At 49.6% G+C, this 57,671-nt stretch carries 52 protein-coding genes (1 of these 52 running past the window's edge); 16 read left to right on the top strand and 36 right to left on the bottom strand.

Annotated elements, in window-relative coordinates; genetic code table 11:
* Nucleotides 1-1,575, top strand: partial view of a mechanosensitive ion channel domain-containing protein gene (locus AB3R30_RS17215; protein WP_458650441.1) — the 3' portion only. Its footprint begins 165 nt before the window's first position; the window shows 1,575 of its 1,740 coding nt (coding positions 166-1,740); its start codon lies beyond the left edge, outside the window; its stop codon occupies nt 1,573-1,575.
* A gap of 111 nt (nt 1,576-1,686) precedes the next feature.
* Here AB3R30_RS17215 and AB3R30_RS17210 read toward each other — a convergent pair whose 3' ends face one another.
* Together AB3R30_RS17210 and AB3R30_RS17205 are read right to left on the bottom strand one after the other, a co-directional pair.
* Nucleotides 1,687-3,015: a TldD/PmbA family protein gene (locus AB3R30_RS17210; protein ID WP_458650440.1), complete on the bottom strand. Its 1,329-nt coding sequence runs from the start codon at nt 3,013-3,015 to the stop codon at nt 1,687-1,689.
* A 109-nt stretch (nt 3,016-3,124) separates the two neighbouring features.
* A complete protein-coding gene (locus tag AB3R30_RS17205; protein WP_458650439.1) occupies nt 3,125-3,985 on the bottom strand; it encodes a Tab2 family RNA-binding protein in 861 nt (286 codons plus the stop codon).
* Between the two features lie 358 nt (nt 3,986-4,343).
* Between AB3R30_RS17205 and AB3R30_RS17200 the strand changes: the two genes are divergently transcribed.
* Together AB3R30_RS17200 and AB3R30_RS17195 are read left to right on the top strand one after the other, a co-directional pair.
* A complete protein-coding gene (locus AB3R30_RS17200) occupies nt 4,344-5,933 on the top strand; it encodes a B12-binding domain-containing radical SAM protein (RefSeq protein WP_458650438.1) in 1,590 nt (529 codons plus the stop codon).
* Nucleotides 5,934-6,055: 122 nt separating this feature from the next.
* Nucleotides 6,056-7,117 (top strand): S-layer homology domain-containing protein, encoded by a 1,062-nt coding sequence (locus AB3R30_RS17195; RefSeq protein ID WP_458650437.1) that lies wholly within the window; start codon nt 6,056-6,058, stop codon nt 7,115-7,117.
* 49 nt (nt 7,118-7,166) lie between these two features.
* Here AB3R30_RS17195 and AB3R30_RS17190 read toward each other — a convergent pair whose 3' ends face one another.
* Entirely contained in the window at nt 7,167-8,072 is a 906-nt protein-coding gene (locus AB3R30_RS17190; protein WP_458650436.1) for a S1 RNA-binding domain-containing protein, read from the bottom strand.
* Nucleotides 8,073-8,261: 189 nt separating this feature from the next.
* On the opposite strand from AB3R30_RS17190, the gene AB3R30_RS17185 reads away from it, so the two are divergent.
* From AB3R30_RS17185 to AB3R30_RS17175, 3 genes are all read left to right on the top strand, one after another.
* Nucleotides 8,262-8,792 (top strand): hypothetical protein, encoded by a 531-nt coding sequence (locus AB3R30_RS17185; protein WP_458650435.1) that lies wholly within the window; start codon nt 8,262-8,264, stop codon nt 8,790-8,792.
* Between the two features lie 262 nt (nt 8,793-9,054).
* On the top strand, nt 9,055-9,675 hold the full coding sequence (locus AB3R30_RS17180; protein WP_458650434.1) for a TRAP transporter small permease subunit: 621 nt from the start codon (nt 9,055-9,057) through the stop codon (nt 9,673-9,675).
* Between the two features lie 91 nt (nt 9,676-9,766).
* Nucleotides 9,767-11,110: a TRAP transporter large permease gene (locus AB3R30_RS17175; protein WP_458650433.1), complete on the top strand. Its 1,344-nt coding sequence runs from the start codon at nt 9,767-9,769 to the stop codon at nt 11,108-11,110.
* A 7-nt stretch (nt 11,111-11,117) separates the two neighbouring features.
* Here AB3R30_RS17175 and AB3R30_RS17170 read toward each other — a convergent pair whose 3' ends face one another.
* Complete coding sequence (locus AB3R30_RS17170) at nt 11,118-12,230, bottom strand: TRAP transporter substrate-binding protein (protein WP_458650432.1); 1,113 nt, start codon at nt 12,228-12,230, stop codon at nt 11,118-11,120.
* A 45-nt stretch (nt 12,231-12,275) separates the two neighbouring features.
* Complete coding sequence (locus tag AB3R30_RS17165; protein WP_458650431.1) at nt 12,276-12,788, bottom strand: DUF29 domain-containing protein; 513 nt, start codon at nt 12,786-12,788, stop codon at nt 12,276-12,278.
* A gap of 200 nt (nt 12,789-12,988) precedes the next feature.
* On the opposite strand from AB3R30_RS17165, the gene AB3R30_RS17160 reads away from it, so the two are divergent.
* Nucleotides 12,989-13,237, top strand: a complete 249-nt coding sequence (locus tag AB3R30_RS17160; RefSeq protein WP_458650430.1) for a hypothetical protein — start codon at nt 12,989-12,991, stop codon at nt 13,235-13,237.
* A gap of 206 nt (nt 13,238-13,443) precedes the next feature.
* Here the strand turns inward: AB3R30_RS17160 and AB3R30_RS17155 are convergent, their stop codons facing one another.
* The 9 genes from AB3R30_RS17155 to AB3R30_RS17115 form a co-directional block, all read right to left on the bottom strand.
* Nucleotides 13,444-15,609 (bottom strand): ATP-binding protein, encoded by a 2,166-nt coding sequence (locus tag AB3R30_RS17155; RefSeq protein WP_458650429.1) that lies wholly within the window; start codon nt 15,607-15,609, stop codon nt 13,444-13,446.
* A gap of 194 nt (nt 15,610-15,803) precedes the next feature.
* Nucleotides 15,804-16,415, bottom strand: coding sequence for an SET domain-containing protein (locus AB3R30_RS17150; protein WP_458650428.1), 612 nt, complete (start codon nt 16,413-16,415; stop codon nt 15,804-15,806).
* 5 nt (nt 16,416-16,420) lie between these two features.
* A complete protein-coding gene (locus tag AB3R30_RS17145; protein ID WP_458650427.1) occupies nt 16,421-17,413 on the bottom strand; it encodes a PRC-barrel domain-containing protein in 993 nt (330 codons plus the stop codon).
* 51 nt (nt 17,414-17,464) lie between these two features.
* Nucleotides 17,465-21,145: a chromosome segregation protein SMC gene (smc, locus tag AB3R30_RS17140; RefSeq protein ID WP_458650426.1), complete on the bottom strand. Its 3,681-nt coding sequence runs from the start codon at nt 21,143-21,145 to the stop codon at nt 17,465-17,467.
* A gap of 129 nt (nt 21,146-21,274) precedes the next feature.
* A complete protein-coding gene (locus AB3R30_RS17135) occupies nt 21,275-22,369 on the bottom strand; it encodes a sugar transferase (RefSeq protein ID WP_458650425.1) in 1,095 nt (364 codons plus the stop codon).
* Nucleotides 22,370-22,587: 218 nt separating this feature from the next.
* Nucleotides 22,588-23,496, bottom strand: coding sequence for an SDR family oxidoreductase (locus AB3R30_RS17130; protein ID WP_458650424.1), 909 nt, complete (start codon nt 23,494-23,496; stop codon nt 22,588-22,590).
* A gap of 159 nt (nt 23,497-23,655) precedes the next feature.
* Complete coding sequence (gene gshB / locus AB3R30_RS17125; protein WP_458650423.1) at nt 23,656-24,618, bottom strand: glutathione synthase; 963 nt, start codon at nt 24,616-24,618, stop codon at nt 23,656-23,658.
* A 66-nt stretch (nt 24,619-24,684) separates the two neighbouring features.
* On the bottom strand, nt 24,685-24,945 hold the full coding sequence (grxC, locus tag AB3R30_RS17120) for a glutaredoxin 3 (RefSeq protein ID WP_458650422.1): 261 nt from the start codon (nt 24,943-24,945) through the stop codon (nt 24,685-24,687).
* An 88-nt stretch (nt 24,946-25,033) separates the two neighbouring features.
* Entirely contained in the window at nt 25,034-25,543 is a 510-nt protein-coding gene (locus AB3R30_RS17115) for a tail protein X (RefSeq protein ID WP_458650421.1), read from the bottom strand.
* An 87-nt stretch (nt 25,544-25,630) separates the two neighbouring features.
* Here AB3R30_RS17115 and AB3R30_RS17110 point away from each other — a divergent pair, with 87 nt between their 5' ends.
* Nucleotides 25,631-26,125: a DUF427 domain-containing protein gene (locus AB3R30_RS17110; RefSeq protein ID WP_458650420.1), complete on the top strand. Its 495-nt coding sequence runs from the start codon at nt 25,631-25,633 to the stop codon at nt 26,123-26,125.
* Between the two features lie 3 nt (nt 26,126-26,128).
* A complete protein-coding gene (gene rbsK / locus AB3R30_RS17105) occupies nt 26,129-27,052 on the top strand; it encodes a ribokinase (RefSeq protein ID WP_458650419.1) in 924 nt (307 codons plus the stop codon).
* Nucleotides 27,053-27,126: 74 nt separating this feature from the next.
* Here the strand turns inward: rbsK and AB3R30_RS17100 are convergent, their stop codons facing one another.
* From AB3R30_RS17100 to AB3R30_RS17070, 7 genes are all read right to left on the bottom strand, one after another.
* Nucleotides 27,127-27,678 carry an FKBP-type peptidyl-prolyl cis-trans isomerase gene (locus tag AB3R30_RS17100; protein ID WP_458650418.1) on the bottom strand — a complete coding sequence of 184 codons (552 nt, stop codon included), beginning with the start codon at nt 27,676-27,678 and terminating at the stop codon, nt 27,127-27,129.
* 159 nt (nt 27,679-27,837) lie between these two features.
* Nucleotides 27,838-28,596, bottom strand: a complete 759-nt coding sequence (locus tag AB3R30_RS17095; RefSeq protein WP_458650417.1) for an HAD family hydrolase — start codon at nt 28,594-28,596, stop codon at nt 27,838-27,840.
* Between the two features lie 89 nt (nt 28,597-28,685).
* Nucleotides 28,686-29,870, bottom strand: a complete 1,185-nt coding sequence (locus AB3R30_RS17090) for an AI-2E family transporter (RefSeq protein ID WP_458650416.1) — start codon at nt 29,868-29,870, stop codon at nt 28,686-28,688.
* A gap of 133 nt (nt 29,871-30,003) precedes the next feature.
* Nucleotides 30,004-30,183, bottom strand: coding sequence for a hypothetical protein (locus tag AB3R30_RS17085; protein WP_458650415.1), 180 nt, complete (start codon nt 30,181-30,183; stop codon nt 30,004-30,006).
* A 32-nt stretch (nt 30,184-30,215) separates the two neighbouring features.
* On the bottom strand, nt 30,216-30,842 hold the full coding sequence (locus AB3R30_RS17080; RefSeq protein ID WP_458650414.1) for a class I SAM-dependent methyltransferase: 627 nt from the start codon (nt 30,840-30,842) through the stop codon (nt 30,216-30,218).
* Between the two features lie 50 nt (nt 30,843-30,892).
* A complete protein-coding gene (locus AB3R30_RS17075) occupies nt 30,893-31,249 on the bottom strand; it encodes a DUF952 domain-containing protein (protein WP_458650413.1) in 357 nt (118 codons plus the stop codon).
* The gene (locus tag AB3R30_RS17070) at nt 31,239-31,856 is read right to left on the bottom strand and encodes a Uma2 family endonuclease (protein WP_458650412.1); all 618 of its coding nucleotides are present in this window, start codon (nt 31,854-31,856) and stop codon (nt 31,239-31,241) included. The genes AB3R30_RS17075 and AB3R30_RS17070 overlap by 11 nt, the downstream gene beginning before the upstream one ends.
* 109 nt (nt 31,857-31,965) lie before the next feature.
* Between AB3R30_RS17070 and AB3R30_RS17065 the strand changes: the two genes are divergently transcribed.
* From AB3R30_RS17065 to AB3R30_RS17055, 3 genes are all read left to right on the top strand, one after another.
* Nucleotides 31,966-33,009 (top strand): ABC transporter ATP-binding protein, encoded by a 1,044-nt coding sequence (locus AB3R30_RS17065; RefSeq protein ID WP_458650411.1) that lies wholly within the window; start codon nt 31,966-31,968, stop codon nt 33,007-33,009.
* Between the two features lie 142 nt (nt 33,010-33,151).
* Nucleotides 33,152-33,982, top strand: coding sequence for an ABC transporter permease (locus tag AB3R30_RS17060; RefSeq protein ID WP_458650410.1), 831 nt, complete (start codon nt 33,152-33,154; stop codon nt 33,980-33,982).
* 114 nt (nt 33,983-34,096) lie between these two features.
* Nucleotides 34,097-35,656 (top strand): GldG family protein, encoded by a 1,560-nt coding sequence (locus AB3R30_RS17055; RefSeq protein WP_458650409.1) that lies wholly within the window; start codon nt 34,097-34,099, stop codon nt 35,654-35,656.
* A gap of 8 nt (nt 35,657-35,664) precedes the next feature.
* On the opposite strand, the gene AB3R30_RS17050 is transcribed toward AB3R30_RS17055, so the two are convergent.
* The gene (locus AB3R30_RS17050; protein ID WP_458650408.1) at nt 35,665-36,183 is read right to left on the bottom strand and encodes a hypothetical protein; all 519 of its coding nucleotides are present in this window, start codon (nt 36,181-36,183) and stop codon (nt 35,665-35,667) included.
* Nucleotides 36,184-36,423: 240 nt separating this feature from the next.
* Here AB3R30_RS17050 and thyD point away from each other — a divergent pair, with 240 nt between their 5' ends.
* Nucleotides 36,424-37,347: a thylakoid membrane protein ThyD gene (thyD, locus tag AB3R30_RS17045; protein WP_458650407.1), complete on the top strand. Its 924-nt coding sequence runs from the start codon at nt 36,424-36,426 to the stop codon at nt 37,345-37,347.
* A gap of 12 nt (nt 37,348-37,359) precedes the next feature.
* Here thyD and AB3R30_RS17040 read toward each other — a convergent pair whose 3' ends face one another.
* From AB3R30_RS17040 to trmD, 12 genes are all read right to left on the bottom strand, one after another.
* Nucleotides 37,360-37,605 (bottom strand): hypothetical protein, encoded by a 246-nt coding sequence (locus AB3R30_RS17040; protein WP_458650406.1) that lies wholly within the window; start codon nt 37,603-37,605, stop codon nt 37,360-37,362.
* Nucleotides 37,606-37,653: 48 nt separating this feature from the next.
* Nucleotides 37,654-38,169 (bottom strand): ureidoglycolate lyase, encoded by a 516-nt coding sequence (locus AB3R30_RS17035; protein ID WP_458650405.1) that lies wholly within the window; start codon nt 38,167-38,169, stop codon nt 37,654-37,656.
* A gap of 72 nt (nt 38,170-38,241) precedes the next feature.
* Nucleotides 38,242-39,033, bottom strand: a complete 792-nt coding sequence (gene upp, locus AB3R30_RS17030; protein ID WP_458650404.1) for a uracil phosphoribosyltransferase — start codon at nt 39,031-39,033, stop codon at nt 38,242-38,244.
* A gap of 3 nt (nt 39,034-39,036) precedes the next feature.
* Nucleotides 39,037-40,296, bottom strand: coding sequence for a URC4/urg3 family protein (locus tag AB3R30_RS17025; RefSeq protein ID WP_458650403.1), 1,260 nt, complete (start codon nt 40,294-40,296; stop codon nt 39,037-39,039).
* Nucleotides 40,296-41,570: a GTP cyclohydrolase II gene (locus AB3R30_RS17020; RefSeq protein ID WP_458650402.1), complete on the bottom strand. Its 1,275-nt coding sequence runs from the start codon at nt 41,568-41,570 to the stop codon at nt 40,296-40,298. Before AB3R30_RS17020 ends, AB3R30_RS17025 begins: the two co-directional genes overlap by 1 nt.
* 231 nt (nt 41,571-41,801) lie before the next feature.
* A complete protein-coding gene (gene mutY, locus AB3R30_RS17015) occupies nt 41,802-42,989 on the bottom strand; it encodes an A/G-specific adenine glycosylase (protein ID WP_458650401.1) in 1,188 nt (395 codons plus the stop codon).
* Nucleotides 42,946-43,281, bottom strand: coding sequence for a DUF760 domain-containing protein (locus tag AB3R30_RS17010; RefSeq protein ID WP_458650400.1), 336 nt, complete (start codon nt 43,279-43,281; stop codon nt 42,946-42,948). The genes mutY and AB3R30_RS17010 overlap by 44 nt, the downstream gene beginning before the upstream one ends.
* A 109-nt stretch (nt 43,282-43,390) precedes the next feature.
* A complete protein-coding gene (locus AB3R30_RS17005) occupies nt 43,391-44,008 on the bottom strand; it encodes an adenylate/guanylate cyclase domain-containing protein (protein WP_458650399.1) in 618 nt (205 codons plus the stop codon).
* A 77-nt stretch (nt 44,009-44,085) separates the two neighbouring features.
* Nucleotides 44,086-44,562 carry an SsrA-binding protein SmpB gene (gene smpB / locus AB3R30_RS17000; protein ID WP_458650398.1) on the bottom strand — a complete coding sequence of 159 codons (477 nt, stop codon included), beginning with the start codon at nt 44,560-44,562 and terminating at the stop codon, nt 44,086-44,088.
* A 119-nt stretch (nt 44,563-44,681) separates the two neighbouring features.
* A complete protein-coding gene (locus tag AB3R30_RS16995; protein ID WP_458650397.1) occupies nt 44,682-45,284 on the bottom strand; it encodes a DUF1517 domain-containing protein in 603 nt (200 codons plus the stop codon).
* 76 nt (nt 45,285-45,360) lie between these two features.
* The gene (locus AB3R30_RS16990; protein WP_458650396.1) at nt 45,361-46,431 is read right to left on the bottom strand and encodes a DUF1517 domain-containing protein; all 1,071 of its coding nucleotides are present in this window, start codon (nt 46,429-46,431) and stop codon (nt 45,361-45,363) included.
* A 146-nt stretch (nt 46,432-46,577) separates the two neighbouring features.
* A complete protein-coding gene (gene trmD, locus AB3R30_RS16985) occupies nt 46,578-47,279 on the bottom strand; it encodes a tRNA (guanosine(37)-N1)-methyltransferase TrmD (RefSeq protein ID WP_458650395.1) in 702 nt (233 codons plus the stop codon).
* A gap of 321 nt (nt 47,280-47,600) precedes the next feature.
* Here trmD and AB3R30_RS16980 point away from each other — a divergent pair, with 321 nt between their 5' ends.
* Both AB3R30_RS16980 and cphA read left to right on the top strand, forming a co-directional pair.
* The gene (locus tag AB3R30_RS16980; RefSeq protein ID WP_458650394.1) at nt 47,601-48,539 is read left to right on the top strand and encodes a cyanophycinase; all 939 of its coding nucleotides are present in this window, start codon (nt 47,601-47,603) and stop codon (nt 48,537-48,539) included.
* A 262-nt stretch (nt 48,540-48,801) separates the two neighbouring features.
* Complete coding sequence (gene cphA, locus AB3R30_RS16975; protein WP_458650393.1) at nt 48,802-51,534, top strand: cyanophycin synthetase; 2,733 nt, start codon at nt 48,802-48,804, stop codon at nt 51,532-51,534.
* Between the two features lie 28 nt (nt 51,535-51,562).
* Here cphA and AB3R30_RS16970 read toward each other — a convergent pair whose 3' ends face one another.
* On the bottom strand, nt 51,563-55,345 hold the full coding sequence (locus AB3R30_RS16970; RefSeq protein WP_458650392.1) for a hydantoinase B/oxoprolinase family protein: 3,783 nt from the start codon (nt 55,343-55,345) through the stop codon (nt 51,563-51,565).
* Between the two features lie 173 nt (nt 55,346-55,518).
* Between AB3R30_RS16970 and AB3R30_RS16965 the strand changes: the two genes are divergently transcribed.
* A complete protein-coding gene (locus tag AB3R30_RS16965; protein WP_458650391.1) occupies nt 55,519-55,707 on the top strand; it encodes a hypothetical protein in 189 nt (62 codons plus the stop codon).
* On the opposite strand, the gene ggt is transcribed toward AB3R30_RS16965, so the two are convergent.
* Nucleotides 55,708-57,447 carry a gamma-glutamyltransferase gene (ggt, locus tag AB3R30_RS16960; protein WP_458650390.1) on the bottom strand — a complete coding sequence of 580 codons (1,740 nt, stop codon included), beginning with the start codon at nt 57,445-57,447 and terminating at the stop codon, nt 55,708-55,710.
* Nucleotides 57,448-57,671 lie beyond the last annotated feature (224 nt).

Raw genomic sequence — 57,671 nt, 5'->3', positions numbered from 1 at the left:
CTGGTACAAATTTTTCCCCGTTTGGGAGCCTGGAACCTGAATCTAATAGCAACGTTCTGTTTGCCGTTGCTACTGCTGTTTATCGTGTATCGAGCGATCTCAGCCATTGTTTTGTTAACAGTTGAGAAAGAGGTTCATGCCACGCTGATACACCGGTTTTTGCTGCCGCTGTTTGTCACTTACGCTGTGCTTCAGTTCGTGGGATTATTTGATGAAATCTCACTGCTGGGAAACACTCAGCTATTCACCGTTGCCAACACCACCGTCACCCTGCGCGGTTTATTCGTCGCCTCAATCGGATTATTCCTTTGGTTTGCTGGAGTCAGCAGTTTGGCGCAATTTCTGCGGAAAGTGCTGCACGATCGCCTGCACATAGAAGCAGCCACGCTGGATGCTTCACTGATCCTGCTGCGTTATTTTCTGATTAGCATAGGGCTAGTTTTTGTGTTTAGTGAATTAAAGCTCGATTCCACCGCGATCGCTGCCATCTCTGGCGGGTTAGCGGTGGGAATTGGCTTTGGTCTCAAGGATGTCGTGATTAACTTCCTCAGCGGCATCATGCTGCTGTTCGAGCGCACCCTGCGTCCAGGGGACATCATTGAGTTTAACAACAAGATGGGACGGGTTGAAGAAATTAATCTACGGGCAACGACGATTAAAACCAGAGACCATGTGGAAGTCGTGATTCCCAATCAAATGTTTTGGAATGCCAGTCTTACCTCGTATACTCGCAAAAGCCGCATGACTCGGTTCGACATTGAGGTGCGGGTTGGGTATGACCACTCACCTGACACAGTAACTGCCCTTTTGGTGAATGCAGTTCGCGAGAATTCCAAACTCTCCACCGGGTTAACCGCAAAAGTTGAAATTGGCAATTTTAATCAAGAGGGAGTTCTCTACAAACTTAAGTTCTGGACGGATGACCCTCTCGCAATTAACAGCCTACGGGATAAGATTTATCGCAGTATGTGGAAAGCGTTTGCAGAGAAGGGCATTGAGCTAGAAACTCTAGCAAACATTAAAATTCATTCTTCTGAGACTTTAACTCAACTGAAATCTGCGTCGAGCAAACTTCATGAAAATCAGGCTCACCATTCAGTCGCATCAAATCCGTCCCAGCCACACATCCTTCCAACAAAACTTGCTCCCGCTCAACCTAAAGTTCCGACTCAGGTTGAATTAGTTGAATGCAGTTTTGAAAAAGTTAGACCTTATGCGTCAGAATTCTCGGCAAGCTTTTATCAAAATCTGTTTAGAAGCAACCCAAAACTGCGATCGCTGTTTCGCGACACCGATATGGAGAAACAGCAGCAGAAACTGATGAGTACTTTAGTGCTTTTAGTTCAGAGTGTCCGCGATCCTGATCGTCTAGTGCCCATTCTGAAGGATTTAGGAGCTAAACACAAAGGCTATGGGGTAATCGAAGACCATTACCCGACAGTTTGTGCTGTTTTACTGAAAACCTTCGAGCAGTATCTCAAAGCTGATTGGACTAAAGAAGTTCAGCAAGCCTGGACAAGTACCTTTGATGCGATCTCTCAAATTATGCTGGAAGGCGCAGAGGAAAGTTTTTAATACTGCCTGTAGCTGTTAAACATCATTTTGCTGTAGATGAACATTAGCGCTCGCCAAATCAAGGAAGCAATAGAAACACAGCGCAACCAAAAGGGGCGATCGCTCCCCCTGCTACCCTTGCCCCGTCACCGACAGCCCATCCACGATCAGCGAGGGCGTGTAGCAAGAGCCATTCCAATCGCCATCGCCACCCAGTTCAACCAACTGCTTCAGCGCCATGTAGACGTTACCTGACACCATCGTGTCTTTCACCCGCCCTAAAATTTTGCCATTTTTGACCCGATATCCCAAATCCACGTTGATGGAAAACTCACCTGAAATACCGGCTCCACTGCCCAGCATTTGATCCACAATAATTCCGTCGTCCAAACTGGCGATCAGTTGCTCTAAAGATTTTGCAGCCGTCGATCGCGGTGCTGTCGATTCCACAATTAGGTTAAATAATCCCGGTGTCGGATAGCTACCCAACCCCGGACGAAAGCCATTGCCCGTCGTACCGCTGCCCAGAGCGCGTCCAGTAGTGCGATCGGCATAAAACAGCTTCAAGACCCCGCTGTCAATAAAAGTGATCGGTCGGGTAGGCGTGCCTTCATCATCAAAAGGACAGCTAAAAGGACCGCGATTAGGGTGTTGGGAGAGAGTCAACGTTTCAGCCGTGACAATTTCGTTCAAGCGATCGCTCCAAGGTGAAGCGCCTTCGATCACTTGTTTCCCGTTTAACGCTGCCTGCACCGTGCCCCACAGCATATCGGCTGCTTTGGAGGTAAACAAGATTGGCATTCGTCCGCTGACGGTTTGAATGTTGTCGGTTGCCCAGTGCAATCGCTGTAAGATCTGTTCAACTAGAGCTTCAGGATTTAGGCGATCGCGCTGGGTTTGCCCATCATAAATACTTAAAAAATCATCCCCGCGCACCCATTCAGCCGAGAGGGAAGCGCTCAGCGTCGTATCGGTATAGCCGCAGTCCAACCCTTGAGACGTGATCAACCGAGTTGTTTCAGCATCACATTCCCATTCTGCTTCACACAACACCTCTGGATAGGCATCGCGCACCAGGGCAATCGCCTGCTTACCCCAGTCCACCAGTTGTTCCACCGAGACCGCTGCTCCCAGGTCAGGATACGGCACTTGGGTTGCGTCTGCCAGTTCAATGGCTTCTGGTTCGTTTAACTCGCTTAATGCCAACGCCCGTTTCACTAAATCTTGAGGCTCAACCGGACCGTAGGCAACCGCCAAACCGGGGCAACCCTGCCGCCATAATCTCAGTGCCAATCCTTCCGCCTGAGCGCTTTCTAGCTGCTTTAGCCGATTTGCTTCAAAAAAAACCGGACGAGATAAAGACTGCGATTGAAACACTTCCGCAGCCTCAGCACCCGACTTCATCGCTAGCTCAAGCAGTTGCTCTGCCAGCGTTTGTTTCTGCAAATCCTGCGAATCCATAATATTCAATCAGTGGCAATTAGCGATTAGTCTTCATAGTGCTTAAAATCTTCCTGGGCTTAGAGTGGTTAGCAGCCAACCACCAAAATAATTTACGCCTATCATCAACTTACGCCAAATTGGACTCCTGCAATAACCAGAATCCAGCAAAGGACTCTACATCGGGTGAAGATTGGACGGCTAAAAAGTGAACGCCCTTTGCTTGCCGCTTTGCAGTTTCAAAATTAGTCGCCTCAGTTTGGAGGCTGGCATTGACTAAATCAGCAAGAATCCAGCGATCGCTCACTCCAGTTTCCAACAGCAATCGCGGTGGATCGGAGTCAAATTTAAAGTATCCCAACTCCAACCCAGACATCCAGGCGGCTAGCGGAGTTGCCCGACCCGAAAAAATCACTAAACCAGGAATCACAGCATCCGCAGCCAGCCCAATCAAACTCAAAGGAAAGGATTCGCCAAACCCAATATCCCACTCGCCTAGATCATCAAAAGCAAGGGCTGGCAACGTCACCAGTGCCCACTTTTGCCCCACTAAAGCATCGGGTAGAGCAAGAGCAGGCGTAGTGCCAAAACTGACGGTGGGATTTGCTCCCGGCTGAAATCCGGGCTGTTTTGGATACTCTTGCTCCAGTCGCTGCTGCATCCACTGGTTAAGCGCATAAGTCCGCCGACTCATAGTTGCTGCAATGCCTAGATCCGAGCAGGCTTTACTGATCATATTGTTCATTGCCTGCCGAAAAAAGCGGATTTTATCTGGTGGGCTGGGAGCTTGGGCGATCGCGTTTTCCAACACTTCCCTCAGCTTGACTGAATTCACCTCAGCATTAGAGCAATATTCAGCATAGCGAAACAGGTTTTCCGGCTTAACGGTTATATCAATCGGACTCTCGCAAACCAGCACTTCCCAGATTTTTTTTTCATCCTCATCCACAATCGGACGCGAGTAAAAATCTATTTCCCAAATTGTCGTCATAAAGCGACCACCAACAGAACAGAGCCAAGATACCTGTAAACCCTATCATAGTTAGGTTTTGCGCAAGTGATAGGATTCTAGTGAACTTAAAAAAATCTCATGTCATTTACCGACTAGCTTGAGAAAATTCTGTAGATACGCAGGCAATTTGATGATTGTCATGACATTATGAACCAAAGTCATGACAGATAACCGAGCGAAATACTAGCAATGATAGGAACATAACAGGAACTTCCCGCGATCGCGCTAGTCAATTTAATCTAGGTCGTGCCACACTGAACCAGTGCGATAATGTATGGATCGTACCGAACCAATTGTGACGGTACTTTACAACTCCTAATACTACGTGTGAGTTTGAATGAACGTTTTACTCCTCTATCCTCGGTTTCCCAAAAGCTTTTGGTCGTTTGAAAAAACGCTGGCACTGCTCAACCGAAAAGCAATGTTGCCTCCGCTTGGGCTAATAACGGTTGCAGCAATTTTGCCCCAAGAGTGGAATTTTAAGCTAGTTGATTTAAACATTCGGGAAGCGACTGAGGCGGAGTGGAACTGGTCGGAACTCGTGATTATGTCGGCGATGATCGTGCAAAAAGACGATCTGCTTGCCCAAATTCGAGAATGTAATCGGCGCGGCAAGCCCGTCGCGGTGGGCGGTCCCTATCCTACCGCGTTGCCAGATGAAGCAAAAGGGGCTGGCGCAGACTACATGATTTTGGACGAAGGGGAAATTACCCTGCCGATGTTTGTGGATGCGATCGCCCGGGGCGATCGCACGGGTATTTTTCGGTCAGGTGGCGAAAAGCCTGACGTAACAGGCACTCCCGTTCCTCGCTTCGATTTGTTGCAAATGGAGTCCTACGCCGAAATGTCGGTGCAGTTTTCGCGGGGCTGCCCTTTTCAATGCGAATTCTGCGACATTATCGTGCTGTATGGTCGTAAACCCCGCACCAAAGCCCCTGAACAGATTCTTGCCGAACTTCAATATCTCTACGACTTGGGGTGGCGACGCAGCATCTTCATGGTGGATGACAACTTTATTGGCAACAAGCGCAACGTCAAACTGTTTTTGAAGCAGATGCAGCCTTGGATGGCAGAACATGCGTTCCCCTTCTCCTTTGCGACTGAAGCGTCTGTCGATTTGGCGCAAGACCAAGAATTGATGGATATGATGGTCGCCTGCAACTTTGGCTCGGTGTTTCTAGGCATTGAAACCCCAGATGAAGACAGTCTCGCCATGACCCAAAAGTTTCAAAATACGCGCGATCCGCTCAGTGATGCGGTCAAAAACATTGCCCGGTCTGGATTACGGGTAATGGCAGGATTTATCATTGGGTTTGATGGCGAAAAAGCAGGTGCTGGCAATCGAATCGTCAAATTTGTGGAAGAAACAACGATTCCAACAGCGCTCTTTAGTATGCTGCAAGCGCTGCCCGATACCGCTCTTTGGCATCGTTTAATCAAAGAAGGGCGACTTCGGGGCGAGTCTACTTCTGGCAACCAAACCGCATTGATGAATTTTGTGCCCACTCGCCCGTTAGAAGACATTGCCCATGAGTTTGTAGAAGCATTCTGGGAACTGTATGAACCCAAGAAATTTTTATCGCGCACCTATCGCCATTTCATGCTGCTAAGTGAAGCCAACTACCCGAAAAAGGGCAAAGTGGCTCAGAAAAAAATTGATCGGGTAGCCCTGAAAGCGATCGCTATCATTTTTTGGCGGCAAGGGTTTGTGCGGGATACCCGCTGGATGTTCTGGCGCTATCTTTGGGGCATGTATCGCCATAACCGAGGCGGACTGAGCAGCTATCTATCCACTTGTGCCCAGATTGAACACTTTGTTGAATATCGGGAAATTGTTCGTCGTGAGATTGAAGCACAAGTCGTCGAGTTTCTCAAGGAAGATTCAACCACCAAAGTGGAAGAAAAAGTCGCCCATCCAGTCGCTTAATCAGTCGTTTACCCAATGGGTTTCTCGATATTTTCCTGATGACGCACTGAAATGCTGTATCCGTTAGTGGACTTCTAGCAATTTGCTGGAGTTTTCTATGTTGTCTAGTGCGGATACAGCCTATGCGTTTTGCAAAGATTATGACCGCGACGACCCTGACCTCGCTTTCAGGGGTGTTTCTCTACAATGCCTTTCAAGGATTACAAACTGAATCAGGCAATCGCCCAGCTGATGATGAGCAAGACGCGATTCAACCGGAGCAGGAGCAAGCGGCTACGTCACCCCGCAAAAGTGCCATTTCAAAACCTGAAAAGCTAACGCCTCGTAATACTCCAAAAAAAACAACCGTGATGGTTGCTCAACCAGAGCGATCGCCCTTGCCATTCGCTTCTGCTGACACGCGCCAACAACTGAACCAAAATGCCGCGCCCCCTGAAACTATTTCGTCCCGCGATCTCATTAGACGCTTGCAGCAGAACGAGCCATCCGCCGCTGTGCCATTGTCCCGCAGTGATATTACCGGTCACTGGGCAGAGTCCTATATCGAAGCTTTGGTATCTCGTAGTGTGGTGCAAGGGTTTCCTGATGGCAGTTTTCGCCCTGACCAAGCCGTCACTGAAACAGAGTTTTTGACCATGACTCAACTTGCTTTTCAAGGCAACCCGCCATCGGCTATGACCTATGCCAGCTTAGGAACAGCATTAAATCGCGTCCCTTCTCGTGCAGAAGCCGCCGCTTTTATTTATCGAGGGTTATTGCAAACGGAACCGACTCCTATCGTCACGAGCATTCAAGTCAGTGGCGAAGTGGTGCGCCCTGGTGCTTATTCCTTAGCGGCGCTGAATGATGTGCGAATTGCGCGTGAAAATAGCCGTCCCACAGTCTATAACGCAATTCGTCAAGCGGGTGGCAGTCTCACAACCGCAGATCTCCAGCAGATCGAAATCCATCGAATGGGCGACAATGGCAAGCCAAAAGTGATTCGAGTGAATCTGGCAAATGATCAAACGGGCGATCGCAGCCAGGATATGCTAGTGCAGCAGAATGATCGCCTCGTGATTCGGGCAGTTGCACCCACGGCTCAGCAACCCATTGAGTCCACTAAGCTGACACAACCCATTGAGCCAGAAATACAGCAAGAGATCGAGCTAACAGGGATATCAGACCCATCAACGGATAAATAATCTTGCCTGAATTTAAGGGGCATTTATATAGACATACCCCATACAATTTTTACCCATTCAGCAGGAGTTTTCGGGCTTTCTCTTGGCGGGTATCGGCTTCTGTCATGACATCTGCCATTTTTTCCAGCATTTCACCGGGATAGTTTTCTAGCACTTTAGTAGAGAGAGAAATTCTGCCCTTGGCTTCATCTAGGTCAGCGATCATGGCTTTGATGATTTGTCCCACTTGAAAGAGGTTTGGCAAGGATTCCACGTAGTTTTTGCTGATTTGGTTGATGTGCAGCAAGCCACTGGTGCCGCCTAAATCTACAAAGACACCAAACGGTTTGATCCCGCTGATTTTGCCTTCTATGAGTTGCCCAATTTCAAACTGGCTCACGGCAGCAGAGCGAGTCGCTAACCGATTGGAGAGAACCAGTTTTCCTTTTTCCTGATTGATTTCTAAAATGTTGGCGGTAAGGGTGGTGCCCACGAGGGATTCTAGGTTGTCGCGCTCTAGCAGGTGCGATCGCGGAATAAAGCCCCGCAAGCCTTGCACATCTACCGTTACGCCGCCCTTATTAATCCCCGTCACTTTAACAGACATACTTTGAGTACTCTCTTGCAGTTCTGCCATGTGTTCCCACATTTGGCGAATTTCTAGCTGCTTGAGTGAAAGGGTAACCTGTCCATCAGCATCCTGTTCGCGGATAATCAAAAAATCACGCGAGTCTCCAATGGGCAAAATCATTTCAGGGTCGCGAATCTCTCGCAAACTCGCTTCATCGACCGGGAGAAAGGCAAGAGATTTTGCACCAATGTCGATGTAAATGCCGTCGGTTTCATAGCTAATCGCTTTACCAGATACGGTTTGCCCGTTCTGAAACCCATAATCATAGTTCTCCAAGGCTTTGGCAAAGTCATCCATTGAGAAAGATTCCGCCGCTGAACCGGAGGCAGGTGATTTTGATTCCATAAATCTGACAAGTTAGTGAGCTTTCCTACTATAAAGCCTGTCGGGAAATGTGGGGTGTGACAAGTTGTAGTTATGACGCGATCGCCAACTCACCTCTATCTTTTGGATGAGCAAGAATCCCTTGATGGGTAGAGACAATGTAATAAGAAATACCAGTATTGTAAGGTTATTGAGTTCCAATGATTTACTATGACTAACTTTAACAAACCAGGTTCTGGCGATCGCTTGTCCTCCTCAGTGCCCCCTCAATCCGTATCTTCTCAAAGTATTGATACCCAAAATATTGAGGCTCAGAGTCGTTTGACGGAACAGCGCAACTATGAAGCTGCCCAACGCGATCGCGAAGATAGTAATGCATTTGGCGGATTGTTGCTCGGCATGTTGCTAACTGCTCTAGTGGGTTTAGGCGTTGCTGCCTATTATTTTTTGAACAATCAACGACCGAATACAACCAACATTATTACTCCTGCTAATCCTGTGACCAGTCCTTCACCGCAGGTAAAAGAGCGCATTATTGAGCGCGATCGCATTGTTCCTGTGCCTCAGCAATCTGCGGCTCCGGCTCCAAACGTGAACGTGACGATTCCAAACCCCGTAGCTCCACAAGCGCCCGCCGCACAGCCTGCACCAGAGCAACGGGTTCAAGAAACTACTCCTGATCCCGTGACTCCTGATCCTGTGGCTCCCGCTCCCGTAGCTCCCGCTCCATCTGGACAATAAATCAACCAAAAGAAAAGCGGGCATTGCTGAATCTGGGGATGAAATTTGTAGGGGCAATCCCTTGTGGTTGCCCTCCATCACCGTAAGGGTAAGCACAAGACCTACTCCTACAATCAGAATTCATACTTGCATTCAGCAACGCCGAAAAGCGATCCATGAATTAGGGCGATCGCAGCAAAAAACAAGGTGTATTAACGGGAGCGCGGAAATGGCGTGATATTATCGTGTGCAAAACTCGCAGGCTTTATAGAAGTACTCTATCTTGCACACCTTTCTCCAACCTTCCCATATTCGTACCCTACTCAAACTCTCTCAGGCGATCGATCGCGTTACTAACGTTCTCGGTCGCTTTAGCGCATGGACGGTAATTCTGACAATTGCAGTTGGGTTCTACAATGTTGTCGCTCGCTACATCGGACGGTTCATTGGACTGAAGTTGTCGTCTAACGCATTGATCGAACTGCAATGGTATTTGTTTTCACTAACATTTCTTCTAGGTTTTGCCTACATCCTTAAACAGGGCGCGAATGTTCGAGTTGATTTTCTCTACGCCCGCTGGAGTGAAAAACGACGCGCCTTGGTTGATTTTCTGGGCACCGTCTTTTTTCTAATTCCCTTTTGTCTACTCGGAATTTGGGTCAGCGCCAATCCCGTTTTGCAGTCTTGGGGGCTGTTGCCCGATGGGAGTTTGGGCAGTTGGGAGTTATCCCCAGATGCAGATGGGTTGCCACGAGCGCCGATCAAAACCATGATTATTGTGGCTTTTTTCCTGTTACTGGCTCAGGCAATTTCGCAAGCGATTAAATATCTGGCGATTTTGAAGGGATACACGCAGGATGCACAAATTATTCTGGAAGATGCGGAACACTTGCCCCTTGAGTAGGTCGCCATGGCTCTAGCTGACTACGACTTTAACTGGCTACGATCCTCTAAATCACCGGACACGCGAAACATGACGTTTGAGCAGAAAAACTATGGGCTTTGAGTGGTTAGCGATCGCGATGTTTGTCGGCTTCTCTTTCATTCTCATGGCGGGCTATCCGGTTGCGTTTTCGTTTGCAGGGACAGCGATCATCTTTGGCGCGATCGGCTGGTTTGTCGGCGCATTTGATCCGAGTCGGCTGCTGCTCTTGTCAAACAACTGGTTTGGCACCATGTCCAACTTCACGCTGTTAGCCATTCCCTTTTTTGTATTTTTGGGCGCAGTCTTAGAAAAATCAGGGCTGGCAGAAGACCTACTGGAGACGATCGGAATTGTGCTAGGACCATTGCGGGGCGGGGTAGCCCTAGCGGTGATTTTTGTCGGCACATTGTTAGCCGCAACCACAGGCGTTGTCGCGGCGACCGTCATCGTCATGGGGATGCTGGCGATGCCGGTGATGCTGCGCTACGGCTACGACAAACAACTGGCGGCGGGCGTGATCATTGCATCAGGCACCTTGGCGCAACTACTGCCTCCTAGCCTCGTGCTGCTCGTCTTAAGCGATCAGTTGGGCGTGTCGGTGGGGGATCTATTTTTGGGGGCGTTGATTCCGGGTTTGATGCTATCGGGATCTTATGCGGTGTATGTGTTGGGACTGGCGTTTCTCAAGCCCAATGTCGCGCCAGCACTGCCGCTGGAAGCTCGACAAATCACTGGGTGGGCGCTGGTGCGACGGGTGATCAAAGCCGTCATTCCCCCCTTGCTGCTGATTTTTGCCGTGCTGGGCAGCATCTTCTTTGGCATCGCCACCCCAACGGAAGCAGGCGCAGTGGGCGCAGTGGGAGCCTGCGGGTTGGCAGCGCTGAATGGAAAACTCAATTGGGCACTGATCAAATCGGCGGCTCACTCCACGGCGGTGGTTTCGTCTGTGGTGCTGATGATTTTGTTTTGTTCCGCATTTTTTAGCATTGTTTTTGATGGCTTGGGCGGCAAAACTCTGATTACAAACCTCTTGGTCAATTTGCCGGGTGGCAAGATTGCGTTTCTGATTGTGAGTAATCTTGTAATTTTTATTCTAGGCGTGTTCTTAGAGTTTATTGAAATTTGCTTTATTGCGATGCCCCTGTTAGTCCCCGCTGCACAGCAGTTAGGACTGGATATGGTGTGGTTTGGAGTGGTGATGGCAATTAATTTGCAAACCGCCTTTATCTCGCCTCCCGTCGGGTTTTCTCTGTTCTATTTGCAAAGCGTCGCCCCGAAGGAAGTTAGCACGGTTGATATTCATAAAAGTGCGCTGCCTTTCATGGTGTTGCAAGTGGTGGTGTTGCTCTTGGTGATCAGCTTTCCCCAAACGGTGCGCTGGCTAGTTGATCTGTCTGCACAGCCAAGTTTATAGCTTGAGTTTATAGCTTGAGGTTGGCATAACTGTGACGGGCAAAGCTGCTCTCGTTGATGTTATTCCAGGCATAGACGCGATCGCGGAACGGCTTCCATTCAGCAAAAATACTCTTAAAGTCTGCATCTTTGGCAGAAAACTCGTCATACAACTCAAACGACGCTTTTTCGGCTGCCGCCAGAATCTCATTGCTGTAGGGACGCAAAGTCACACCACTTTGGAGCAACCGTTGGAGCGCTTCATTATTTCGGGCATCATAGCGAGCCAGCATCGTCATATTTGCCTCAAATGCTGCTGCTTGAATCGCTGCCTGATATTCGGGAGGCAGTTTCTTCCATTCATTCAAATTAATTTGCACCTCTAAGGTTGGACCCGGTTCCCACCAGCCAGGATAATAATAAAATTTGGCGACTTTGTGCAGCCCTAACTTTTCGTCGTCGTAGGGACCGACCCACTCCGCCGCATCGATCGCCCCCGTTTGCAATGCCTGAAAAATTTCTCCGCCGGGTAAAGTCTGCACCGTTACACCCAATTTGCCCATGACTTGCCCCCCCAGTCCAGGAATTCGCATCTTTAACCCTTGCAGATCGCTCACTTTCGAGATTTCCTTGCGAAACCACCCACCCATCTGCCCTCCCGTATTGCCTGCGGGAAACTGAATCACCCCAAACTTACGCGCATACAGGGCTTGCAGCGTTTTCAATCCCCCTGCTTCATACAGCCAAGCGTTTTGCTGCTGGGCATTCAAGCCAAAGGGCAGAGTGGTGCCAAATGCGGCAGCGGGACTTTTACCGACATAATAATAGCCAGCCGTATGACCACAGGGGACGGCACCTTGAGACACGACATTTAGCACTTCTAAGGGTGGAGCTAGCTCACCCGCCGCACGCGGAGTAATCTTAAACTTGCCTCCGGTAATCGCTGCCACGCGATCGCAAAAGGTAGTGGCACCGCCAAAAATGGTATCCAAGGCGATGGGCCAACTCGTCGCCATCTGCCAGTTAATTGTCGGCAGAGAGGCACTTGCGCCTGATGTTCCCGTTGTGGCTCGACACGCCGCCAACGTTGAACCTGTAGCGGCACTGGCGATCGCGGCTTGGACAAATTGTTTACGTTTCACGCTTTTTCTACAGTAAAAAATCCTTCAATTGTACCCGATCGCGATTTACAGTTCTGAACTGCCGACTAATTCACTCGGTTCACCCGGATAAAAGCGATCGCTCAAAATCTCGTTCAAGGAATACGGGCAAACGTGAGGAAAAGTCTGTTCTGGTAGATCAGTGTCTCCCATTGCCAAGTCTTTCGCATTTTCGTAAGCTTCTTGCAGGGCATTATCCAGATACGATTGGAGGCTGGGGTTGTCTTTCAATAACCGTACTGTGTCACGACGCTGCACACGAACTGTTGCCAACCAACTACGGCTACGATATTGAGGTTGATATTCCCATTTCAGCAGATGCCCAACCAACACACCTAGGCGATTGCGGAGTTCCTGGCGTTGCTGCTTACCCAAAGATTCAAGCTCCTCAATCAAGTTTGGTAAATCAAGCTGACTCCACTGTTGGTTGCGGAGCAGTGTTGCTTGTTCCTGTATCCATGCGTAAAAATCAGTTTCGTAAAGATTGAGTGCAGATACTGGAGTCTTTGCTGTTTTTGGGTTTGCTTCAGGTGTAGGCATTGGATTGATCCAAGCATGGTGTTTTATTGTAAAACTATTCCTTGTATGGCAGCGGATGAATAGGTTAGGACACAAAGATCCTTGGGAAGCAAGGAGTAACGGATGGTTGTTGTTTTGACTTTTCCTCGTACTGCTATAACGTTTTTAGGTGATGGCTTAGAGCTAGCTATCACAAGACGAGAAATAAAGAGGTTTTGACCATGACCCACAATAATGAGAATGGCAACCGACTCGATCGCATTGAGGCAATTATGCTCGACCTAGCAGCAGGAAGCGTTCGACATGACAACGCCATCAATAGACACGATGAAGAATTCAGCCGAATTAACACAACTCTTGAGCGAATGGCAGCAGGACAGGAGTTAAATCGCCAAGACATTAACACTCTCACTGCTAGCATTCAAGACTTACGAAACCTTGTAGCAGACTACATTCAAGAACGCTCATAGACCTCGTTAGCTAACTCAACCGTACAAACCCGGCTTATTGGGCGTTGCTGAATGCAAGTATGATTTCTGATTGTAGGGGTAGGTCTTGTGCCTACCCTGCCGAAGATAGAGGGCAACCACAAGGGATTGCCCCTACAAATTTCATCCCCCAATTCAGCAATGCCGCTTATTGTGGTGGTTTTTTAGTGGGAAATTTTCAGAAATAGTTAAGCTTCTGGAGATTTGTTTTCTTGTTTGTTTTCTTGTAATACGGGAATCTCGATCCGAAACTCTGCACCTTTACCGGGTTCCGAGATGCACTTGAGCATTCCGCGATGTTTTTCGACCACGATTTGATAGCTGATTGATAAGCCTAATCCGGTTCCCTTGCCGATTGGCTTTGTGGTAAAAAATGGGTCAAATAATCGAGATTGGTTTGCCGCAGGAATGCCAGAACCATTATCGCGAATGCTAATGAGAACGGCTATAGGCACGGAGTTTTCTTTGAGAATGGGTTCTGTGTGAATGGTGATGATAGATGGGTTAGCCGCAATGTCTTCCCGCGATCGCCGTTGGTTGTATTGCTCTAGCGCATCGATCGCGTTGCTCAAAATATTCATAAATACTTGATTCAACTGCCCGACGTAGCATTCAATCAAAGGAAGTTTTCCGTAGTCTTTAACCACTTCAATTGGAGTCTGCCCAGCGGTGCCTTTCAAGCGATTTTGCAAAATCAGCAAGGTGCTATCAATGCCCTCATGCACGTTTACCCGCTTCATTTCGGCTTCGTCTAACCGAGAGAAATTTCGCAGCGATAAGACAATCTCTCGAATGCGATCGGCTCCAATGCTCATCGACTCCAGCATTTTTGGCAAATCTTCCATCAAAAAGTCTACATCAATGGCTTGTTGATAGGTTGCGATCGCCGCTTCAGGATTTGGATAGGTCGCTTCATACAGCTTGACTAAACTCATCAAGTCTTGGGCATACTCGGTCGCGTGAGGCAAATTGCCATAGATAAAATTAATTGGGTTGTTAATTTCGTGGGCAACACCCGCCACTAACTGCCCCAAACTAGACATCTTCTCCGTTTGAATCAGTTGCGCCTGGGTTTGTTGCAGAGCTTGAAGTGCCTGTGCCGATTTTGCGGTTTCTTTCCGCAACCGCCGCTCATTCACGGTCACTTGACCCAGCAAGGCATAAAAAGAGATCGTCAGCCGTCCTAATTCATCCTCTCGGCTCATCAGTTCTTCACTTTTTGCATTCATTTCTGCCAAACGATTACACTCATCCATAATCGGCTGCAATCGCTGATTCAACCGCCGTACAAACAAAAAAACCACGACTCCTTGAACCAAGGATGCGCCAATCACGGCTCCCAAAATTCCGGCTGCCAAAAAGCGCCAGACAGGACCTAGCACAACCGATTCCGGCACTTGTGCCATCAAAATCCAGTTGTTGTTAGGAATTTGCTGATACGCCCAGAATGCTGATTTACCCTCGGCATCCGTCCATCGCAGTACGCCCGTTTTTTCGCCAGTGGCTAAGTTAGTTTGAATTTTTTCCCACAAACCTTGATAGTTACTAATTTGAGGAAAGGGCGTAAGGTCTAGGGCTTTTTGGGGATTGGGGGGATAGGCAAGCAGGTTGCCTTTGGCGCTAACCAAAACAAAATAGCCTGCATCTCGCATGGCAGGCACGTTGAGTTTTTGACTTAAAAAGCCCACTTCTAAATCTTGGCTTAACACGCCCAGTAATTTTTGATCGTCAGTGTAGAAAGGCAAAGAATAGGCAGTGCTAACCAGTTGCTGAGGTGGATTCAGCGTTGTTTCCATATAGGCTTCTGGCTCTAGCCAAACGGGTTTGCCAGCGGCGATCGGCTCGGTAAAGTAGCGCTTTTGGTAGTCACCCGGATCGCTTTCCCCGCCCTTAGAGGTGATTTGACCGCTTTTATCGCGCACTGCGTAGGGATAGGCAAACTGGCGATCGGGTAGAATCAAGCGGCTTGTGGGAGGTTGCCCAAATCCTAGCCCGGTGCCAACTGGAGAAGTTTTGAGCGATCGCCGCATTAAGTCTACATAAATCTGCTCCCGTCGTTCACCCGCCACGTAGAGGTTTTGTAATGCATCGGCAACGGTTTTAGTGGAATATTCAACGGTATTGAGCGAGCCTTCTAAGCTTTCGGCTTTCACTTGAAGATTAGAAAGCAACTCATTTTCAGATTGCCGGGTGAGTTCCCGGTATGACCAATAAGTAGTGCCTAGCAAGCCGATTAAGGAGCCACCTACCACGGAAAGGAAGAGACGGGAGCCAACTGATCGCAGCAGGGAAAAACCTGAACTGCTGCGCGGTGAGGCAGACTCGGTTGGGTTTGGGGGTGCAGTAGTCTGCATGGGGAAACTCCTGAGTTGACCATAGCGGCGATCGCGCCACCTATGACTAAGCTGGACAAGTATGCCCAGCTTAAAAGGATTTCTTACAAAGTACTCTGTTTTAGCTAGATAGGCACAAATTTGCTGGAGGTAGGGGTGAGCAGAAAGTTTTGAATTTTGAGTTTTGAGTTTGCCACTCGCCATTCGCCATTTGTCTAACTTGCGGCTTTTAAGGAGTTCGGGGTTTGATAGTAGCAAGTGAGGATGGAGTCGATCGCGGCTTTGCCACTGGCGATCGCGTTGACTTTGGCATAATGAACGGGATCAATCAGGTGCTTGAGCGGTTGCTCTACGCGGTTGAAGTATTGCATTGCTTCTGAAGCTTGGCGATCCCATTCAGGATAGTAGTGCAGCATGTCATCGGGCATGACTTTAGTGCGGGTGGTGTTTGGCTCTGGCAAGCAGTAGAAGGGTTGATCGAGATTGAAGTAGCCATAGTCGTCGGTGATTTCGTCGCCGGGAAAAATATCTCTGGCGGCAAGCTCAAATTTATAAGGGGTAGCGATTAGAGTTGAGTTGAAACTGTGGTTGACGTAACGGGCAATATCCCAACAGAGAATATATTGCCCATGTTCATCGCGAAAGCAATATTTCAGTAGGCGATCGCGCAACAGCAGATCCAGAGACATGACGTAAGCTTCGTCAAATCTCTGATCAAGTTCATCCAAAATCCAGGTAATGGTGCCTTTTGGAATGAATTGAGTTGCAAACACACCATAACCAATGGATTCGTCAATGAATCGAAGTTCTGTATGTGGATGCATCATTGCCGTTAGTAGCCTTCCTCTTCGTATTCAGGGGTTTTTGTTTTTTCGGGAATATTGACACGAGGAGCATCGTAGCCACTCGACTGCTGATCTGCCCAAGCATCTTCTTCTAAATCGTCAAATGGCGCGTCGTACTGGTCATCATAATCATCGTCGTAGTCGCCCTTGCTGTAAGGCTGGGCTTGAGGTTCACGCTCATAGCGATCGCCAGCTGTTTTTTCGCTCCAGTTGTCGCCTTCATCTTCATCTTCATCATCGTAATAAAGCGGTTCTGCCCGACGCTCTTGCTGCCGGAGTTGGCGCGGTTCTGGCTCTCCCCAATTATCCTCATCCCAAGTTTCTTGAACCATAGGCTCTCGCTGCCGCAGTTGGGCATTTACAGGGGTTCGCAAGCCCGTTCCAAGCTGGTTTTCAGATCGCATAGGGGCAATGTAGCCGTCCTCATCGTCTCGCTCCCAAGGTGGACTACCGATGCCTAGCCGCTCTAATACGCCAACTGATAGCTGAATTAAGCGGTCTTCTGAGCCTTCAAACACAATCAGGCGATCGGGACCGCTGCTCACAATTTCTTCAATCGGCAGTTCATAGGTGCTAACGACTTGATCGGGAATCAGCGGAACGCCGATAGACGCGATGATTAAGGACGTGACTTTGCCATCGTCCACATCAAATTTGAAACCACGTACTTTTCCCAACAGTTCACCTGTTTCAGTGATCACTTCACAGTTAATCAAGCTGCTGTAAATTTCTGTGTCGATTTCTTCAATTACATCTTCGTCGTCTACCAAAATGACATCGCCAATTTGCCGAATGCTGGTTAGCAGCATAGGTTGGGGAGTGCCATAAAGCAGATTGGGTCGAAGACTCAGCGCCACAACTTCGCGCTGATCGATATCGACCCATAGTTGGCTGACTACGCCAAGTTTTTTGCCACTGTCACGGGTGACCACTAACGTACCTAGAATGTCAGAGCGTTGGCGAATTGCTTCAGATGCCATTTATTTTTTCTCGAATCCTAATCCGCGAATCATGTTAGATGTTACATCAAATCACAGAGAGGCTCTTTGTGGAACTAGGTCAATTCCTAAAACTTGGGTGAATGCACCACGAGCCTGGGTCACACCAATCTGGCGCTGGGCAGATTCAATCATGGGACGACGAAGGCTCACGACAATAAACTGCGCCTGCTGCGATTGCTGTTTGATCATTCTAGCTAATCGCTCCACATTTGCCCCATCAAGAAACATATCGACCTCATCGAAGGCATAAAACGGGGAGGGACGATAGCGCTGGAGGGCAAAGATAAAGCTAAGGGCAGTGAGAGATTTTTCGCCGCCGGACATGGAGGCGAGACGCTGAATGGGCTTGCCTTTGGGATGGGCAACTAAATTTAAGCCGCCGTTAAATGGATCGGTAGAGTCATCCAGTTGCAGGTGCCCGTCGCCATCGGAGAGGATGGCAAAAATGGATTGAAAATTTTCGTTGACGGCATCAAAGGCTTCTTTGAAAGCACGTTGTCGAAGGGTTGTAAAGTTTTCGATACGAAGGAGCAGTTCAGTGCGTTCTTCTTCTAAGGTTCGGAGTTTGTCAGTGAGTTCATCCAGTCGGGCTTGGGTACGATCATATTCTTCCAGTGCCAACATGTTGACAGGTTCCATAGACTGAAGGCGCTTTTGCAGCGATCGCAGTTCTTGCTGGAGTTGCTCTAAGCCAATATCTTCTGGCACGTCGGGCAGGGGATCGAGCAGATTGGCGTGTTGAGTTTGTATCTGTTCTTGCAGAGCGATCAGTTGTTCCCGGCGGGTTTGTTGAGTTTCTTGAACTTTTTGCCGATCCCATTCTCGCTGTTGGTGCTGCAATTGGCGATCGCGCAGGTGCCGTTCGGTGCTATCTCGCTGCCCTTTCTCGGCTCCCAGTCGTTTTTCTAGGTCAACCTGGGTCGATCTCGCTTCGGTAATTTGGTCGTTGATGGTGGACTGCTGGGCAGTGAGTGCGGATTGCTGCTGGAGTTGAGCAGTTTGCTGAGTGCGGTAGTCTTGGAGTCGCTCCTGAGACTGTCCGATTTTTTCTTGCAAGCGCTGGCATTGATTATCCAAATCGCGCAGGCGTTGTTCGACGGTTCGCACTGCCAGTTCTTTTTGGCTGAGGTCGGCTTCTTGCGATCGCAGGGCTGCTTGAATTTGCTGCCATTCGCTGTGGGTGTGGGATTGCTCTAACTCGGTCAGGGTCTGCCGCAATTGGTTCAACTGGGTGGATTGAGTCGGGATCGCCAATTCTAAAGCGTGTAGGCGAGTTTGGGCGGTGGTGAATTCTTGAGTGTGCTGGGTTTGCTGCGAGTTGAGTTGGGCAACGTTGGCTTCTAAGGTTTGCAGGTCTTTGGTTAACTGGTTCTTCTGAATCTCAGTTTCGCGGTGCTGCTGGCGAAGCCCAGCGAGGGCTTGGGTGCGCTCTCGAACGAGGTCTGTGGCGCGGTGGATGCTGTTGTCGCAGTGGATCAAAATGCGATCGATTTCCTGAAGGCGATCGCGCAGCGCTTTGACTTCATCGGAGTCGCCTGCGTCCATGGTGCCAAAGTGAAGGGATTGACGGGTGTTGCTGCTGCCACCGGTCATCGCTCCAGAGGATTCCAGCAGGTCGCCGGTGATTGTGACAATCCGGTAATCACCCAAGTGACGACGGGCATCGCTGAGGGTTTCAAACACGACGGTGGAGCCAAAGACGTAGGTAAACACATCTCGGTAGCGATCGTCAAATTCGATCAGGTCGAGGGCATAACCAATGCAGCCCGCCAGGGATCGCAGGGTGCCCCGGTTGGGCGATCGCCCCGATTGAATTTTGTTCAGCGGCAGGAAGGTGGCGCGTCCAGCTTTGCGCTGTTTTAGCAGTTCAATGGCGGCGGCGGCAACGCCATCATCGTCTACCACCAAATTTCCCAGTCGGGCACCGGCAGCAGTTTCCAGCGCCAGTCGATAGCGGGGTTCCACCCGCCCTAATTGGGCAACCAAGCCACAAACACCGGGCAGGTTCATTTGCAAAATCAACTGGGTAGCGTGAGTGCCTTGGGCTTCTTGTAGAGCTTGAGTTTGGGCTTCTAGCTTATCGAGGCGGCGCTGTTTTTCCCGCTGTTCGTTGAGTAGGCGATCGCGGGTTTCCTGCTGAATTTGCAGTTCTTGCTCAGCATTTGTCAATGTTTGCGCTAAGGATTGCACCTGTTGTTGAGATGCAGTGAGTTGGATTTCCACCGTTGCCTGCTGAGTTTTTTGTTCTACAAGTTGCTGTTCTAAGGTTTGCTGGGTTTGGGTTTGCTCTTGGATTTGGCGCTCTAACAAGTGAATCCGCTCTTGCAGTTGGGCTTGCTCTGTCCGCTGCGGCTCCAGGATCGCCAAAATTGCATCAATCTGGTGACGCAAATCGGTTTGCTCTTGTACCCACGCTTCGGCACTGGCGGCACTGGCACTGGCGGCTTCACGGCTATGGTCTAGCTGCTGGAGTACGCGATCGTGCTCTGCCTTCAATGCCACAAAATCCCGCGTCTCTAATCTGCTTTTCTCTTGGGTCAGAGCATCCAACTGTTGCTGTTGCTCCTGTAGTTCTTGCTGAATCCGGTTCAGATTCAGGGTCAATTCACGGCTAGCCGTTTGCAAGTCTTGCTCTTGCCGCTGCAACTGACGCAATTCGGCTTCGCGGGTTGCTAGGGTTGCCTGCAATGCCAATAGCTCTTCTTCACCCAAGGCTTTGACCCGGGCGTTCAGTTGATCGAGCGCAGTGGTAGATTGCTGGACTTCCGTGGCAAGGGTCGCGAGTTGTTCAGCTAAGTCGGCGATCGCCCGTTCATCGCCAACAAGCTGCTGTTGTAACTGCTGTACTGCGCGGGTTGATTGGCGATATTGAATCACCGCTTCCCATTGCTCTTTGCGCTGCAATTCTTGCCTGAGCTTTTGATATTTTTCGGCTTTGATCCGGTCTTGGGCAAGGCGATCGCGCTGATCAATCAGTTCTCGCTCAACGATGTGATATTTGTCTTCCCGATCTTTGACGGCATTCAGCTTTTCTCTCGCCTGGACAATTTTGCGATCGAATGCCGCCACGCCCGCCAATTCGTCAATAATTTCCCGGCGCTCCCGCGAGTTCATCGAAATAATCCGCGTCACATCCCCTTGCAGTACCACGTTGTAGCCTTCGGGATACACGCGCAGCCGATTCAGGGAGTCATGCAGTTCGGTAAGCGTGCAGGGTTCGCCATTCATGTAATAGTTCGAGGTGTAGGTGCCCTGCTGAGTCACCCTTAGTTTGCGGGTAACGCTCCATTCTCGTACTGCGGTTGGATGCCCATTTCCATTGCCATGTGCGCCATTTCCAGCCTGTTCGTTCAATTCTGTCCCACTCAACAAATCAGACGCAATCACCATTGAACCGTCTGCATTCACCGACTGTTCAATTTGGTTGTCCATCGACAGCGGCTCATCGGTTAAATCAAAGGTGACAGTGACGCTGGCTTCTACAGTGGAGCGGTTGCGTGTACTTTGAGTCTGGTTTACTAAGTCAGGCAGTCGTTCTGCCCGCATTCCCTTAGAACCCGCTAAACCCAGACAAAACAACAAGCCGTCAATTAAATTAGACTTGCCTGAGCCGTTGGGACCGGAAACCACGGTGAACCCTGGCAGCAAGGGAATGGTTACCTTGCCGCCAAACGATTTGAAGTTAGAAAGTTCCAGGCGCTTAATATACACAGCCTGTCAGGTTTAGGGTGAAAGGAAGGGCAAGAAGTCGTGTTAAGTGTAATGGCTAAACGCGAAACTAAACAAAAATCTCGAAGATCCCTTTCCTTATAGCATGAACTAGAACAAGCGTCCTAAAAACTACATTGCGCCGGATTTTTTGTTGAAGATGACTAAGATAGTTTTGACAATTAGCTCTAGATCGTATTTCAAGCTCCAGTTTTCCTGATATTTCAGGTCAAGCTGCACAATGTCTTCAAAGTTTTTCACCGACGATCGCCCGTTTACTTGCCATTCACCCGTCATACCGGGTTTGATATCCAACCGCTGCCATTGGGGAATCTCGTATTTTTCCACTTCATCGGGCGTGGGGGGACGGGTGCCCACTAAGCTCATTTCACCCTTCAGCACGTTCCAAAATTGGGGAAGTTCATCCAGGCTGGTTTTTCGTAAAATTCGACCGACGCGAGTAATCCGGGGATCATTCTTTGCCTTAAAAATCGCGCCTTCGGCATCATTTTGAACGAGGTGCTTTTTGGCTTCGGCATCAGTCACCATTGACCGAAACTTCCACATTTTGAAGCGCTTCCCCATTTGAGAGCAGCGGACTTGACCAAAAAAGAGGGGACCAGGGCTATCCAGTTTAATGGCGATCGCGATCGGAATAATTAGCACACCCGTAATCGCTAGTCCAATCATGGAACCCACAATATCAATTACCCGCTTGGGCACCGACTTAACAGACGGATGAGTAATAAACGGCTGTTCGTCCGCTTTGACCCTATTTCTGAGACGCTGCGGCATTAACCTGCCTGGAGTGCCCTCAGCCGATTCCTGCATTGAGTTTGAAGCTAGAGCAGTGGGCTGAGAATTTGCCAGGGAAGCAGCAGAGAATACCGACGGCACCCCTTGTTCGATTACAAAAAATTTATCTAAGTCCGCTAAAGCCAGCGCTGACATCACTTGCGGCGGCACATTTTGTAACACAAGATTAAATCCTGTTTTTTGCGCCATTTTACGGCTGGCAACTAGAGCACCAATGCCGCTGCTATCCATAAACTTTGTTTCACTAAAGTCAAGCGCAATCCGCATTAAGTCAGGATTATTTTGACAAACGTCTTGAAAGCTCTGCTTGAACTCCACTGCTTTTTTGACTGTAAAAACGGGTGGAATCTGAATGGAGCAGGCATGATCCAATATTGTTACTTGACTAGGGTTTCCGTTAGATTCAACCACAACGCTAGCTCAACTTATGTAAGTGGACTGTAAAGCAATTGGTAGATAAGGCAGCATATCGAACTGAAATATACTGTAATGTTGCACCCTGCATCTTAATCACGAGGTTACTCAATGAGGATATGGAACTTGAGATGGTTCGTAAGCTTTTGAACTCGCTTCACCCGCTTTCATCTGTCAATAATCCTCACAGTAAAAATCCTCACAGTAAAATCCAATCATTGGTGCGATCGCTTCCACTCCTCCGCCACCAAATCCAGTCCATAAAATCGCTGCCAAAACCGATCAACCGTTTTAGTAGACAGCACCTTCGTCAGGAAAAATAGTAAAAACCGACCTCCTGTGGCAGCCACATAGCGCGGCTGAGGACGACGGGTGTTGAGAGCTTTGATAATCACCCCTGCGACTCGCTCCGAAGTCCAAGCATTGGCGCTTGTTTGCTTCTCTAGCGCCTCCATTTTTTGAAAAGCTGCATAATAGGGCGTAGTTTCTGGATTGGGAAACATCTTAGTGATCTCTTGTCGCACCACTTCAAAAAAGTTTGTGCTAACGGGACCTGGTTCAATTACGCTCACCTGAATGTTAAAGGGTTGCAGTTCCATCCGTAGGGTATCGCTGAGAGCTTCCAGGGCAAATTTGGAAGCACTATACAGCCCTCCAAAAGGAAAGGCAGTTCTGCCACCAATGGAACTGATGTTGATGATTTTGCCACCCCCGCGATCGCGCATTGCCGGAATCAGCGACTGGATCAGCGTTAATGGACCCAATACATTCACCTCAAACTGGCGACGGGCGGCTTCAGGCGGAACCAGTTCCAAAACGCCCATTTGTCCATACCCTGCATTGTTGACCAATGCATCGACCTGACCAAAGCGCTCTAATGCAACTTTTGCCAGCGTTTGCACCTGATCAAGCTGCGTCAGATCAGTAGCAACGGTTAGGGTTTCCGCACCAGATTTATGGCACAGAGTTGCCACCGCATCAAGTTTTTCGAGGTTACGAGCCGCTAAAACTAATCGAATACCTGGATATTGCTGGGCTAAAACCTGCGCTAAGGCAGCGCCGATTCCGGTAGAAGCGCCTGTAATCAAGACAACTTGTTCGGCAAGGTTGGAAGATGGAGGCATGAATTACGAGGAAACCAATCCATAAGGTAAGGACGCTACTATCTTGGCATTGTGTAGGGTAAATCGCACTAATTGTGCCCATAGGATAAAGAGTTTCAACGTATCTTCATCAATGTCAATTATTTTTAGATGAATTTGCTTTTAAGTGAATCTACGGATTTAAGTCTGTTTGGCTACCCACTCAACCACTTGCTGTCCTAAACACAGGTTATCTAAACGATCAATTTCTCGGATGCCCGTTGGACTGGTCACATTTACCTCAGTCAGATAACCGCCAATAATATCAATCCCCACAAAGATCAAACCATCACGGCGCAGGGTGGGCGCAAGCTGAGTGCAAATGTCTCGTTCGCGATCGCTGATTTCAGTTTGGGCAACTCTGCCGCCCACTGCCATATTGCCGCGAAACTCCTTGCCAGTAGGAATGCGATTCACGGCACCAATGGGTTCACCATTGAGCAAAATAATCCGCTTGTCGCCTAATTTGGCTTCGGATAAGTAGGTCTGCACCATGACAGGCACCTGCCCTTGAAATGTGCTGATTTCAACCAGGGAATTGAAGTTGCGATCGCTAGGATCAAGAAACAAAATCCCTTCCCCCGCCTTGCCACCCAACGGTTTGATAATAGCGGCTCCCTGGCGCTCCAAGAATTCTCGTATCACCAACTTATCCTGACTGACAATGGTTTCAGGAATCGCCTGAGCAAATTGCAGCGCATACATTTTTTCGTTGGCAGCCCGAATGCCTTGGGGCGCATTAATGACTAAAGTTTTTGCGGGATCAACGTAATCCAAAATGTAAGTCGCATAGAGGTAGGGCACCGTCACAGGGGGGTCGGTTCGCATGAAAACGGCATCCATTGTTTCTAAGGGCTGACGCTCTGGCTGACCCACTTCAAACCAAGGATTTACCGCGACCCACAGCCCATTTACTAATGTGACTGGCGTAAGCTGCACCGATTGAAGCAATGCGGAGGCTTTCCCACCACTCACTGCCAGCGAGTTTACCTGAGTAATCCAAACTTCGTGCCCTAATAGTTGGGCAGCTTCCATTAACGCCACACTGGAGTCGTGACCAGGATCTAACCGTGCGATCGGATCAATAATAAAAGCAAATTTCACAGGTCGTTCCTAGCGCTAAAGCAAATTATTGAACACAGATATAGGGTGGTCAAAATAGACTGCTCCCTAACCGACAAGCAGTGGATCAAGTTTGTTGGCAGAGTTTAAGGCGTATAAGTCATCGCAGCCGCCAATGTGTTGATCGTTGATAAAAATCTGAGGGAGCGATCGCTGCCCGTGCGATCGCTCTGACATCACTGCCCGTGCTGCTTCATCGCCATCAATACAATATTCTGTAAACTCAACCCCTTTCTTGGTGAGCAAAGCTTTCGCCCGAATACAAAAAGGGCAGGTACTCCAGGTATACACTTCAACGGTGGCAGACATAGTTCTTTACATTTATGTTTAGCTTATTCTACTCGGTTGCGGGAAGAAGCACGACGGATCATGGTTTACCAACCTATAGAGGACTAACCTAGGGAGGACTGACCGACAAGGGGTCAGGAGCAGGGGTTGCAGGCACCACTGCCATGGTCAAAGAACGTTCTTCTAAATCGCAGCCCTGGACTTGAACCAGAACGCTCACCGGATCATTCATCAGCGTTTTGGGTGCCGTATAAACAGCGCGACTGCTGGCAGAACTGCCTTGAGGATTGATCTTACCGCGATCGGCTTTCCAGGTGAATAGCACAGGTTTTCGGTCTGGATTTTCTAGCCGAACGGTAATGGCTCGTTTTTCTCCGGCAGGAACGACAATAGGCAGCCCTTCAGGAAGCTGAGGTTCATCCTCTGCAAACTCTGGGTTAAGACTTAGCTTGTTGACAGACACACTCAGAATTCTTGCTGTGCAGACGTTGCTTAACGTTTCACCTTGAAACAAAGGTTGAACGATTAAGTCCCAAGTGCCATAGCCAATAATTGCTGCGATCGCGATTGGCGACCCCACTCGACTAATTTGATCAATCCAAGACTGATTTTCTGGCATGATAAGGACGAGTTCTAAACCACGCTGCTTTTGACCATATCAAATTTTGGCAATGGATCATCTGCTAGTCCTTAATCCGGTTTAACCATGCACCCCGATCGCATTGAGCCTCAGCCCGGTCAAGAATCTGTATGGGACTATCCCCGCCCTCCGCGCTTGGAGGAAACCTCAAAACATATCCAGATTATTTTTAATGGAGTCGCGATCGCGGATACGCATCACGCTAAACGAGTGGTAGAAACCAGTCATCCGCCTGTTTATTACATTCCCCCTGCCGACATTAAGCTGGAATATTTGGTGAAAAGCCCCCGCTCCACCTACTGCGAATGGAAAGGACAGGGCGCTTACTATACGGTTGTTGTGGGAGATAAGCAGGCTGAGAATGTCGGCTGGTATTATCCGCAGCCAACGGAAGACTTTGCCGACATTAAAGATCACGTTGCTTTTTATCCAGCCCCCATGGATGCTTGCTATGTGGATAGCGAAAAAGTGCAGCCTCAACCCGGCAGCTTTTATGGCGGCTGGATTACCAGCGATATTGTCGGTCCCTTCAAAGGTGCGGCTGGAAGTTGGGGGTGGTAAGCCATGTCTATCATTGTGTTTGGCAGCCTCAATATGGATCTGGTCGTGCGATCGCCGCGTTTACTTCAGTCGGGTGAAACGCTGATTGGCTCAGATTTTTATATGACACCGGGCGGCAAGGGCGCAAATCAGGCGGTGGCGGCGGCAAAATTGGGAGTTCTCACAGAAATGATCGGTCGGGTAGGAACTGATTTGTTTGGGTTAGAGCTTCTGGCTGAGTTAAAAGCTGTCGGCGTGGGAACGGATGGCGTTTTGGTAGATGCCACTCATTCAGGCGTGGCGATGATTACGGTGGCGGCAACGGGTGAGAACCAAATCATTGGAGTGTTTGGGGCAAACGGCAATGTAGATGAAACAGATGTGGAGCGGCTGAGAACCAAACTGCTGGACACCCAATTACTACTGTTGCAATTAGAAATACCGATCGCGGCAGTCAAACAAGCGGCTCAGATAGCTCATGGGTTAGGTGTGCAGGTGATTCTCGATCCGGCTCCAGTGCCTACTGAAGCGATCGCGCCTTTGTATCCTTTTATTGATATTCTGATGCCCAACGAAATAGAAGCCGGACAGTTGGTTGGGTTTCCGGTTACTTCCCCTGATACCGCCGCGATCGCAGCGGGGGTGCTGCAACAACAGGGAGCCAAAACGGTGATCGTCAAGCTGGGCGCTCAAGGAGTATTTTGTGCTACGCCAGATGAAACGTTTTTTGTGCCAGCATTTCCAGTCGCAGCGATCGACACTGTGGCGGCAGGAGATGCCTTTGCCGGAGGGTTAACAGCGGCATTAGTAGAAGGCGCATCGTTGCGACAGGCGGTGGTTTGGGGTGCGGCGGCTGGCGCTTTGGCGACCACAAAAAAAGGGGCGCAAGCTGCAATGCCTGATCGCCCCACTTTTAATGCATTTCTCACAGCTAATGGCGTAATCTAACCGCCCGTTCTCTCTTCAAACGGAGACGACATGATTCAGAACTCAAAACTTAGAACTCAAAAATCAAAACTTTTCTAACCTGCACCCAAAAGCTCCACATCAAATATTAGGGTTGCATTGGGCGGAATCACACCACCGGCTCCGCGATCGCCATAGCCTAAGCCAGGTGGAATCACCAACTGACGGCGACCACCAATTTTCATGGTAGAAAGCCCTTCATCCCAACCTTTGATCACTTGTCCAGCCCCCAGCTTGAATTTAAAGGGAGCGCCGCGATCTCGAGAGCTATCAAACTTGGTGCCATCTTCTAAGGTGCCGATGTAATGCACGCTTACAGTTTGACCTTTGACCGGATCAGCGCCCGTGCCTTCAACCAAATCAAGGTATTTTAGACCGGAGGCAGTTGTTACGTAATTTTTAGATGCTTCCACTTTTTTTGCAGTTGTAATGGGGGGAGTAGGCGATTGGGCAATCAGTTGGGCAGACTGAGGCAGGGTAGTTGAAATCGTTTCTGTGGTGGGCAGTTTAGCCGCGATCGCGTTGGGTTGTCCATTGCTAAACTGGGCAACCACCAGAACCAGCACACATGCCAGCATGACTCCCAAACTGACTAAAATCTCTTTCACAGCAAGCCTCCTATGCCATACCTGTTTGTGTCATACCTGTTTACAGTCAATCGTTGTAAATGACTAACGCTGACGCTTAGACATTGTAACCATTTCAGGGTTCATTCGATCTGTTGAAGCAGTTTAGAATCTCAACTCGCAGTTTTGAGGTTTATGCGATTACGGACTGTCTGCCAGCGATCGCGCCAGCGCCACATCAAAGTAGGATTTTTCGCCCGCATTACCTGCAATCACTTGAAAAGGCGCATCCGGTTCGCCAAACTGATCAAGCACGATCGCCGCCCCCGAAAAGGTATGGTTTTTAGTGTAATCATTCAGGGTGATCACCGTTTTCAGCCCTGCTTGAGCCGCAGATTTTAAGCCTTGCTGCGAGTCTTCCAGCGCCAAACAATCCGCTGGATTTAGCCCCATTTTTTCTAAAGCATATAAATAAATATCAGGAGCAGGCTTTTTCGCCGGAACAATATCACCTGCCGCAATCACTTCAAACCAGTCAAGGCTATCAGACGCGAGTGCCGCTTGCAAAAGTGCCGTCACATTTTCTGGCGTGGTCGTTGTGGCGATCGCCAATCTAAGTCCCGCTTCCCGTGCCTCCTGAATCAGCCGCCGCACACCCGGACGCAAAGGAATACTACCCGCCTGAATCAACGCTTTATAGTGCTTCGTTTTCAGCTTGTGAATTGTGGCTGCCCAAGTGGGCGCATCCGTGGCTAAGGGATAATTAGGCTGATCTTCCTTCAAATACCGCTGCAATCGCTCCTTGCCGCCCGTCGTTTCCAGCAACTCGCCGTAGCGTTCCACCGTCCATTCCCAATCTAATCCTGACTCCGCGAAGGCTTGGTTAAAAGCAATTCGGTGTCCATCTCGCTCGGTATCAGCAAGGGTTCCATCCACATCGAAAATTAGGGCTTGAAGCATAAAAAGAAGGCAAAAGGTAAAAGGTAAAAATTTCTATGAAGTCCCTACGGGTCGGCAAAACTAGGCTAAAGGACTAACAAAGCTCAAAACTATTGGTCTTTTGGCTTGTCGATCGCGTCCGCCCAAAGGTCATCTGGTTCTAAGGGATTATCTAAAGGATTGTCAGTGGATTGCAGGACGGTTTCGGTTAAAACAGCAGGGGCAGTGCCAGCGGGAGCAGATTGGAAAGAGCAGTCTTGAGCCTGAGACGGCACCGTCCACCGATCCATAATATCTTCTACCAGCACTCGTCGAATCCAAATTTGGCAGACCACCACTAAGGGCAAAGCAAGCAGCAATCCCCAAAAGCCAAAAATAGTAGCGAAAAACACTTGAGCTAGTAAGGTAACGGCAGGCAGCAAATTGACCTGTTGCGACATCACATAAGGCGTAAGAAAATTACTCTCAAACTGCTGAATAGCGACATAAAGACCTAATACTAGCAACGCTTTAACGGGCGAATCGATCAGGGCGATCGCCATGGGTGGGATCACGCTAAAAGTCGGACCCAAGTTAGGAATAAAATTGAGCAATCCAGCCAACACCCCATTTGCCAGCGCTGCTTTAACCCCAATAATCGATAGCCCAAGCGTACTCAGCACAGCAATCACGCTCATGCTAATCAGCGCTCCCACAATCCAGCTACCCAACGAACTTTCACATTCTTCAAGAATGCCATCTACCCGCCGCCGATAAAACGATGGGAACAGCCGGATAAATCCACCGCGATAGGCAGCAGGATTCACCAGCATCATGATGCCCAGCACCACAATCAGCAGTACATTCAGCAATGATCCTAAGGAATTAGAGAAAAAGGCAAAAGATCCCCCGAGCAAGCGATTCCCAAACGGCATTGCCTGCTCGATCAGACTATCCACGTCTGGAATATAGCGCTCAAGGTCATCCGGAACCACGTTATCCACAGAATTGACCCAAGTATTTAGCTGGCGAATTCCTTGGGGCACCAGCACATAGATTTCCTGAATCTGTTTGGCAAACGACGGCACAATAATTTGGAAGAACAGCACCAAGGCAGCAACCAAGCATCCAATTGAGATGAGTACGGCAGGCGATCGCTGAATACTCAACTTTTTCTGCAACCAGCGCGCTAGCAAATTTAAGCTATTGGCAAGTACCACTGCTGCAAACACCAACAGCAGCACATCCTTGATTTGCCAAAGGATGTAGACAGCGGCAACCAATGCCAGCAGTGAAAGCCATTCTCCTAATTTCACAAGCCGCTCCAGGAATGAATAGTTTTGAATAGCGAGTCATGACATTTTAATTCCAAGTTTTGACAAACACTAAATCCATTCAAAACTCAACATATCTCCTACGGAGACGCTACGCGAACAAAACTCAAAATTTTCATAACTTAGGGAATTGCGATCGCCAACCCAACGCGATCGCCATTAGTATACTCGGCAACACGACCACAACGAGCGCGGTTATATTGGTTTCAGCAACCTCAAAATAGGGCGCACCATATTTAATGGCGATCGAAATCAGGGCGGAGAGTACAAAAACTTTAACGATAAAAACAACCATTTTGATCTAGAAAAAGTGAAAAAAGGAGATAACTAGCCTTTCTGAGCCTGAATGACTTGCAAGCTGCCACCAGCATGGAGAGAGTGTTTCGTGACTTGGAAACCGATCGCGGTCAATGTTTCCACTAAATCCGTCTTGAGTAGCTGCCAAGCGGTTTCAGTTTCAAATAGCAGCAAAAAAATCGCCACTCCTGGTACAAACACCGGGTTAGTTGGCTGATGAAAATCCACCATTGCAAATGATCCTCCCGGCTTCAGCACCCGATATACCTCGCCAAAGATTTTTTGCAGTTGATCAGGCTCCATCTCATGCATGGCGACGCTGGTATGCACCAGATCAAACTGGCTATCGGCAAAGGGCATCGCCTCGGCAAAGGCTTCGACATACTCGGCTTGGGGCACGTTTTTCTGAGCGCGTTTGAGCGAAAATGGCGAGGCATCTAACCCGGTCACCTGACACGATCGCTCAACCAATACTTGAGTGGTCTGCCCACTGCCACAGCATAAATCCAGCACAGCGGTTTCTGGTGCGATCGTCAGCCCCTCCAAGGCTAGCCGGCGAAATCGCCATTCGCCACCCACGCTCAACGCCGACAATCGAGAAATGCCGTCATAAAGCCACTGATAGCGATAGCTGAGATCTCGAAGAATGGTTGCCATAGAAGAGTTACGAGTGATGAGTTGCGAGTGACGAATGCTCAGTAAGAGGTTTATAGCGGAATGTTTTGAAATGATCCATCTGCTTCTGGTTCAAACTCTATCACTTGAACGATAGCATCTAGGTTCAGTGCGCCGTAGAGATGAGGAAACAGTTCTCCGGTTTCGATCGCATCAAATTGTAGACGGGCTTTGAGGCGATCGCGCTCTATCTTGAGTAGAACCAATCCAGTTTGTCCTGAATAAAAACGGTTGGCAACTCCTACAACTTGGTCAATTGTAGAGCAGTGGATGAAACCTTCTGTTTCCAGGCTGTCCGCTCGATACTCGCCGAGTTGTTGTGCCTGTTGCCACTGCGATCGCGTCGTTATATGAAAAATAAAAATCACTTTATCTTCCTCAAGATTCATCTTTTTGCCGGAGGGTATCTCGGAAGGCGGTGACGGCATCGTGTTGGTCGGCGATCGCGACGCAGCGAGTCAGCAAAGCCAAGTCTAAATCCGGCAACAGTTCGCTGGTGGAAAGCTGCTCATAACCAGACTGACGCAGATGATGAATTTCAAGCTGATCATTTCGCCAAATCCAGACTTCGGTAACGCCTAGCCCTTGATAGACGGCGAGTTTATCGACTAAACCACTTGTAACTACTACTTCGAGCGCAATATCTGGCACCTCTTTTTTCGTATTCAGGTAATAGCACTCGTCAGGCTCCAAGCCTCGCTGCTTTGCCTGTTTGCGATAAGTAGAAGATCCATAGCCATACAGCCGAATGTTTTGCGAGATCGCGTATTGCTCTAACAATCGGGCAATGGTTTTCTTAATACGCTCATGTTTTTCTGATGGCATGAATAATTCTAACCAACCTTCTAAATAGGTCATGCGTAACCCTGACTGATCCAGCAGATCGCGGAGAGTTTCATACTGCTCCCAGGTAATGCCAGCCAGCAGAAACCGCTGGTCGTCTAGTAACGGTTCTTCTAAAAGGATTGGAGCCGCTGCTTCGAGTTTGAGGTTCATGGCAAGTGCCTCGACACATCACTTCAGCTTTATTCTAAGGATTCTCAGGGCGCTACACAGCAAGCTATTCACAAATCTGGTTACACGGTCGTCGCTCTGGTGGTTTACGATGGGCAATGGTCAACGCACCAAAATGCGATCGCAGCGTGACGAGGTGAGCATGATTGAAGTAGAGCATCTCAGCAAACTCTATGGCACGGCTTCGGCGGTTCGTGAAACGATTCCGATGGGAATTGCCGATGTCACGTTTTCTGTGGAGCCGGGGGAGATTTTGGGCTTTTTGGGACCCAACGGAGCCGGAAAAACGACTACGATGCGGATTTTGTCGGGCTATTTGCCAGCCACTAGCGGGACGGCGAAAGTAGCGGGTTATGAGGTGCATCAGAACTCGATGGCAGTGCGATCGCGGATTGGCTACTTACCGGAAACGCCGCCGCTCTATCCCGATATGACGGTGGAAGGGTTTCTGCATTTTGTGGCGCGAATTAAGGGCGTGAATGCGGGAGATCGCGCAGCAAAGGTGAAGTCGGCGCTGGTAAAAACTAGCTTGATGGATCGTCGTACTAGCTTGATTCGTAAGCTTTCTAAAGGCTATCGGCAACGAGTGGGCATTGCTCAAGCGATCGTCCATGATCCACCCGTGATTATTTTGGATGAACCGACGGTGGGGCTTGATCCACGGCAAATTATTGAAGTCCGCAATTTGATTAAAAATCTGGCAGGCAGCCATACGGTGATTCTCTCAACCCACATTTTGCCGGAAGTGAGCATGACCTGTAGCCGGGTGGCGATTATTCACCAGGGGCGCGTGGTGGCGACAAATACGCCGGAGCAGTTGATGGCGCAGCGAGGGGGCGGTTCTGGCTACGAATTGGAGATTGAGGGCAGTTGGGAAGACGCGCAACGGGTGATTCAATCGGTGGCAGAAGTGCAGGGTGTGAAGTCGGTGGCGGCTGAGTTGCCAGAAGGATTGTGTCGGGTGCGCGTGGTAGGTGCTGAAGGGGAGTTGTCGGGGCGATCGCTAGCAGGGGCGATCGTCGGGTCTGGCTTAGGCTTATTGGAAATGCGTCGGGTACAAGCCAGTTTGGAGGATGTGTTTTTGCAATTGACAATGGAGGATGTCACAACGGACGCAGCAGACAGTGAAACGTAGGGGCGTAGCATTTGGCAGTCGGTCTCTAATCGAGTCGTCAACTTATTGCCCAAATGCCACGCCCTCTTACTCTTACGATCGCCGAAGTTTTGTATTCAGGTAAGCGCCAACGGGTGTTTTTGGAGAGGAGGATAGGGACTAGATGAAAATCTTGAACAGAATTCAAATTATTTTTGCAAATATTGTGGCAATTTATCGCCGGGAGTTGCAGAGCTATTTTGTCTCGCCGCTGGCATACCTGATTGCAGGAGTATTTTGGCTGTTGGCAGGTTTTTTCTTTGTGGCTCTGCTGCTGGGACCCCAGGGAATTATTCAGCAAGCAGCACAGGCTGATTTGGTGGGTCAACAAGCAGGAATTCCGGTGCCGCCTGTGGATGTGCCGTATCAGTTTTTACAGTTTTTCTTGGGTGTTTTGGGTTCTCTCTCGCTGTTCATTTTGCCCGTGCTGTCAATGGGTCTATATGCGGAGGAACGCAAGCGGCGGACGTTGGAGCTTCTGGCAACATCACCGATTACAAATTGGGCGATCGCCGTGGGCAAGCTGCTAGCAGTGGTCACCTTTTTCACAACGCTAGTGCTGCCGCTGATGGTCTATCAAGCGATCGCTCTCAATGCCAGCAGTCCACCAATCAATAGTGCCATCATGCTATCTGGACATTTGGGGCTAATTCTGCTGGCGGCGGCGATTTTGTCTCTGGGTATGTTCATCTCGTCCTTGACTGAAAGCACGATTTTGGCGGCGGTGTTTACCTTTGCGCTGGTGCTATTTCTTTGGGTGATTGACCTGGTGGGCAAAAGTATTGGCGGTTCAGTTGGGGACGCGATCGCCCATTTCTCCCTACTCAAGCACTACACCAACCTAGTTCAGGGCATTGTTGATAGCAGCAGCCTCATTGTTTTTGCTAGCTATATTTTCCTCGGTATTTTCCTCACCGCTCAATCAATTGATGGACTGCGATTCCAGCGATCGTAAGTAAGAGAAGAAAGTTTTGAGTTTTTAATTTTGAGTTTTGAGTTAGGAAGATAAAAAAAGTTCTGAGTTTTGAGTTCGCCATTTGTCATTCGCAAATCGTCATTCGTCATTTTTATGAAATCTCTTCGTCCCTTTCTCAAATATTTGCTTTGGTTCGCGCCCATGCTGGTTGTGGCAGGGTTGACGGCTGGAGTGGTGGCGGGTTGGGGAGCGATTCCGGTGGGAATGATAGTGGCGGGAGTGGCGATCGCGGGTCTAGGATTGCTGGCATTAGAAAGCCCATCCTCTGGACAGCCGGGATTTTGGCGACGGCGATCGACGGAGGCAGGGGCAAATGCGGTGGTGTCCACGCTGGCAGTTCTAGCAATTTTGGGACTGATCAATTTTTTAGCTGCCAAGAATGTCTCGCGCGTGGATTTAACAGAAAATCAGCAGTTTACTCTGGCACCCCAAACTCAGGAGTTGGTTCGCAGTTTGCCGCAACCTGTGAAAGTGTGGGTGTTTGACAAGCAGCAAAATCCACAAGATCGAGAACTGCTAGAAAGCTATCAACGGTTGGGCAAGCAATTTAGTTTTGAGTTTGTCGATCCGCAGGCTGCGCCTTCCTTGGCAAAACAGCTTGAGATGAAAAATATTGGCGAGGTGATTTTGGAGCGATCGCCCAATCAGCCGACTAATCAGCGCAAGCAGTTTGTGCAAGCGGTGAATGCTCAAGATCGGCTATCTGAAGTGAAGCTAACGAATGCGATTGAGCAAATTAACAGCGATCGCAAATCCACGGTTTATTTCCTGCAAGGGCACGGGGAACGGGCGATCGACGGTGGAAAGGGCGCAATGGATCAAGCGGTGAAGTTGCTAGGCGACAAGAATTTTATCGGCAAACCACTGAACCTGGCGGAAAGCCGCAAGTTGCCTGAGGATGCCGATGTCATTGTTGTTGCCGGACCGCAAAAGCCTCTGTTAGCCGCTGAAGTGACCACTCTCAAAACCTATCTAGACAAAGGTGGTAATTTGCTCCTGCTGATTGACCCGACCAACCCTGACCCCAAACTTGACCCAGTGCTAACTCAGTGGGGCGTGTCGCTGGATCAGCGCGTGGCGATCGATACATCTGGTGGAGGCAAGCTAGTCAACCTCGGACCGGCTGATGCCTTGGTCAGTCAGTTTGGAGATCATCCCATTACCAAAGATTTGCAGGAAAACCTAGCGTTTTTCTCCGTGGCGCGTCCATTGGGCATCAAAGAAGTAACCGGAGTGAAAGCTACACCACTACTGTTTACCAATGCCACCAGTTGGGCAGAAAGCGATTTGAAATCTCAACCCCTTCAGTACGATGCGCCTGCCGATCAGCAAGGACCCTTAGTATTGGGGTTTGCCTTAACTCGTCCTGTAAGCGGCAAAAAAACAGAGTCTCGACTAGTCGTGATTGGCAATTCTAGCTTTGTCGCCAACGGCTTGCTAGAGCAGGTGGCAAACGGAGATGTGTTTTTCAACTCGGTGCGCTGGCTGAGTCAACAAGAGCAACCTGTTTTGGCAGTGCGCCCCAAGGATGCCAAAAATCGCCGGATTAATCTGACAACCCAGCAAGCAAGTTTGACCAGTTGGCTAGCGCTGGGAATTTTGCCGCTGTTGGCGTTTGGCACCGCGATCGCGGTTTGGTGGAAACGCCGATAATCGGTGATTCACTTGATTTCATCCCAAGCGCCCCGATTGGCGATACCATATTCCTGCCGCAGAGACTCTAGCGATCGCCCCATCACGCGATCGGATTGAATATAGGCATCAATCTTTTTGCAAACCGTTAAACCTTGCCGAATCCCTTGCAGATATAGACGGCAGACCTGCATCGGATTCAAATAGTTGCCACCCCACGCCTCACCTCGAAACGATTGCGCTAATAACTCAAAAAACACGCCGATGCTTTGCAGATAGTAATACCAGGGTCGTCGCCAAGTCAGCGCCGTCAGCAAAAAGCCAATCAGCCGCAGTTCCTGATCCAAACTGGTGCTATAGCCCGTCACCACATGCATGATGTCGTGTCGCTGCAAATCGTGCCAAGGAATCCGCAGAATGCCGACTTGCAGATCGCGATCGCGGACAAACGTTGGATTCGCCTGATAGTAGCGCTCCAAACCTTGTTGCAGTGTCAGAGGCACTGTTGAGTCAACTGAGTTAACAGTCAAACTTTTTAGTGGCTGCATGATAATTGCCATCCTCATTACGGAACGTTTATCGTCTTTTCAGTCTGCCACGTGCAATAAAAAAACTTTCTTTTTGAGTTCAACAACTAAAAGTGTCCTACCCCAAGCAACTCTCTTTGAAATCAAGCAAAAAACCCCGAAGGCTTATACTGAGGGACGGGAGAAAGCAAGGGCAAGTTGGCGGCATAAGAATAGGAGCCAACAGCAGCAAATCACTAAACTATTGATTGAGAGGTTCTCATGAGAGTGGCAGTAACAGGGGCAACAGGGTTTGTGGGTAGCCGTTTGGTTGAGCGGCTGCAAGCAGACGGGCATCAAGTATTGGTGCTGGCAAGAAATCCAGAGCGGGCGGGACGAATATTTCCCACGGCAGCTTTTCCAGCGGTAGAAATTGTAGCGTATACCCCGTTAGAGTCGGGCGAGTGGCAGCAGCGTTTATCGGGTTGCGATGGCGTAGTCAACTTGGCGGGAGAGCCGATTTCGGAGCGCTGGACAGCGACCCATAAGCAAGGCATTGTAGAAAGTCGGCAAGTGGGCACACAAAAACTGGTGGAGGCGATCGCCCAGGCAAATCCTAAGCCATCGGTATTAGTCAGCGCGTCGGCGATCGGGTTTTATGGCACCAGCGAAACGGCAGCTTTTGAAGAAACGAGTCCGGCAGGCAATGACTTTTTAGCAGATGTCTGCAAAGTGTGGGAGGCAGAAGCGCAGAGGGTAAAAGAGACAGGCGTGCGATTGGTGATTTTACGGTTGGGGATTGTCTTGGGGATGGGCGGCGCGATCGCTAAAATGTTGACCCCATTCAAACTGTTTGCAGGCGGACCGATTGGCACGGGCAAGCAGTGGTTTTCCTGGATTCATCGTGAGGATGTCGTCAATCTGATCATGCAAGCCTTAACTCAGCCCAGCATGGAAGGGGTCTTCAATGCCACTGCTCCTAACCCGGTTCGGATGGCGGAATTTTGCAATACGCTAGGACAGGTGATGAATCGCCCGTCTTGGCTACCCGTGCCTGCATTTGCGATCGAGGCGTTGCTAGGAGATGGCGCGATCGTCGTTTTGGAAGGTCAACAGGTATTGCCAAAACGGACTCAAGCTACCGAATTTCAATATCAATATCCTGCCTTGAAAATAGCCTTGGAAGAAGTACTCGCACAAGAATAAGCCTCTGGCATTTCATCCAGCCCGATCGAACTTTTTGGATACCCAACTGGAAACGCCACTGACGATCGCGCCAGTCATCAAAATTCCGATCGCAGGCTGTACTACAGGTTGCCACAGTTTGTACCACAGGTCTAAGCCGAGGGGAACGCCACTAGTGCGACCCACCACCGCGATCGCTAACCAGACAAAACAGAACAGCACAAAAAACAAATTTGCCATCAACGCTAGATTCAGCCAGTCCAGCAGTTTGTCTTTCATGGGTTTACTTTCCAAAAGTCGCTCAGCTATCAGCTTACAGCGATTGACTCACCAAACACTACCCCCGATAGAACTGGGCAGGATCTCAAAATCCACTCCATAGGTTTCGAGTAGGTTGCAGGTGTGATGATCGACTAGATTTGTATCACTCAATTCCAAACTATAAAAATCGATCGCGGGTTGCTCAAAATAGGGTCCTGCGTGCCAAGTTCCCTCGTGCAGCTTAATAAAGCAGTTGCCCGGAATCCGAAAGGCGATGATATCTTCCCACTCTGGGGCAGCCGCTTCACTGGGTGCTGCTACTGCCATAAACCACTCTTTTCCTTCTAATGCGCCTAAACATTGAGTGCAGCGTTGGTGTCGGGTGATGTGGTTAAACTTAAGCCCACGATTATGCCGACGCATGATGTAAAGTCGCGGGATGCCGTTTTGGAGTTGAAGTTGAGCGTCGCGATCGCCATAGGGCTGATCATCTGGACAGGCAAAAATCACTTGTCCAAAGGGTTGAAATGTCTCTGAGGTCATCAGTTGAGGGCACAGTTTCAGCAGCAAGTAGGTTTCCATAAACAGTGAGGTGAGAGGTGCGGGTGGCGAGATGAGAGTAGATTCAGGCTCAAATACCCTCGTTCCGCAGATTCATTTGGTGCCAAATAGTCGATCGCCCGCATCGCCCAAACCCGGAATAATGTAGCCGTGTTCATCCAAGCAATCATCAATCGCAGCCGTGTAGATCGGAACATCGGGATGATGAGCATGAAAATTGGCGATCCCTTCGGGTGCCGCTAATAGACAGACGAGCTTGAGGGTCTTAGGGTTCGTTTCTTTGAGCCGATCCACCGCCGCGATCGCCGAATTTCCGGTGGCAACCATCGGATCTACCACAATCATGTCCCGCTCTTCAATATCATGCGGCACTTTGAAGTAATACTCTACCGGAGTCAGCGTATGCGGGTCACGGTATAAGCCAATATGCCCCACCCGTGCCGATGGCATCAACTGCAACATCCCGTCCAAAATGCCCTGACCCGCTCGCATAATCGAGACAATCACCAGCTTTTTTTCAGGAGCCAGCACAGGCGCTTTCATTTCTGCCAGCGGCGTTTTGATCACCTCATATTTCAGCGGCAAATCGCGCGTCACCTCATACGCCAGCAGCATACTAATCTCAATCAGCAGCGATCGAAACTTTGCTGTACTTGTCTCCTCTCGCCGCATGAGTGTCAATTTGTGCTGAATTAAGGGATGGTCAATTACGGTTACTTTTGAGGGCATGGGGAATATAAGTTTTGAGTTTTGAGTTTTGAGTTTTGAGTTTTGAGTTTTGAGTTTTGAGTTTTGAGTTTTGAGTTTTGAGTTTTGTTCGCGAAGCGTTTCCGTAGGAAATATTTTGAGTTTTGAGATTGCCATTCGCCATTCGCTATTCGTCATTTCCTAAAACACTGTGCCGTCGCTGGCGAGTTGGATCGGGGGAGTCCCATTGGGTCGGAGGTGGGCGGCGATCTGTCGCCCGGCTGTCCATGTGCCGCCTTGCAGGATTTTGATGAGGGGAAGATCGATCGCGCTCATACTAAGCTTTTGACGAATGGTTTCGGCAATGCGATCAAGCAGAATGACAGTGAGGGCGCGCCATTCGACGATCGCTTCAGAACTGACCGATTGCGGCTGTTGCAGAATAGTTGAATCTTTGACTTGCAGCAGTCCTAGGTCAATGCATAAACCGCCGTTGCGATATTCGGGCAAGCCAGTGAGTTCGTCTAGTCCAGTAATTTCTAAGCCAAGTTCTTGTAAAGGTTCAAGCAGGGAATAGGTGAGCCATTGGGAAAGTTTGTGGAAGGGGATTAGGGAAGGGAAGAGGAAAGAGGGAAGAGGAATTAGGGCGGAGTGTGTCCATACGTCACCTAAGTTAACTCCAGCGAAAGTGAGCCGCCCTGACCAAATGTTGCTGAAGCCTTCTAGGACGGCGCTGAAGACTTGGGCAGCGGTGAGGGTGCCCTTGTGCGATCGCTCTAGTAGGTAATCTACTAGCATTCCGGGGCGGGGGGATTGAGTGCCGAAGAGGTGGGGATGTTGGGGTAGGGTACGTCCGAGTTGCTGCAACAGTTGGGTGCGACCGGATAAACCCACTAGGGGATTTTTGGAGGTGACTTGAAAACCTGTCGTTAGTGCCTCTTCGGTGATTTTTTGCAGAGCATCCGCGTCAGCTTGAAGTGGCTGGGCGCGATCGCTGGAGAAGATCCCGTGGCAGACCATCCAAAAGCTGGCGATCGCTAACCCTTCTGAGCGAGTGAACATTTGATTGGTGCTGGCTTCGGTGTAGTGCCATGTGGCTCCGGCTCCAGCATCCAGTAAGACGCTAACGATCGCTAGGTCAAATTTGGCGCGAGCTTTTTCAATTGGCGTTAATCCCGTTAGCAATCGCTCTAGGTAGATTAAGCGATCGGTTCCGCCTACTTCAAAGTGTCGCCAGCGGCTATGAAAAGGAATATCCAAATCAGGGTAGTGCTGCTGCATGACGCGCAGAACATAGTCGGCAGTGGGTTCTAGCTGGGTTAAATCGCAGCGAAAGTAGGATAGGCGATCGCTCAATGCCAGTTCAAATAGCTGGGTGCAGCGTTCTCGGATGGCATGGGGCGATCGTAAATAAGCGACCTGATCCAACGGATCGGTCAAGGTGGCGGGTTGACTCAGCATTATTCAGACAGATCCCGTCCTTTTACGCCTGCAAGTCCTAAAGCTGATAAGACAGCCCCATTGGAGTAGTAGCCAGCGGCTTTTTTGGCTTCAATTTCCACCTGAGCATCCAGAGGAATCAAATCCTGGGGAATCGGCACCCGCTCCACAATTTCGATGCCCGATTGAATCACAGCATCGTATTTCATGTTGCTCATAGAAATGAAGCGATCGATGCGAGTAATGCCTAACCAGTGCAGCACATCGGGCATCAGTTCTTGGAAACGCATATCCTGTACGCCAGCGACGCATTCGGTACGGGCAAAGTAGGCATCCGCGCGATCGCCGCCTTCTTGTCGCTTACGGGCGTTATACACCAAAAACTTAGTCACTTCTCCCAACGCCCTTCCTTCCTTGCGCCAGTAGACAATCACCCCGGCTCCGCCCTCTTGAGCCGTTTGCACACAGGCTTCAATGCCGTGAGCCAAGTAGGGACGACAGGTGCAAATATCGGAGCCAAATACATCGGAGCCATTGCATTCATCGTGAACCCGCACGGCTAGAGGGGTGGTGGGGTCGGTAATCGCAGCCGGATCGCCCACCACATAGACGGTCGCGCCCCCGATCGGCGGCAGAAATACATGCAAATCGTGACGGGTGACCAATTCTGGAAACATGCCGCCCGTCTGTTCAAACAGTGCCCGTCGTAGATCGGATTCTGTGACACCGAGCCGTTGGGCGATTCCTGGGAGATACCAGACAGGTTCGATCGCTGCCTTTGTCACCACCAGATCGCCACCCTGTTTCATAATTTTGCCGTCTACCTGCAAGCGTCCTTTCGCGATCGCCTCCACCAGTTCGGGCATATTGATGTGGGCTTGGGTCACCGCGATCGTCGGGCGAATGTCATATCCAGTTTCATACAGCGAGGCGTAGAGTTCTCCGACTAAAGCGCCAAAGGGATCAAGCGAGACAATTTTTTGGGGATCAAACCAAGCGGCATGAGGTCCTACCAAATCAGCCGGAGCCGTATTCGTTAAATCTGCGCGGTGATCTGCCTGTAACTGCCCACTAGCCACTGCCAGCGCTCGATAGATGCCATAGGCACCCGAATGAGAACCAATCACATTCCGTTGAGCAGAATTGGTCAATGTGCCAATAATCGCGCCTCGTTTTAGCGGATCACTGGCTCCCCAATGAATCGGAATCGGCTTTGGTCCAAACCGATTCGGGTGGGAAGTTAGAACAATATGCTTCGATTTTGTGGTGCCATTACCATTTTTTTCAAGCGCCATAGATGCCCCCTGCTTCAAAAGTAGACAGAACGGAGATGCGATCGACGTAGATGAATTAAGCTTCTCATCCTAGCAGCAAACGTTTGCTAGGAGAGTGATGCAGTCGGCAGAAGTGGAAAGGGCGAGTGAAGAATGGTGAAAGAAGAGTTCTAAGTTTTGGGTTTTGAGTTTTGAGTTTTGCCTCTCCACTCCTCCACTCCTCTACTCGTCCACCCCTTTCCACTTGGCACCTCATCCATCCTTTTCTTTTTTCAGTGCTTCAATAATTTGTAGATTGGCTTTAGGAAATGGGTAGCTGTCTAAGTCGGCGAGTTCAACCCAGCGGATTTCGTCACATTCGATCGCTTGAGGTTCGCCGCTGATGTGCTGACAGTGATGAACGTTGAGGGTGACGTGAAAATGGCTGTAGGTATGGTCTACCACGATCAGGCGATCGCCGACTTCAATCTCAATCCCTAGTTCTTCCTGAATTTCGCGCTGAATACAATCTGGAATCGTTTCGCCCGGTTCTACTTTGCCGCCAGGAAACTCCCACATGCCACCCAGCAGTCCTTCGGGTTTGCGGCGATCGATCAGGATTTGTCCCGCGTCGTTCCAGATGACAGCAACACCAATGATTTTGCGCGGAATGGGGGAACGAGTTTCAGTCATAGGAAGCTGGTTTTGAATACCTTGATTGTAAGCAGAGCAGTGAGGCTGCCAAGGACAGCGATCGCACAGCGGGTTGCGCGGTAAACAAATAGTTGCGCCCAAATCCATCCATGCCTGGTTAAAATCGCGGGGATGAGCCGGATCGAGCAGGGCTTCCGATAGCTGCCAGAGTGGGGCGATCGCTTTGGAGGTTGGCACGGGTAGGGCAACCAATCGCGCCAGTACCCGCTTCACATTACCATCCAAAATGGGGGTTGGCTGATCAAATGCAGCACTCAAAATGCCTCCCGCTGTGGTGCGCCCAATTCCGGGCAGACTCATCGCCATTTGCAAATCGGTTGGAAAAATGCCATTGTGCTGGCTAACAATTTCTTGAGCGGCGCGGTGTAAGTTTCTAGCACGGGCATAGTATCCCAAGCCTTGCCAAACTTTTAATACTTGCTGCTGATCGGCAGATGCCAGAGTTTGAAGGGTAGGAAATTGGGTCAGCCAGCGATCGTAGTAAGGAATCACTGTTTTAACTTGGGTTTGTTGCAGCATAATCTCTGATACCCAAATGGCATAGGGATCACGGCTGCGTCGCCAGGGAAGATCGCGACCCTGTTGGCTGTACCAATTCAGCAATGTAGAACGGAGCGCAAAAATGACAGAACTCGGCAAGCGATCGCTCACCGAGTCCATTCTAATCAATTCTCTGTCTACGGTTTGGCGCAGAGAAGCCTGGTTACTCTGCTGTCGCATCGGATGCGATCGCAAACGACTTTTCAAATGCCATCCGCTGTTCCGCATTGCGAAGAAAATATCCGCTCATCACTGCCGAAGCCAACAATCGACCCAAGTCTTCACGAGTCGTGGAAACCTGGACGTTAAAGCCCTCGGTTGGAAGTCCACCCAATAGCCCAATAATATTTCGTTCTACAACCTGAAATACTTCCACGGAGTCGGGTCTAGACAACTGCGCGATCGTCTCAGCCGGCATCGACTGCACATATTGCAACAGCGAATTGCCCTTTTCAACTTCGTCGGTAATAAACTCTGGCAAACGTTCTTGGTGATTCACAATCAAAACCTCAATCAAGCTGCGTTATCTTTCTACAAGTTACTCTAACAATTGCGTTAGTTGTACCACAGTGAGTAGAACCGAACCAACAAAGCAGTAAAGTCCTCCCTCATCTTAGGACATAGGAAATTAGCTCTAGTCCGGAGATAGAAAAGCTAAGTTGTTCCCAAGATTGATTGGATGCATCGGCTAGCTGCTGGAAAGCCTGTTCAGTTAGCAAAATTTCATTGCGATGAGCCAAGTCTTCGCCCAGTTTGCTTGCTAGGTTCATTTCGCTGCCGTAAAGGTCACTGTCGCCAATCAGCAAGGTGGTGCCATACCCAATGCCGATGCTGGCATGGAGATCTTTTTCATCGGGTAAGCCTGTGTTTACGGCAGCAAAACCCTTCAAAATATCAACGGCTGCATCCACTGCCATAGGCACCTCTGAAAAAACCGCAAATAAATTATCGGCTTCCTGTTTAATCACGCGCCCTTGGTGATGGATAACAATTGGATTGGCGATCGCGCTCATCCGATGCACCATGGTCAAAAAGTGAATAATGCCGTGGCGAATCGTTAGTCGCGAAAAACCGGATAAATCCAGCACCAAAATGGCACAGTTATGATCAAACGTTTGATGAATCAGCGTGTCTATTTCACTCTCCCGCTCTGGATACTCAATCCGCTCTTGGAGGAGTTGGTGCAGTCGCGATCGCGTGTTGTCAGGCATAGAATTGAAATTCACGGGACACCAGCAAAGCAAACAATTTATCTGATTTACTCATCGACTCATGCACCCGTCTACTCACTAAGCATTTCTTTCTATTGGGTTTTCATCGCCCTTTGCATATCACGCTGATCATCCCGCCGTTTAATATCTTCTCGCTTGTCATGCAGTTTCTTACCCCGTGCCAGCCCAATTACGATTTTGACCCAGCCGCGCTTCATATACATTTTTAGGGGAACCAACGTTAACCCCTGCTGCTCAACCTTTCCAGTCAGGCTCCGAAGTTGATCCCGATGAAGCAGCAATTTACGGTTTCGCCGGGGATCGTGGTTATAAGTTTGGCGGGTGCTGTCGTGGGGCGAAATGTGGACGTTCATTAAAAACGCTTCTCCATCTCGAATGAGGGCAAACCCATCTTTAAGATTGACCTTGCCTGCCCGAATCGATTTCACCTCAGTTCCCACAAGTTGGATTCCAGCTTCATAGGTTTCCAAAATCTCGAACTGAAAACGCGCGTAGCGGTTGTCGCTAATAAGTTTGTAGCTGTCGTCCTTATCACTCTTATCACTCATAGTTTTATTCTAGGCTGGCACGCTTGATTAGTGGATTTTTTACCTGTTTATTTCGTTGCTGCTTAGTTGCTTGCTGCCTGAAACTACTCACGCGATCGCTGCCAGATGCCTGAAACTACTCACGCGATCGCTGCCATCTCTGCATATTCAGTCGCAAGTTCGGCTTCGGTGAGCCTGTCGTCCAGGGCTTGCGGACTCCACAGCATTTCAAAGACAACCAGATAGCGAGGCTGCATCAGCCGGATATCATCCAAGACATCGCGCAGGGCAGAAGCCGAATAAATTTCACCAAATAAGGGGCGATCTCCTTCTGTGCCTAAGATTAGCGTTACCACAATATAAGCGGGCGTTTCATCAATGCTGGGAGGAACGGGCGATCGCTTTGTGATCACTCCATCCACATTGGTCAAGGTTTCGCTAAATTTGCTGCGTTCTCGCAGTGACCAAGCATTAAATAGCTCTTCGGCTTCTTCGTAAGCATTAACTGTATTCGAGCTTGCTAATACATGAGTCCAATATCGAGAATAATCTAGTAGCCCCTGTGCCACTTGTTGCAACAGTGAAAACCGTCCTTCTGGAGTGCCGGTATCTGCGGTTTCACCCCACTCGTTTAGCAAAGTTTGTAGTCTACGTGCGTCTGCTCGTAAGGCTATCTGCAATAAGCTAACCGTCACAATGTCGTTGGTCAACTCTGCCCCATCCGCTCCCTCTAGCTGCACCATAACCCTTTTCTACCTTCCTTTATATATGCCCATTAATAGGGATAACTCGTTCAAATACACGCTGTTTGGCTGGAAGCTAAATTTGAGCCATCTCTGTATATTCAGTCAGTAGCTCCTCATAGGTCAGGCTATCTTGAGCATCCTGGGGACTCCACAATAGCTCAAACACCATCAAGTAATCCGGTGGAATTGCTGCTAGTTTTTGCAGTGATTCTTTCAGTGCAGCCTCGGTCTGGATTTTGTCAAATAAGGGGCGATCGTGGGCAGTGCCCGAAACCAGCGTGACCACAATAAAAGAAGCGGGATCTTCTTCAGGATCGGGCTTAAAATCTCGTCTGTAAACCTTGCCGCCAACGTTGCTCAATGTTTCTACGCTAAATTTACTGCGCTCGGCAACGGAAATTTGATTGAAAAGTGATTCTGCCGCTTCTCGACTTTTTACTGTTTCTGAACTGGCTAAAACATGGCTCCAGTTTTCTGGGCTACGCAAGAGCGCCAAGATAGATTCTTGCATCAGTTGATAAAGTCCTTCCTCTGTGTCTGTGTCTATTTCTAGACTGAACTGAGTCAGGTCTGCCTGAATTTCTCGTGCCTGTGCCAATAGCGCCACTTGTATTTTGCTGACGGTAACAGTGTTGTTGTCAAGCTCTCCGCCAACGCTCGCTCCCCCAAAGCCTGAGCCGCCACTCTTTGCTTTCACTGCTAGATAGGCAAGCAATAAGGCAAAACCCGCGCCACCCATTAATAACAATCCCAAGATAAACACGAAATTGTTAGAGGAGCCATACGCAGTAGTGCCGCCATAGGAAGGGTTGGTGTAGCCAGAAGGACCGACTGGCACCGGAACCACCACTGTACCGCCGCCCCGGTTGTATCGGTAAGGGTCGGACTGGTAGCCACCAGAACTGGGGTTTGAATAGGATGGGCTAGAAGGACGACTGGGGCTGGAGGGACGAGACGGGCTGGAGGGACGAGACGGGCTGGATCGAAAAGAACCGCCGCCACTGCGTCCGCCACTGCTTCTTGCTTGAGCTTCCATATCAACGCTCATCCGTATTTCAGGAGAAGAGCCAGACAGATCGATCGCATTGGCTAAAAAACATCCCATTACCGCTAGGCAGACCCGTTGAATAGCGAAGTACTTCATAAAACACCTGAAATAGCGATCGTGGCTTTGACTTAAAGGTATCTGCCTTAATTTTAGACACCGAAATTTAACGACGCTCTAAACCTCATGATTATTGATGATTCCCCATTTCCCCATGACAATCGCCACTCGTCAATCGCCACTCGTCAATCGCCACTCTTTTTTCCCCTCTCCCATTTCTCATACAAATCAGGGCGGCGATCGCGGGTTCGTTGCTGCTGTTGTTCTGTACGCCATTGGGCGATCGCCTGATGATTTCCTGATCGCAATACCTCCGGCACTTCCCACTCTCGAAACACAGGCGGACGAGTATATTGCGGGTAATCCAACAACCCATCCTCAAAACTTTCCAGCTTTAATGACTCCTCCTTGCCAACAGTTCCGGGCAACAACCGGATCACCCCATTCAGCAATGTCAACGCTGGAATTTCTCCACAAGTCAGCACAAAATCTCCCAAAGACACTTCCCGCGTCACCAAATTCAATACCCGCTCATCGACTCCCTCATAATGTCCACAAATGATGACTAACTGATCGCAATTTGCGGCAAAATCTCGGAACATGCCTTGATGCATCGTTTCTCCTTGGGGAGTCATCATTAGCACCTGCCGCTGGGGCGATATAGGCAGTGATTCAACCGCTGCAAAAATGGGTTCTGGCTTCATCAACATGCCCACCCCGCCGCCATAAGGCTCATCATCCACCCGATGATGTTTATCGGTTGTAAAGTCGCGGGGATTGGTCAGATGCACTTCAGCAATGTGCTTAGCAAGAGCTTTTCCTAGCAGCCCTGAACTTAAAGGAGAGCCAAAAAAATCCGGAAACAGGGTCACAATATCAAAGCGCATAGCTGCGAATCCACACTTAGCTTATGATGAGGGGCGGTTAATCAAGCGCTCTGACTTCAAGTAAAGCTTTGATTGAGGCAAAGCAACTTAGGCAAAGAAACATTTTGAATTGATTTAAACTAAACTTTTAATGATCTGTCATGATGCTGGTTATTTACAAATAACTTTGGGTAATAAGCTTTTAGGCAAAAAACACAGAGTTTGTAAAAGGATCGAAAGTAAGTCAGACTTGTCCGCTCACTTAGCAAGATTGTGTAGATGAGAGCATCAGCATTACCTCGATTATGGTACTCCCTTAATAGAATCAAGGAACACATAAAAGTGAGTAAGAATAGTGTTTCTACAGCCGTTACAAAGCTGTTGGAGCGCTTGTTTTATCCGATGCCGGGGATCAATGCTGCACCTCGGCTACAGTATCAGTCCCTTGGAGAGGAAATGCCCCAATCTACAAAAACCGCCATTATGATCATCGGTGGAGCCGAGGATAAAGTTCATGGGCGGGAGATTTTGCACAGTTTTTTTGTTCGTTCTGGCGCAACGGATGCCCAGATTGCGATTATTCCGTCTGCTTCTCGTGAACCTGCGGTGATTGGTGAACGATACCGCGAAATTTTTACAGAGATGGGCGCAAAGGGAATCGAAATTTTAGATATCCAAGACCGCGCTCAGTGTGAAGACCCGATTTTACAAAGTTATGCCAAAAGCTGCACAGGCGTATTTATGACAGGGGGCGATCAACTTCGGCTCTGTGGCTTGCTGGCAGACACTCCCCTAATGGAGTTCGTTCGTCAGCGGGCACAGCGAGGTGAGATCACTTTAGCTGGCACGAGTGCGGGTGCTGCGGTAATGGGACATTATATGATTGCGGGAGGAGGCAGCGGCGAGTCGCCTAACCGATCGCTGGTGGATATTACTACCGGGCTGGGTATTATTCCAGAACTATTGGTGGATCAGCATTTTCATAACCGGAACCGCATGGCTCGGCTAATGAGCGCGATCGCTGGGCACCCCGATCGCTTCGGGATTGGCATTGATGAAGATACCTGCTCTTTGTTTGAAGGAGATGGGCTGTTACAAGTGATCGGAAAAGGTACAGTAACAATCATTGATCCAAAAGAACTGACTCACACAAACTGGTCTCATATTGGAGCAACCGATCCCCTCAGCATTGGAAATTTACGCATTCACATTCTGGTTCATGGCGACTGCTTTAACCTGCACAAACGTATTCCAATTCATGCTCACTTTGATCATGCTTAAAACCAACGCGCTCCTAGTGATAACAAGGAATAGTCGTTAATTTAGATAAAGCCACCATAATGACGAGCTAACTCAAGACTTTGAGGATTAAATCGTTCAAGGTGAACAGTTTAGACCCCCTATTGCAAAAGAAACTGAATAATTGCTTGCACCAATGAGCAACGACAAATTTCCTCACTTGATGGTTTATCACTTGATGGTTATCACTTGATGAATATGCCAATGTTTACAGCACCAAAGCTTAACTTCCTCGGATAGTGCTATGAAAATACTCAAAATCCAGACATTACGCGGTCCTAACTACTGGAGCATTCGCCGTCAAAAACTGGTGGTGATGCGTCTGGATCTAGAAGAACTGGCTGATCAGCCTTCTAACGTGATTCCGGGTTTTTATGATGGGCTAACTCAGACGCTTCCTAGCTTAGTTGAGCATTACTGTTCTCCAGGATGCCGGGGCGGTTTCCTACAGCGCGTCCAGGAAGGCACGATGATGGGGCACATTGTGGAGCATGTGGCGCTAGAGTTGCAAGAACTTGCTGGCATGACCGTTGGCTTTGGGCGAACCCGCGAAACGGCTGATTTGGGCACCTACCAGGTCGTAATCGAATACATTCATGAACAGGCAGGACGATATGCGGCGCGGGCGGCGGTGCGTCTTTGCCAGGGAATTATTGATCAGGGGATCTATTCTTCAGAAGAATTAGAGAAAGATTTGAATGATCTGCGTCAGTTGGCAGCGGATGTTTCGCTAGGACCTAGCACTGAGGCGATCGTCAAGGAAGCTGAAGCGCGGGGTATTCCCTGGTTTGAACTCGGTGCCCGCCATTTAATTCAGCTAGGGTATGGGGTTCATCAAAAACGGATGCAGGCAACGTTGAGTAATTACACCAGCATTTTGGGTGTGGAGCTTGCCAGTGATAAGGAGGGCACTAAAAGTGTTTTGCGAAATGCCGGAATTCCAGTGCCCCGTGGTACGGTCGTTAACTTTTTTGATGAGCTAGAGGAAGCGGTTGAATATGTGGGCGGCTACCCGATTGTAATTAAGCCGCTAGATGGCAACCATGGGCGCGGCATTACGATTGATATTAATTCTTGGGAGGCGGCGATCGAAGCCTATGATGCCGCCAAAGAAGTCTCGCGATCGGTGATTGTGGAGCGGTTTTATGCAGGGCGAGATCATCGGGTTCTGGTCGTAGATGGCACTGTTGTGGCTGTTGCTGAACGGATTCCGGCTCACGTTGTGGGAGATGGCATTCATACCATTGAAGAACTGGTCGAAGAAACCAACAGCGATCCCCGGCGGGGAGAAGGTCATGATAATGTGCTGACCAAAATCGAACTCGATCGCACCAGTTGGCAACTTCTAGAAAAACAAGGCTATACCGTTGAAACGATCTTGCAAAAAGATGAGGTTTTTTACCTACGGGCAACCGCGAACCTCAGTACAGGCGGCAGTTCGGTCGATCGCACCGATGATATTCATCCCGAAAACCTATGGATTGCCAAACGGGCTGCTAAAACCATCGGGTTAGACATCGCTGGCATCGACATAGTCACCCCAGATATTACCCAACCGCTGCGGGAAGTCGATGGTGTGATTGTCGAAATCAATGCGGCTCCCGGTTTCCGGATGCATGTTTGCCCCAGTGAAGGCATTCCCCGCAACGTTGCCGCCCCCGTGCTAGACATGCTCTTTCCACCGGGCACCCCCAGCCGCGTCCCCATCGTTGCCCTGACTGGAACCAACGGCAAAACCACCACCACCCGTTTAGTTGCCCATATCTTCCGGCAAACAGGGCAAGTAGTCGGCTACACCACCACAGACGGTACTTACATTGGCGATTACATGGCAGAACCGGGGGACAACACTGGACCGCAAAGCGCTCAGTTAATCTTGCAAGATCCCACGGTGGAAGTGGCAATTTTGGAAAGTGCGCGGGGTGGCATTCTCCGCTCTGGTCTAGGGTTTAGTGCGTGTGATGTGGGTGTAGTCCTAAACGTGGCGGCGGATCACTTGGGTTTGGGCGATATTAATACCATTGATCAAATGGCGCGGGTTAAGAGCGTTGTGGCTGAAACCGTCATGCCGAATGGCTATGCAGTTCTCAATGCTGATGATCCGCTGGTAGCCGAGATGGCACGCCGGGTTAACGCTCAGGTTGCCTATTTTTCGATGAATCCTGAGAATGAGTTGATTAGAGCGCATACCCAAAAAGGCGGCTTGGCAGCCGTTCATGAAAATGGATATTTATCGATCCTAAAGGGTGATTGGACGCTGCGAATTGAGCCTGCTGAAAATGTGCCCTTAACGCTGGCTGGACGGGCACCCTTCATGATTGCCAATGCGTTGGCAGCTAGCTTGGCAGCGTTTGCCCAAGGGGTAGACATCAAAGACATTCGAGCAGCGCTGCTGACCTTCCGCGCATCTGCGGCACAAACGCCTGGACGCATGAATTTATTCAATTTGGGCACCTATCATGCCTTAGTGGATTATGCTCACAATGCCCATAGCTATGAGGCGTTGGGAGGATTTGTTCGTAACTGGCCCGGTGAGCGGATTGGGGTAGTGGGAGGTCCGGGCGATCGCCGGGATGAAGATTTTGTTACTCTAGGCACTCTGTCGGCAAATATGTTCGATCGCATCATTGTTAAAGAAGATGACGATACCCGTGGGCGACCCCGTGGTGATGCTGCCCGCTGGATTGCGCGAGGGTTACAACAAGCTAAGCCCGATTGCCGCTATGAGACGGTTCTAGACGAGATTACCGCCATTCAAATGGCTCTAGATAGCGCTCCATTAAACAGTCTGGTGGTTATCCTGCCAGAAAGCGTTGATCGCGCCATTAAATTAATTGAAGTCCGTAAGCCTATTGCTGAACCAGAGTTGGCAACCAGCACCATTGACACATCAGCTTCGTCCTTAGATTCTGAGCAGACTGAAGCCTTGAAAAGCCCTGAAACCGGAGCATCCCTAAGTGCGCGATTAATCGAATGAGAAGCCTAAGAGAAAAGTATCGCTTTAGCTAGGGTGCGCCATAGCCACCGCCGCCCGGAGTTTCAATCACAAATATATCGCCAGCCTGCATCTGGGCTTCTGCTGTGCTGCCTAGGAGTGCGATCGCGCCGTCGTGGTGCTGAATCCAATTACGTCCAGCCATTCCTGGTTCTCCACCCTTTAGCCCAAAGGGTGGCACGGCTCGGCTTCCCGATAGAATGGCTGCCGTCATTGATTCTCGGAATTTAAGTCGCCGCACTACCCCATTGCCACCTTGATAGTGTCCTCCACCGCCACTATGGGAACGAATGGAGAATTCTTCTAGCAAGACTGGAAAGCGCCATTCCAGAACCTCCGGATCGGTGAGGCGGGAGTTGGTCATGTGAGTTTGTACGGCGTTTGTACCATCAAAGCTCGCACCTGCACCCGATCCGCCGCAAATAGTCTCGTAGTATTGATAGTGCTGATTGCCAAACGTGAAATTATTCATTGTGCCTTGGGCTGCTGCCATCACGCCCAGCGCCCCGTATAACGCATTGGTGACCACTTGCGAGGTTTCCACGTTACCCGCAACCACCGCAGCCGGGTAGTGAGGATTAAGCAAACAGCCTTGGGGGACAATGATCTCTAAGGGCTTCAAACATCCAGCGTTCAAGGGGATATCATCTTCAACCAAGGTGCGGAAAACATAGAGAACAGCGGCTTTGCAGACTGCCAGGGGTGCATTGAAGTTATTGGGCTGTTGGGGCGAAGTGCCTGTGAAATCGATTTTGGCACTGCGGGTTTCTGAGTTGATCGCGATCGCCACCCGAACCTCACACCCATTATCCATCGTGACCGTGAAACTGCGATCTGTCGCCTCTCGACCTAATCTATCAATCACTCGCCGCACCGCAGATTCAGCATTGTCCTGCACATACTGCATATAGGACTGCACCGTCTTTAAGCCAAAATGCTGCACCATTGCCTGCAACTCCTGCACCCCTTTGGCATTAGCGGCAACTTGTGCTTTCAGATCTGCCAAGTTTTGCGCTGGATTGCGAACAGGATATTCGCCAGCACTCAGCAATTCCAGCAACTCAGCCTCTCGAAAATCTCCTTGCTCGATCAGTTTGAAATGATCAATGAGTACCCCCTCTTGGTCAATCGACACGCTATTGGGAGGCATGGAACCCGGCGTGATGCCGCCAATATCGGCATGATGTCCACGGGATGCAACGAAGAAGAGGGGCGAGGGGTAAGAGGCGAGGGGTGAGGGGCGAGGAGTAAGAATATTGGATTGTTCTGCTTCCTGTTTCTCTAAAAAGATAGGGGTGATGACGGTGATGTCGGGTAAGTGAGTGCCACCGTTGTAGGGATTGTTCAAAATATAGACATCGCCAGGGCGGAAGGTATCGCCGCGATTCCCTTTGGGATCGTGGAACGAATCGCGGATCAAACTTTGGACGCTTTCGCCCATGGAACCGAGATGCACCGGAATGTGAGGCGCATTCGCGATCAGTTGCCCTACCTGATCAAACACAGCGCAGGAGAAATCGAGCCGCTCTTTAATGTTGACAGAGTAGCTGGTGTTTTGTAGAGTCACGCCCATCTGCTCAGCGATCGCCATAAACAAATGATTGAAAATTTCGAGGAGAACGGGATCGGGCTTTAAGGGTTGAGTTTTGAGTTTTGAGTTTTGAGTTTTGAATGGCTGAATCTGGGTCAAGATTAATTCTCCTTGCTCCATCACCTGTGCGTGCCAACCGGGTTCAATCACATTGGTGCCGGTGGTTTCTAGGATGAGGGCAGGTGCGGAAATGATATCGCCGGGACGGAGGAGATCGCGCTGATATAGGGGCACAAACTGCCACTGATCGGCAATGTACATAGGGCGGGTGGCGATCGGTTGTAAAGGCTCGGTGCGGGACAGTTTGGGCATCGGTTCATTCAATGCTGTCATACTGCCTACCACTTCTACAGAGACAGCTTCGACGATCAAGGGTTTGTCTGGGAAAATGAAGCCGTAGCGTTGATGATGAGCCGCTTCAAATCGGGCGAACATTTCAGCCATGCTACCGGATTTCACCATGAGGGCAGAGTCGGTGCCTTCGTAACGCAGATGGGCGTTGGCTGAGATGTGAAGGGATGCTGCAAGATCGGGGTTTTGGCGGATCAGTTCGGTGGTTGCAGTGGCGGTAAGTTGGGCGATCGCGGCTTCTAGATCAGGCAAAGCAGTCTTGGTTAAAGCAATCTCAAGAGAAAGTTCGCGGATGACGCTTTGGTTTGCCAAACCCATGCCGTAGGCGGATAGTACTCCAGCGTAAGGATGAATAAAAATTTGCTGAATGCCTAGATTTTGGGCGATCGCGCAGGCATGTTGTCCCCCCGCACCGCCAAAACAGCACAGTGTGTATTCCGTGATGTCATAGCCGCGCTGCACCGAGATTTTTTTAATCGCATTTGCCATTTTTTCAACGGCGATCGCCAAAAAACCTTCTGCCACTTGTTCGGGTGATCGGGAGTCGCCTGTTGCCTGATGAATTTTCACGGTCAATTCTGTAAACTTCCGCTGCACCACTTCCCCATCCAGCGGTAAATTTCCCGCCGCTCCAAAAACCATCGGAAAAAACTCTGGCTGCACCCGCCCTAGCATCAAATTACAATCTGTGACCGTCAGCAAACCGCCTTGGCGATAGCAAGCAGGGCCCGGATTTGCTCCCGCCGACTCTGGACCTACCCGATACCGCGCCCCATCAAATTTCAGGATGGAACCGCCTCCCGCTGCGACCGTGTGGATTGACATCATCGGCGATCGCAGCCGTACTCCCGCCACTTCTGTTTCAAACGTGCGCTCATAGTCCCCGGCATAGTGCGCTACGTCCGTTGAAGTGCCGCCCATATCAAAGGTAATAATTTTTTTAAGCCCAGCCTGTTTGCAGGTTTGCACTGCGCCTACGATCCCACCAGCCGGACCTGACAAAATGCTGTCTTTCCCTTGAAAAGATTTGGCACTTGTTAAGCCACCGTTGGATTGCATGAAAAAAAGCCGAGGCAAGAGGTGAGCGGCGAGCGGCGAGAAAGTTTCTGTTTGCCCCTTGCCCCTTGCCCCTTGCCTCTCTCCTAATTCTGCTGCCACTTGCTCAACGTAGCGTCGCAAAATGGGCGACAGGTAGGCATCAACAACAGTCGTATCACCGCGACTGACGAGTTTCATCAAGGGACTGACTTGATGAGACACAGAAATTTGGCTAAACCCGATCGCCTGTGCGAGTTCTGCAACTTGCTGCTCATGTTTAGGATAGCGGTAGCCATGCAAAAACGCGATCGCGCAAGCACGAATGCCACTGTCATAGGCAGTTTTCAGTGATGTGATTAACTGCGTTTCTACAGCGGCGGTGATAGCGATCAGTTCTTCACCGTGAGCGCTATGGCGTTCATCCACTTCAATGACTTGCTCATACAGCATTTCGGGCAGAACAATTTGTAAGGCGAAAATATTAGGACGATGCTGGTAGCCGATCCGCAGCACATCCCGAAAGCCTTTTGTGGTGATAAATAAAACGCGATCGCCCTTGCGTTCCAATAGTGCATTCGTCGCCACAGTGGTGCCCATTTTGATCGCCTCAATTCGCTCCTCCGGAATCGGTGCCTCCGCAGAGATGCCTAAAATTTCGCGAATACCTTGAATGGCAGCATCCTGGTAGCGTGGGCTGTCGGACAACAGCTTGTGTACTGAGAGCGTCCCATTAGGATGCCGCGCCACAATATCGGTAAAAGTGCCACCGCGATCGATCCAAAATTGCCAGCGCTTCAGGGTTTCAGCAGTCATATTTTGATTGGAGGGATTCTCTTACAGACAGAATGCAAGAATTAAACGGAGCATGATTTGCATCACTTGAAGTATCAGGAATAATCACACTTGAGAAGGGGTGTTTATCACCTGTCAGAGATGGAAATAACGGGATACTCAATTGTATCGAAGCCCTTAGTTAAGTATCTGCCATGAACGCCACCACCCTTAACGAATTGCCCCTTGAAAAGATTGTTGAACGGATTTTAGCGACGCGTCAAATTACCCGTGCGGATCAGCATTCACTATTAGCGTTGAGTAATTTGAATGCTCAAGAAAAGCTACTGATTAATCGCCTATTCGATCGCCTACGGATGGGATTACTCAAGGTTGTAGATTAACTAAAAGCCTGCTGCTGTGCCTTCCCCCCGTGGATCGGCGGCTCCTTCTAACCAACCGTCACTCGTGCGAAGAATAATAGTGGCATTGCCCCAGCCTGATCGCTCTTCAATCGTGTGTCCACGGCGGCGTAATTCTGCCAACGTCAGCGGATCAAATCCATTTTTTTCTACCATCAGTTTGTCCGGTAGCCATTGATGATGCAGCCGAGAAGCCGCCACTGCACCGCGAGCATCCATATCATAAACCAATACATTTAGGACAATTTGTAAAACTGTTGTAATAATAGTGCTGCCACCTGGTGCCCCAGCAACCAATCGGACTTGCCCATTTTCTGTAACGATGGTGGGAGTCATACTTGAAAGAGGGGTTTTGCGGGGAGCGATCGCGTTTGCCGTACTACCCACTAAGCCAAACGCATTGGGCGTGTTAGGAGCGATCGCGAAATCATCCATTTCATTGTTTAAGACAATACCTGTGCCCGCTGCAACTACCCGTGCGCCAAAGCCTAGGTTCACAGTAAAGGTGAGGCTGACGGCGTTGCCAGCTTGATCCACGACGCTCAAATGGCTCGTGTCTGCCGATTCTTTGCCAGACAAACGCTTCAGCAATGCTGGATTAGCAGGCTTCACTTGGCTCGATGGTCTCGCCTTGCTCAAATCAATCTCTGGGCGACGCTTTTCGGCATAGGCAGGGCTAATCAAAGCCGCAACAGGCACCTGAACAAAATCTGGATCACCCAAAAATTGGGCGCGATCAGCATAGGCAATTCGCATACTTTCGCCCATCCAGTGCAGCGCGTCGGGATGATGCCAGTCTAATTTTTTGAAACTAGCACCCCCGACAGCGCCACTCAGTAGATTTAACATTTGTAGCAGATGCACACCACCGGAAGAAGGCGGCGGCATGGAGCAAACTCTCACTGTTTGAAAAGTGCCGCAGACTGGAGTGCGCCAAATTGGGCGATACTGCTGCAAATCTTGCTGGGTGATGATGCCGCCATTAGTTGCCATATCCCGGGCGATCGCGCTGGCAATACTCCCCGTATAGAAGCTACTCGGCTCTTGGGCGATCTTACTTAAGGTCTTTGCCAAATCGGTTTGAACTAGTATCTCTCCAATTTCAGGGAGCTTTCCCGATGGCAAGAAGATCTGCCGAGTTGACGAGTTGGTTTGCAAGGCAGGATTACGAGCGATCGCAGCAGCTAGTTTAGGTGTGATCACAAACCCCTTTTTTGCGAGGGCGATCGCAGGTTGCACTACAGTTTTCCAGGGTAGCTTGCCATACTGGCGATGCACTTCAGCCAAACCCGCCACTGTTCCTGGAACCCCCACTGCCAAATAGCCTTCCGTGCTGGCTTTAGGACGTACGTTTCCAGATGCATTCAAATACATTTTGGAAGTAGCTACCAAGGGTGCCCGTTCCCGAAAATCAAGCGCTTTAGTCTCACCCGTAGTGCCCACCCGCAAGAGCAAAAAGCCACCCCCACCTAGTCCAGCTGAGTAAGGTTCCACAACAGAAATCGCAAAGGTGGTTGCCACGGCTGCATCTATAGCATTGCCGCCCTGCTGCAACATTGCCAATCCAGGTTGACTTGCCAAAGGATGAGCCGAAACGACCATTCCTTGCCTTCCTCGACTGAGCAAGCTGGAATTTTGTGCTAGCCCAACAGGTGGTATTGCGCCAATAAAAACTGCCGAAACTACTTGAAAAACTGGAATAAGCCGCACAATCGTCACCATACTGGATTTTCCAACAGCTAACTATCCAAGTTACGTCATTGAACCTTATCTGAAACAGCTAAGTCTTTATCAACTAGGCTCAACCACTTCATATCTTGCAGAATAGATAATCAACAAGGAGTCAGCTTATTACCTCGCAGATAACAATACAAACGACAAGAGGCTCCCATCAGGTAGATGAGAGCCTCTTGAGAACGATTAACCTGGCATCGAGCTATTTTTGC

It is taken from the genome of Sivoneniella epilithica UHCC 1019 (assembly GCF_040830845.1).
Classification (GTDB): Bacteria; Cyanobacteriota; Cyanobacteriia; order Leptolyngbyales; family Leptolyngbyaceae; genus ULC077BIN1.
The sequence above is the reverse complement of the archived record's forward strand: the minus strand, read 5'-3'. Positions and strand labels throughout refer to the sequence as shown.

What these genes read in the sequence shown, in the direction of transcription:
- AB3R30_RS17110 (WP_458650420.1), top strand. Translation starts at nt 25,631, where the DNA reads ATGCACCCCGATCGCATTGAGCCTCAGCCCGGTCAAGAATCTGTATGG.
- rbsK (WP_458650419.1), top strand. Translation starts at nt 26,129, where the DNA reads ATGTCTATCATTGTGTTTGGCAGCCTCAATATGGATCTGGTCGTGCGA.
- AB3R30_RS17055 (WP_458650409.1), top strand. Translation starts at nt 34,097, where the DNA reads ATGAAATCTCTTCGTCCCTTTCTCAAATATTTGCTTTGGTTCGCGCCC.
- AB3R30_RS17040 (WP_458650406.1), bottom strand. Translation starts at nt 37,605, where the DNA reads ATGAAAGACAAACTGCTGGACTGGCTGAATCTAGCGTTGATGGCAAAT.
- AB3R30_RS17155 (WP_458650429.1), bottom strand. Translation starts at nt 15,609, where the DNA reads ATGCAGACTACTGCACCCCCAAACCCAACCGAGTCTGCCTCACCGCGC.
- upp (WP_458650404.1), bottom strand. Translation starts at nt 39,033, where the DNA reads ATGACGAATAGCGAATGGCGAATGGCAATCTCAAAACTCAAAATATTT.
- AB3R30_RS17070 (WP_458650412.1), bottom strand. Translation starts at nt 31,856, where the DNA reads ATGAACCTCAAACTCGAAGCAGCGGCTCCAATCCTTTTAGAAGAACCG.
- AB3R30_RS17200 (WP_458650438.1), top strand. Translation starts at nt 4,344, where the DNA reads ATGAACGTTTTACTCCTCTATCCTCGGTTTCCCAAAAGCTTTTGGTCG.
- AB3R30_RS17150 (WP_458650428.1), bottom strand. Translation starts at nt 16,415, where the DNA reads ATGATGCATCCACATACAGAACTTCGATTCATTGACGAATCCATTGGT.
- cphA (WP_458650393.1), top strand. Translation starts at nt 48,802, where the DNA reads ATGAAAATACTCAAAATCCAGACATTACGCGGTCCTAACTACTGGAGC.
- AB3R30_RS17175 (WP_458650433.1), top strand. Translation starts at nt 9,767, where the DNA reads ATGGGCTTTGAGTGGTTAGCGATCGCGATGTTTGTCGGCTTCTCTTTC.
- AB3R30_RS17095 (WP_458650417.1), bottom strand. Translation starts at nt 28,596, where the DNA reads ATGCTTCAAGCCCTAATTTTCGATGTGGATGGAACCCTTGCTGATACC.
- grxC (WP_458650422.1), bottom strand. Translation starts at nt 24,945, where the DNA reads ATGTCTGCCACCGTTGAAGTGTATACCTGGAGTACCTGCCCTTTTTGT.
- AB3R30_RS16990 (WP_458650396.1), bottom strand. Translation starts at nt 46,431, where the DNA reads ATGAAGTACTTCGCTATTCAACGGGTCTGCCTAGCGGTAATGGGATGT.
- AB3R30_RS16965 (WP_458650391.1), top strand. Translation starts at nt 55,519, where the DNA reads ATGAACGCCACCACCCTTAACGAATTGCCCCTTGAAAAGATTGTTGAA.
- AB3R30_RS17025 (WP_458650403.1), bottom strand. Translation starts at nt 40,296, where the DNA reads ATGCTGAGTCAACCCGCCACCTTGACCGATCCGTTGGATCAGGTCGCT.
- AB3R30_RS17185 (WP_458650435.1), top strand. Translation starts at nt 8,262, where the DNA reads ATGACTAACTTTAACAAACCAGGTTCTGGCGATCGCTTGTCCTCCTCA.
- AB3R30_RS17165 (WP_458650431.1), bottom strand. Translation starts at nt 12,788, where the DNA reads ATGCCTACACCTGAAGCAAACCCAAAAACAGCAAAGACTCCAGTATCT.
- AB3R30_RS17115 (WP_458650421.1), bottom strand. Translation starts at nt 25,543, where the DNA reads ATGCCAGAAAATCAGTCTTGGATTGATCAAATTAGTCGAGTGGGGTCG.
- thyD (WP_458650407.1), top strand. Translation starts at nt 36,424, where the DNA reads ATGAGAGTGGCAGTAACAGGGGCAACAGGGTTTGTGGGTAGCCGTTTG.
- AB3R30_RS17035 (WP_458650405.1), bottom strand. Translation starts at nt 38,169, where the DNA reads ATGGAAACCTACTTGCTGCTGAAACTGTGCCCTCAACTGATGACCTCA.
- AB3R30_RS16995 (WP_458650397.1), bottom strand. Translation starts at nt 45,284, where the DNA reads ATGGTGCAGCTAGAGGGAGCGGATGGGGCAGAGTTGACCAACGACATT.
- AB3R30_RS17190 (WP_458650436.1), bottom strand. Translation starts at nt 8,072, where the DNA reads ATGGAATCAAAATCACCTGCCTCCGGTTCAGCGGCGGAATCTTTCTCA.
- AB3R30_RS17205 (WP_458650439.1), bottom strand. Translation starts at nt 3,985, where the DNA reads ATGACGACAATTTGGGAAATAGATTTTTACTCGCGTCCGATTGTGGAT.
- AB3R30_RS17195 (WP_458650437.1), top strand. Translation starts at nt 6,056, where the DNA reads ATGCGTTTTGCAAAGATTATGACCGCGACGACCCTGACCTCGCTTTCA.
- AB3R30_RS17210 (WP_458650440.1), bottom strand. Translation starts at nt 3,015, where the DNA reads ATGGATTCGCAGGATTTGCAGAAACAAACGCTGGCAGAGCAACTGCTT.
- AB3R30_RS17145 (WP_458650427.1), bottom strand. Translation starts at nt 17,413, where the DNA reads ATGGCATCTGAAGCAATTCGCCAACGCTCTGACATTCTAGGTACGTTA.
- AB3R30_RS17130 (WP_458650424.1), bottom strand. Translation starts at nt 23,496, where the DNA reads ATGCCTCCATCTTCCAACCTTGCCGAACAAGTTGTCTTGATTACAGGC.
- AB3R30_RS17060 (WP_458650410.1), top strand. Translation starts at nt 33,152, where the DNA reads ATGAAAATCTTGAACAGAATTCAAATTATTTTTGCAAATATTGTGGCA.
- AB3R30_RS17160 (WP_458650430.1), top strand. Translation starts at nt 12,989, where the DNA reads ATGACCCACAATAATGAGAATGGCAACCGACTCGATCGCATTGAGGCA.
- smpB (WP_458650398.1), bottom strand. Translation starts at nt 44,562, where the DNA reads ATGAGTGATAAGAGTGATAAGGACGACAGCTACAAACTTATTAGCGAC.
- ggt (WP_458650390.1), bottom strand. Translation starts at nt 57,447, where the DNA reads ATGGTGACGATTGTGCGGCTTATTCCAGTTTTTCAAGTAGTTTCGGCA.
- AB3R30_RS17020 (WP_458650402.1), bottom strand. Translation starts at nt 41,570, where the DNA reads ATGGCGCTTGAAAAAAATGGTAATGGCACCACAAAATCGAAGCATATT.
- AB3R30_RS17080 (WP_458650414.1), bottom strand. Translation starts at nt 30,842, where the DNA reads ATGGCAACCATTCTTCGAGATCTCAGCTATCGCTATCAGTGGCTTTAT.
- AB3R30_RS16970 (WP_458650392.1), bottom strand. Translation starts at nt 55,345, where the DNA reads ATGACTGCTGAAACCCTGAAGCGCTGGCAATTTTGGATCGATCGCGGT.
- AB3R30_RS17085 (WP_458650415.1), bottom strand. Translation starts at nt 30,183, where the DNA reads ATGGTTGTTTTTATCGTTAAAGTTTTTGTACTCTCCGCCCTGATTTCG.
- AB3R30_RS17050 (WP_458650408.1), bottom strand. Translation starts at nt 36,183, where the DNA reads ATGCAGCCACTAAAAAGTTTGACTGTTAACTCAGTTGACTCAACAGTG.
- AB3R30_RS17065 (WP_458650411.1), top strand. Translation starts at nt 31,966, where the DNA reads ATGGGCAATGGTCAACGCACCAAAATGCGATCGCAGCGTGACGAGGTG.
- trmD (WP_458650395.1), bottom strand. Translation starts at nt 47,279, where the DNA reads ATGCGCTTTGATATTGTGACCCTGTTTCCGGATTTTTTTGGCTCTCCT.
- AB3R30_RS17075 (WP_458650413.1), bottom strand. Translation starts at nt 31,249, where the DNA reads ATGAATCTTGAGGAAGATAAAGTGATTTTTATTTTTCATATAACGACG.